Origin of the sequence: Janthinobacterium sp. (genome assembly GCF_009923995.1) — a bacterium.
Taxonomy (GTDB): domain Bacteria; phylum Pseudomonadota; class Gammaproteobacteria; order Burkholderiales; family Burkholderiaceae_D; genus Janthinobacterium.
In genome coordinates, this window is the sequence record NZ_RFSK01000012.1 from 55,801 (window position 1) to 112,125 (window position 56,325).

Genomic DNA, 56,325 nt, shown 5'->3' on the forward strand with positions numbered 1-56,325 from the left:
GAAGAACAGCACGGCGAAGGCGTCGCGCAGGGGCAGGGACTCTTCCGCGGCGCGGTGGCTCAGTTCGGACTCGCGCAGCACCATGCCGGCGAAGAAGGCGCCCAGTGCGAAGGACACGCCGAACAGCTTGGTCGATGCGTAGGCGATGCCGACGGCGGCGGCGATCACGCACAGGGTGAACAGTTCGCGCGAACCGGTGCGCGCCACCTGCCACAGGATCCACGGGAACAGCTTGCGGCCGACTACCAGCATGAAGACGATGAAGCCGGCCACTTGCCCCAGGGTAATGGCCAGGGTATGCCACAGGCTGACTTCCTCGCCGCCGGCAGCGACCTTGCCGCCCAGCGCGCCGGCAAACGCCGGCAGCAGCACGAGCACCAGCACGGTGACGAGGTCTTCCACCACCAGCCAGCCGACGGCGATGCGGCCATTGAGCGAATCGAGGATGCCCCGTTCTTCCAGCGCGCGCAGCAGCACCACGGTACTGGCCACGGACAGGGCCAGGCCGAAGATCAGTCCGCCGCCGAGGCTCCAGCCCCACCAGTGGGCCAGGCCCATGCCCATCGCCGTGGCGACGGCGATCTGCAGGATGGCGCCGGGCAGGGCGATCTTGCGCACGTCCCATAAATCCTCGATGGAAAAGTGCAGGCCGACGCCGAACATCATCAGCATCACCCCGATTTCCGCCAATTGCCCGGCTATTTCCGCATCCGCTACAAAACCGGGCGTGGCCGGTCCGATGATGATGCCGGCGGCCAGATAGCCGACCAGGGCCGGCAGTTTCAGGCGCGCGGCGATGAAGCCGAAGATGAGGCCGAACCCGAGGGCGGCGGCGATGGTGGTGATCAGACTGATGTCATGGGGCATGCGGGGTGGGTTCCTTATGGCGTCGTGCGGATGGAAAAAGATGTTGCTCAGGGGCTAAGTATAAACGCAACAAAGCTGCGGCTGGAACTATCCTGCCGCTTTTTTTGTAAAAAACTTGTGCCACATCTTCGTCCAGGTAGCCGCGAATTGATGCCAATCCACCATGAACTGCGCCTAATTCAATGAATCAGGCGATTCTACGCCGAAGCGCTCAGACCTTGCGCACGATCACGCAGCCGATGGAATAGCCGGCGCCGAACGAGCAGATGACGCCCGTGGCGCCCGCCGCCATGTCATCCTGATATTTATGGAAGGCGATGATGGAACCGGCCGACGAGGTGTTGGCATAGGTGTCGAGGATGACGGGCGCTTCGTTGGCCTCGGCATCGCGGCCCAGGATCAGGCGCGCGATCAGCAGGTTCATGTTCAGGTTGGCCTGGTGCAGCCAGTAGCGGCTCACCTGCGCCACTTCCACGCCGGCCTTGGCCAGGGTCGCCTTGATCATCTCGGCCGCCATCGGGCACACTTCCTTGAAGACCTTGCGGCCTTGCTGGCGGAACAGCTTGTCGGCCTTGCCCACGCCGGACTCGTCAAAACGGTTGAGGAAGCCGAAATTGTTGCGGATGGCGTTAGAGAAGCGCGTTTTCAGTTCCGTGCCGATGATCTCGAACTGGTGCTGCGAGACGGCCGTGTCCTTCGCTTCCACGATGATGGCCGTGCAGGCGTCGCCGAAGATGAAATGGCTGTCGCGGTCGCGCCAGTTCAGGTGGCCGCTGGTGATTTCGGGGTTCAGCACCAGCACGGCGCGCGCCTGGCCGCTTTGCACGGCGGCGACGGCTTGCTGGATGCCGAAGGTGGCCGACGAGCACGCCACGTTCATGTCAAAGCCATAGCCATCGATGCCCAGCGCATCCTGCACTTCCACGGCCATGGCCGGGTAGGCGCGCTGCATATTGCTGCAGGCGACGAGCACCATGTCGATGTCGGCCGGCGTGCGGCCGGCCCGCGCCAGCGCGTCGCGCGCGGCGGCGACGGCCATTTCCGCCTGCAGGGACAGTTCGTCATCGCCCCGTTCCGGGATGCGCGAGACCATGCGCGCCGGGTCGAGGATGCCGTCCTTTTCCATGACGAAGCGCGACTTGATGCCGGACGCCTTTTCGATGAAGGCCACGCTCGACAGTTCCAGCGCCGTCACCGTGCCCGCGGCGATCGCGTCGGCATTGTCGGCATTGAACTTTTCCGCGTAGGCGTTGAAGCAGGCGACCAGTTCTTCGTTGGAGATCGAAAATGGCGGCGTGTACAGTCCGGTACCGCTGATGACGACTTGTTTCATGGTTAAACTTTCAAATTTGGCAATCGGCGCGATGCCGATAAGTGAAGCAAATTTTACACAAACGTGCTCGACTGTAGAGAGTTTCGTGTTGCGGGGGCGGGCGATGTGTGGCGCAAGATGGATTTTTGTCGCGTGGACGGGATAACGGGGGCATGGCGCCCCGCTGGGTTGGGTGCAGACCCGGCGGGTCTGCCCCCAATGGCCTACTTTTTCTGTTCCTTCTTGACGTCGGCCTGCACCACCACCGGTTCCGCCTTGGCCAGCTGCACCGGCAAGCCTTTCAGGTGGTTCAGCGCCTGGTGCAGCTGGAAATCGTCCTTGCTGCCGAATTCCAGCGGCTTGCGGGTTTTTTCCAGGGCGATGATGCGCAGCTGTTCTTCCATTTCGTCGTTGACGGGGGCGGCGGCCTTGGCGCTTTCCGGGTCGCGGTCGTTGCTCAGGTGCTTGGTCAGGTCCGCTTCGCGGATGCGCAAGCCGTTCAAGCCGTCGCCGTCCGCGTTTTCATCGACGAGCAGGTCGGGCACGATGCCCTTGGCCTGGATCGAGCGGCCATTCGGCGTGTAGTAGCGGGCCGTCGTCAGCTTCACTGCCGTGTCGGCCGTCAGCTGGCGGATGGTTTGCACGGAGCCCTTGCCGAAGGTTTGCGTGCCGATGATGGTGGCGCGCTTGTAGTCCTGCAGGGCGCCGGCGACGATTTCCGAGGCCGAGGCGGAACCCGTGTTGACCAGCACCACCAGCGGCACTTGCTTGATGGCGGCTGGTAATTTCGCCAGGGCATCGCCTTCCGAGCGGAAGGTATAGTATTCGGCGCGGCCGTAGAACACCTGTTTCGAGTCCGGCAACTGGCCATTCGTCGAGACGATGGGCGAGTCCTTCGGCAAAAAGGCGGCTGAGACGCCGATGGCGCCCTGCAGCACGCCGCCCGGATCGTTGCGCAGGTCGAGCACCATGCCCTTGATGTGCGGGTCCTGCTTGTACAGGGCCGTGATCTGCGCGGCCATGTCGTCGACAGTCGGTTCCTGGAATTGCGACACGCGCAGCCAGGCGTAGCCCGGCTCGATCATGCGGGACTTGACGCTCTTCTGATGGATTTCCTCGCGCGTGATGACGAAGGACAAGGGTTGCGGTTCATCCTTGCGGGCGATGGTCAGCGACACCTTGGTGCCCGGCTCGCCGCGCATGCGCTTGACGTTGTCGTCCAGGTTGACGCCCTTGACGGGCTGGCCATCGAGGCGGGTGATCAGGTCGCCGGCCTTGATGCCGGCGCGGTAGGCGGGCGAATCCTCGATGGGCGAGACGATCTTGATGTAGCCGTCTTCGCTCAGGCCGATTTCAATGCCCAGGCCGACGAACTTGCCTTCGGAGCCTTCGCGCAGCTCGGCGTAGGCTTTCTTGTCCAGGTAGGCGGAATGGGGGTCGAGCGAGGCGACCATGCCGGAAATGGCTTCCTCCAGCAGTTTCTTGTCTTCCACCGGCTCGACGTAGTCGGACTTGATGAGGCCAAACACATCGGCCAGCTGGCGCAATTCTTCCAGGGGCAGCGGTGGTTCGACGGTCTTTTGCGCCATCGCCGAAAATTGCAGCGAAACGGCGACGCCGGCCACCACGCCCAGGCCGATCAAGCCGGTATTTTTGAGTTTGCCCATCATTGCACCTTTGCAGCGGTAGTGTCTTGCACAAGCGCCAGTCCCCGTGGAGCGGCGCTTTCCTGAAAGTATAGACCTGAATCCCGGCCGGCGTGGGCCGGGCGGGGAAAAAGCGTGCCTTGGCACAGTCTAGACGGGGAATGGCGTCCGCCAGCTTGCCATGTGTTGCTGTTTTGTATGCGATGTATAGTTAGTCTTGAGGGGAGTAAGCATTTGTAAGAGTCGAAAAAAAGCGTGTGCGGCGGGCCTATAGTGAATTCGCATTCTCGACCCGAAGTGGTTTTGCCTGCGTCTCCGGACGCGGGCTTTTTTTTAGCCGGAGTTCCCATGACATCGTTGACCTTTTCCCCCGCCCTGCGCCGCCTCGGCCTGGCTTTCCTGCTGGGCACCAGTGCCTTGACCGCGTCGGCCGTGCCGATCGCCGAGATGCGCCTGGAGGACTTGCTGCCCATGGCGCCCGACTTCAAGACGGAATTGAAACTCAATGCGAATCAGACCATCTTGTGGCAACAAGTGGAAGGGAAAACCCGCCAGCTCTTGCGCGAACGCAAGGCGCGCCGCGAGCGCCTGCAGGCCAGCGTGGCGCAGGGCTTGCAGGCGCCCCGCCTGGAACTGCGCGACCTGGTGGGAGGACTGGACAATGAAAGCACCGTGAGCCTGGCCGAGGAAAAGCAGGTGCGCGAATGGTGGCTGAGCGTGAACGACGCCCTCGACGAGCAGCAGCGCCAGTTGGTGGCCCAGTTCATCGCCGGCCAGATGGCGCGCGTGATGGATGCGGCCGTGCCGCACGGCGAGCCGCGCAGCGCGCCGGCCGGCGAGCACGGCGGGCGCAAGGGGGGCAAGGGCGGCATGGGCATGAACGTGGGCAGCGGCGGCGCCAGCATGAACATGCCTGGCAACTGAGGCCGCGTAACTGCTTGCCTGGCTGGCAAGGATGCGCGCCACCGGGCGGAACGGGGCTGGCGCCACAAAGTGTTGTAAGCCTGGCCACGGAATTGTTGCGGAATTGTCGTGCAAATGTATCGTAAAGTAAAAAAATCGCCGCGCCGCCGCCTGGGGCCCGCGCCGCGGGCGGCCGCGCCGGTGCTGGCCGCGTGTGCAGGAGGCCGCCATTTCCGGGCGAAGATGGCGCAAGGCGCTGCATGCGGGGCTGCCGGCAGGGGGCCGACTTTCAGGCGCGTTCAGGGGGTAACCGAGTCTTGACGGGGCTGGCGCCGCGCGCGGACGGTGCCGGCGCCGGGGCGGCGGGGATGGTCAAGCCTTATGTTGCCGTGCTACATTCCTGAAGCGCCTGGCGCGGCGGGCTCTTCATATGAGGCACTCCGCCAGAGGCTACCCGCCTGATCTCTTTGACATGCCCCATAAGGACAATCCGTGAACCGATACCTCTTAAGCAGTCTGACCCTGTCCCTGTTGGCTGCGTTTGCCAACGCCGCCGAGCCCGCATCCGCCGCCGCCGCGCCGACCGTCGCTCCCAGCGCCGCGCCTGCCGCCGCCGGTGCCGTCTCCGGCATCGACGTGCAATACATCGACCCTGCCGTGCGCGTGCAGGACGATTTCTTCACCCATCTAAACGGCAAGTGGCTGGCCACGACCGAGATCCCGGCCGACAAATCGAGCTGGGGTTCCTTCGCCAAGCTGCGCGACGACACGACGCCACAGCTGCGCGGCATCATCGAAGCCACGCAGCAGGACAAGAACAAGAAAGCCGGGTCGGAAGCGCAGAAAATCGGCGACCTGTACGCCAGCTACATGGATGAAGCCAAGCTGGAGTCGCTGGGCGTGAAGCCGCTGGCAGGCGAACTGAACCGTATCCGCTCGCTGCGCGACAAGAAGGGCGTGCCGGCCCTGATCGCCCACCTGAGCCAGACGGGCGTCGCCACGCCGTACGCCGTGTACGTGGGCCAGGATGCGCGCGCCTCGACCAAATATGCCGCATACGTGAGCCAGAGCGGCCTGGGCATGCCGGACCGCGACTATTATCTGGAAGCCAAGCAGGCGGGCGTGAAGGAAAAATACCAGGCGCACGTGGAAAAAATGCTGTCCATGGCCGGTGACAAGAACGCCGCCGCCCACGCCAAGGCCGTGGTTGCCCTGGAAACGTCGCTGGCCGAAGTGCAATGGACCAAGGTCGAGAACCGCGATCCCGTCAAGCGCTACAACAAGACGGACATCACCAAGCTCAACGACCTGACCCCCGGCTACGACCTGAAATCAGGCCTCGCGGCCCTGGGCATCGCCAACAAGGTCGATTACGTCATCGTCAACCAGCCGAGCTACCTGGCTGGCTACAACAAGGTGCTGGCCGCCACGGACCTGGACACCCTGAAAGCGTATTTCGAATGGCACTTGCTGCGCAGCTACGCCAGCTACCTGTCGAAAAACTTCGTCGACGAGAGCTTTGCCTTCTACGGCACGGTGCTCAGCGGCGTGACGCAGAACCAGCCGCGCTGGAAGCGTGGCGTGGGCGCCGTCGATGGCGTGCTGGGCGAAGCCGTCGGTAAACTGTACGTGGCGCAATATTTCCCGCCTGAGCGCAAGGCGCACATGCAGGAACTGGTGAAAAACGTGCTGGCCGCCTACAAGGACAGCATCGACACCCTGGACTGGATGAGCCCGGAAACCAAGAAGGAAGCGCAAGCCAAGCTGGCCAAGTTCACGCCGAAGATCGCCTATCCGAACGTGTGGCGCGATTACTCGAAGCTGCAGATCGTCCAGGGTGACCTGGTGGGCAACATGATGCGCGCCGCCAATTTTGGCTCCGCCCGCAACGTGGCCAAGCTGGGCAAGCCGATCGACCGCGAAGAGTGGGGCATGACGCCGCAGACGGTGAACGCGTATTACAGCTCGACGATGAATGAAATCGTCTTCCCCGCCTCGATTCTGCAGCCGCCGTTCTTCGACGCCAATGCGGACGATGCCGTCAACTATGGCGCCATCGGCGCCGTCATCGGCCATGAAATCAGCCACGGCTTCGACGACAAGGGCAGCCAGTCCGATGGCGACGGCAACCTGCGCGACTGGTGGACGCCGGCCGACCGCAAGAACTTCGCCGCCAAGGCCGATGCGCTGACCAAGCAATATGACGGCTACAGCCCATTGCCTGGCTACAACGTCAACGGTGCGCTGACCCTGGGCGAAAACATCGCCGACAACTCGGGCGTGGCGATTGCCTACAAGGCGTACAAGATCTCGCTGGGCGGCAAGCCGGCCCCCGTGCTGGACGGTTTGACGGGCGACCAGCGCTTCTACATGGGCTTTGGCCAGGTATGGCGCAGCAAGATGCGCGAAGCGCAGCAAATCGTGCAGATCAAGACCGATCCCCATTCGCCGGGCCAGTACCGCGCCAACGGCACCATGGTCAACCAGCCTGCCTTCTATGAGGCATTTGGCGTGAAACCGGGCGACAAGATGTATGTTGCCCCGGAAAACCGCGTCATCATCTGGTAAGCGCTTGCGCGGCTGCGTGAAAAACGTACGACTGTAGCAACAAAAAAGGCCACCTTGCGTGGTCTTTTTTGCATTCTGGCCAAAGTTTTTTCTGTCGTTTCGGCCGGTATGCTACAGTCAAAAACCGGGCCAGAAGCCTTGGGCGTTCTGACCCTGATATTCCACACCATACAATATTGAGGATTACCGTGAATCGTTATTTGTTAAGTGCATTGACCCTGAGCTTGCTGGCCAGCGTATCCGGCATGGCGGGCGCCGCGAAAGAAGCCGTCGCCGCCACGGCCGCCGCGCCCGCGGCGCTGACTTCCGGCATCGCCATCGAATACATCAACCCCGCCGTGCGCGCGCAGGATGACCTGTTCCAGCACCTGAACGGCAAATGGCTGGCGGAAACCGTCATTCCTGCCGACAAGTCGAGCTGGGGCAGCTTCGCCAAGCTGGCCGATGATACGCAAACGCAGCTGCGCGGCATCGTCGAGGGCGCGGCCGCCGACAAGGCCCGCGCGGCCGGCTCGAATGCCCAGAAGATCGGTGACTTCTATAACAGCTTCATGGACGAAGCCAAGCTGGAAAGCCTGGGCCTGACGCCCCTGAACGCGGAACTGGCGAAGATCGCCGCCCTGCAGGACAAGGCGGAATTGCCGGCCGTGATCGCCCACTTCAGCAAGCTGGGCGTGACCTCGCCCTACGACTTCGGCATCCACCAGGACGCCAAGGATTCCACCAAGTATGTGGCCGACATCGTGCAAAGCGGCCTGGGCCTGCCTGACCGCGACTACTACCTGGAAGCTGGCAAGGCCGACACGCGCGCCAAGTACCTGGTCCACGTGGAGAAAATGCTGAGCCTGGCGGGTGACGCGAACGCCGCGGCCAACGCCAAGGCCATCCTGGCGCTGGAAACGGACCTGGCCAAGGCGCAATGGAGCAATGTGCAGAACCGCGACCCCGTCAAGACCTACAACAAGGTGGACCTGGCGAAACTGGCCGACGTGGCGCCCGGCTACGACTGGGCCCGCTACCTGAAGGATACGGGCATCGCCGGCAAGGTCAATTACGTGATCGTCAGCCAGCCCAGCTACCTGAAGGGTTTTGCCGAGATCGCCAACAAGACGCCCCTGGAAACGTGGAAAGCGTACTTCCAATGGCACTTGCTGCACGCCAACGCCGGCTACCTGTCGAAAGCGTATGTCGATGAAAACTTCGGCTTCTATGGCACCACCCTGACGGGCGTGACGGAAATGCGTCCGCGCTGGAAACGCGGCGTGGGCGCCGTCGAAGGCGCCCTGGGCGAAGCCGTGGGCCAGCTGTACGTGGAACAGTATTTCCCGGCCGAGCGCAAGGTGCGCATGGAAGCGCTGGTGAAAAACCTGATGACGGCCTACAAGCAAAGCATCGACAAGCTGGACTGGATGAGCCCCGTCACCAAGAAACAGGCGCAGATCAAGCTGGCCAAGTTCACCACCAAGATCGGCTATCCGAACAAATGGCGCGATTACTCGGGCCTGACGGTGGCGCCGGACGACCTGGTGGGCAACATCCAGCGTTCGCATTTGCTGAACTACAACCGTGAACTCAACAAGCTGGGCCAGCCGATCGACCGCGACGAGTGGGGCATGACGCCACAGACCGTCAACGCCTATTACAACCCCGAGCTGAATGAAATCGTCTTCCCCGCCGCCATCCTGCAAGCGCCGTTCTTCGACGCCAAGGCGGACGACGCCGTCAACTACGGCGCCATCGGCGGCGTGATCGGCCATGAAATCAGCCACGGCTTCGACGACCAGGGCGCCCAGTACGACGGCGACGGCAACCTGCGCGACTGGTGGACCAAGGCCGACCACAAGAACTTCGCCAAGAAAACCAAGCAGCTGGTGGCGCAGTACAACAGCTTCAGCCCCGTGCCGGGCCATTTCGTCAATGGCGAACTGACCCTGGGCGAGAACATCGCCGATAACTCCGGCGTGGCCATCGCTTATAAGGCGTACAAATTGTCGCTGAACGGCAAGAAAGCGCCCGTCATCGACGGCTTCACGGGCGAACAGCGCTTCTACGCGGGCTTTGCCCAGGTATGGCGCATGAAGATGCGCGAAGCGCAGCAGCTCGTGCTGCTGAAAACGGACCCGCACTCGCCAGGCCAGTTCCGCGCCAACGGCACCATGCGCAACCAGCCAGGCTTCTATCAAGCCTTCGACGTGAAACCGGGCGACAAGATGTACCTGCCGCCAAAAGACCGCGTCATCATGTGGTAAGACGGTTGTTGACCGCGTAAGTTGCCGCCGCCCCGCGCAAGCCGGGCGGCTTTTTCATGTCGTTTGATCTGGCGCAAGCGGCAGTCGTCCGGGCCGGCGTCGCGGACCGCGCCGTGCGGCAACGCCGTCCCTTGCGTCTGCGCCGGCGCCAGGCGAAAAAAAACCGCCCATCGGGGCGGTTCCTTGCTGCTGCGATGCGCTTACTTGGCAGGCTCTGCCGCAGGGGCGGAGGCGCCGCCAGCGGCCGCGGCGGGCGCCGGCACTTCCGGTTCCTTGAACTTGCCGCCCGAGGCGTTGGCCATGTAGACGACGGCGCGCGCCACTTCCACGTCGTCGAGGTCGGGATTGCCGCCCTTGGCCGGCATGGCGCGCAAGCCTTCGATGGCGTGTTTCAGGACCGTATCGTAACCCTGGGCCAGGCGGGCCGACCAGCTGCCCGCATCGCCAAATTTGGGTGCCCCGGCCACGCCGGCGCCATGGCAGGCCACGCAGGTGGCCGTGTACACGGCTTCGCCGCCTTGCAGCACTTTCGGACCGCTGGCATCCTTGAAGGTGTAGCCCGCATTGGCTACCGGGCTCAGACGCTCGGCAATGGCTTCCGGCGACTGGCTGTCCGAGCCGGCGCCCGTCAGTTTTTGGGTGGTGACAAATTGCACCAGCAAGATGATGCCGATGACGGTGATGAGGAAGAAGCCAGCTACGGCGGCAAGCAATTGTTTAGGCGTTTTGATCGCTGATTGTTGTTCGTTATGTGCGTCGCTCATGATGTCCTTAGTCCAGATTCGAAACTGATGGCCGTGTAAGGTAGCATTTTTACATGCCTGGATGTAAACCTTTATGAAACCCACAATTATAGGCACAAAAATTGAGCAGTGACATGCAATTGCCGGCGATACGACAGTTTCCGTAGACGTAGGTAAAGAAAAACGGTATCCTTCGCATCACTTCAGAAATTCCCCCTACGCGGCTGTAGCTCAGTGGATAGAGTATTGGCCTCCGAAGCCAAGGGTCGTGGGTTCGATCCCCGCCAGCCGCACCAAGATAAATCACGACTTGCCGTATCTTCCAGCGCCAGTACGCCTGCAACGCACGAGGCGTTGGCTGCGCTTGTCGCTGCGCAGCCACCTGTCCCGTTTTGATGCTTATTTCAGCAAGTTCAGCAAGGCCTGCGCCGCCGCCTCCGACGAGGCGGGATTCTGGCCCGTGATCAAGATGCCGTCCGTCAGCACATACGAGGCCCAGTCGGCGCCTTTCGAGTACACCCCGCCGTTTTCCTTGAGCATGTCTTCCACGAGGAAGGGGACGACTTTCGTCAAACCCACGGCCTCTTCTTCCGTATTCGTGAAACCCGTCACCTTCTTGCCTTTCACCAGGGGCTGGCCGTCGCTGCCCTTGACGTGGCGCAAGACGCCGGGGGCGTGGCAGACGGCGGCGACGGGCTTGCCGGCCGCGTGCAGCGCTTCGATGAGGGCGATCGAATCCTGGTCTTCGGCCAGGTCCCACAGGGGGCCGTGGCCGCCCGGGTAGAACACGGCGTCATAGTCGGCCGCCTTCACCGTGGCGAGAGGGACCGTGGCAGCCAGCGCGGCTTGCGCGGCGGCATCCTTCTTGAAGCGGGCCGTGGCGGCCGTCTGCGACTCGGGCGCATCGCTCTTCGGGTCCAGCGGCGGCTGGCCGCCCTTGGGCGAGGCCAGGGTCAGGCGGGCGCCCGCGTCTTTCAGCACGTAATACGGCGCGGCGAATTCTTCCAGCCAGAAGCCGGTCTTGTGGCCCGTGTCGCCCAGCTGGTCGTGCGAGGTCAATACCATTAAAACGTTCATGCGGACTCCTGTGCAAGCGGTGGATGGAATGGCGGTTGCCACGCCGTCAGCTTAGTCCTGTTCGCGTTTTCATGCTGCACGCCAGCGCTGCCACTTTTTTGGGCATGGCCAGGGGAAACCTGCCCATGACGCCCCTGCCGTTGTCGGTTTACAACCTTCCCAGTCCTCCCGGCGCTGATATCGAAATTGATATCAAAACAGTGGAAAAATTGATTGGAGAGATTATCGTCCAGCCCCTAAGATAAACGCCGAGCATGCGTCCGACATGCAAGCAGCAGGAAAAATATCAATACAATATCTGGAGATGCATGATGTCGAACGCCACCGGCCCGCTCGCGGCCACTTCCCCTCGTCCCTACACCTTGAAGGCAGCCGTTGCGGCACTGGCCGGTATCGGCTTGCTCAGCTCCGCCTCGGTCGGGGCGCAGGCGACGGCGGCCGCTGACGCCGGCGCGGAAGCGGCGGCCGAAGTGTCCGTGGTAACGGTCAGCGGCGTGCGCCGCTCGGCGCAAAATTCCCAGCAGATCAAGATGCGCTCGGACCAGGTCATCGATTCCATCGTGGCCGACGATATCGGCAAATTCCCCGACAACAACGTGGCCGAGACCCTGGCCCGCGTCTCCGGCATCCAGATCCGCCGCGATTCGGGCGAGGCCAGCGCCGTCATGATCCGCGGCTTGCGCGACGTCACGACCCTGCTCAACGGCCGCGAACTGTTCACCACCACGGGCCGCTACGTCAACCTGGCCGACATTCCCGCCACCATGCTGCAGCGCGTGGACGTCTACAAGTCGCAGGGCGCCGACCAGGTGGAAGGGGGCGTGGCCGGCATCATCGACGTGCGCACCAACCGCCCCTTCGATTTCAAGGAATTCACGGCCAGCGTGAACACGCGCGCCGTCTACAGCGACAAATCGAAAGCCACGGACCCGAACGTCAGCGGCATGGTGTCGAACCGCTGGAAGACGGGCATCGGCGACGTGGGCGCGCTGTTCGGCTTGTCGCAGCAGCAACAGCGTTACCATGAGGAACGCGCGTTCAACACGGCGCCCGTGGACAAGAGTTATTTTTCGCCGGGCCTGACGGCGCCGGACCAGGTGGGCTTGCTGCCGATCAAGGGCGACCGCCGCCGCACGACCGCCAATGGCGTGCTGCAATGGCGGCCGAATGCCGACGTGGAACTGTATGCGGAAGGCATGGCCACGCGTTTCCTGCTGGACTCGGAATCCGATTATTTCGTCGGCCTGCCATGGTGGGGCACGCCCGTGTCCGCCACCAGGATTCCCGGCACGGACCAGCTGCAAACCCTGACCTCCACCAACGTCAACACCATCATGTCGACGCAGGCGAACAAGAGCGAGTCGAATACGCACCAGTTCGCCGTGGGCGGCTTGTGGGAAATCAATCCGGAATGGCGTTTCACGTCGGAACTGGCCAGCACCAGGAGCACGTTCAACTGGCGCAACCCCATCCTCGACGCCATCACGCAGGTGCCGAACGCCACCATCAATACCAATCTGAACGGCACCCTGAACGTCGATTACACGGGCATCGACCTGAAAGACCCGTCGAACTATTACCTGAAGGGCTTTTTCGACCGCTACGGCCGCGATGAAGGCAGCTCGAACGACTTGCGTGCCGACCTGGCGTACACGCCTAGTGCCGGCGGCTTCTTCAAGGAAATCAGCGTCGGCGTGCGCGGCGTGAAGCGCGAAGCGCAATCGATCAAGAGTTTCGAGGGCAACGCGGAAGCACCGGACGTGTCCGGCGCCGCGTTCCCGTTCAGCCGCCAGAGCGTGACGTCGATTCCGGGCCTCAATTGCCTGTCGGAACCGATGTCCAGCGGCGGACCGAACTATGGCTTGAGCCAGTGGTACACGCCGTGCGCCAGCTTCCTGCTCAATCACACGGGCACCTTGCGCGAAGCCATCACGGGCAGCAGCGCGGCGCGCGCCATGGACCCGGGCTCGTTCTTCAAGGATACGGAAAAGACGTACTCCCTCTACGGCAAGGCGAAGATCGCCTTCAAGCTGGGCGCCTACCCCGTCGACGGCACCGTGGGCGTGCGCGTCGTGCGCACGGAGCAGAGTTTGCAGGGCAACAGTTCGCAGGATGGCGTGTACACGCCCGTCGTCAGCGACACGTCCAGCACGGACGTGCTGCCGAGCGTGGCCTTAAAAATCAAGCTGCGCTCCGACCTGATCGGCCGCTTCGCGGCGGGCCGCACCATCAGCCGTCCCGGCTTTGCCCAGCTCAACCCGGGCGTGGCCCTCGTGAACTCGACGGAAACGGTGAAAGCGACGGGCGCGGGCGGCAATCCGGATCTGAAACCGGTGACGGGCGACAATATCGACGCGGCGCTGGAATGGTATTTCGCGCCCGCCGGCTCCGTCAACGCCACCGTGTTCCACCACAAGTTCGACGGCTATATCCAGCAGCGCATTTCCAGCGAAACCATCGGCGGCAAGGTCTACGACGTGGACCGCCCGTACAACACGGCTGCCGGCAAGCTGCAGGGCCTGGAAATTGGCTACCAGCAGTTCTATGACGGCTTGCCCGGCATCTTGAACGGCCTGGGCTTGCAGGCCAACGGCACCTACATGAGCGGCACGACCGACGACGAGACGGGCAGCCATGCCATCACGGGCGTGTCGCGCTATGCCTACAACCTGGTCGTGCTGTACGAGAAAGACGCGTGGTCGGGCCGCCTGGCCTACAACTGGCGCTCGAAATTCATCGACAGCTACAACCAGGGCGGCCCCGGCCTGGACCTGAAAGTGGCGGCCACGGCGCAGCTGGACGGTTCGCTGTCGTACAAGCTCAACGACCAGTTCACCTTGACCCTGGACGGGAATAACTTGCTCGATACCAAGTTCAAGGATTACTGGAACGCGCCGGGCGTGTATGCGCGCGATACGCGACGCTATGACCGGACCGTTGGCCTCTCGTTGCGCTGGAAAATGTAAAACGTCCATGGCTGCGTTGCATTGCCTCGCCGTACTCCTCGTACTGTCTTCGGCAACGCGCCTTGTCCTGAACGTTATACATGCGTGAAAAAAGCAGTATCCAAGGGCGTTGCCATGGTTTCGGCCGGCAGCGCCCCTGTCAATTGGGCAGTCAGGCACGATTCATCATAAAAAGAATGGACGGAAAGCATGGAGACGCAAAAATTATCTACCGTTGAAAAGGTCGGCTTCGGCGCCGGCGACATGGCGCTCAACGTCGTCATCTCGTCGATGATGTTGATCATTACCTTTTTCTATACCGATATCTATGGCTTGAAAACCACCGACCTGGCCCTGCTGTTCGTGGCCGTCAAGGTCGTGGGCGCCATCGCCGACCTGGTCATGGGCCAGATCACCGACCGCTACAGCTTTGCCTCGGGCCGCTACCGCCCCTACCTGCTGTGGCTGGCAGTGCCGTTCGGCGTCAGCGTCTTCTTTGTGTTCACCACGCCGGAATGGGGCTATGACGCCAAGCTCATCTGGGCGTATTCCACCTACATCTTGATGACGATCATGACGGCCGGCGTGGGCATCCCGTATATTTCATTGATCAGCGGCCTGACCAGCGACCCGCACGAACGCCTGTCGGCCAACGGCTACCGGCTGTTCTTCGCCAAGATCGGCGCCTTCATGGTGACCATCGTCGTGCCTGTCCTGTCGCAGCGCTGGGGCGGCGGCAACCCGGCCGTCGGCTACCAGGCGGCCATGGCCGTGATGGCCGTGATGGGCGTGGCCCTGTTCCTGTTCTGCTATTTCACCACCACCGAGCGCGTCGTCCACGTGGTGGAAAAACAGTCCCTGATGGCGCAGCTGCGCGTACTGCTGAAAAACGACCAGTGGCTGGTGCTGTGCGGCGTGTGCGTCACGGGCACGGTGGGCTACGTGGTGCGCGGTTCCGTCGCCATCTATTACGCGAAATACTACCTGGGCGGCGACACGGAAACCGTGGCCGCCTTCCTCACCACGGGCGTGGTGGCCGCCATCCTGGCGATGATCGCCTCGACGTGGATCACCAAGTTCTATTGCAAGGTCAAGCTGTTCCGCTACACGCAGATCGGCGTGGCGCTGATCAGCCTGGCGATCTATTTCTTCGTCAAGCCGAGCGATACGGTGCTGGCCTTCGCCCTGTATTTCCTGCTGTCCTTCGTGGTGGACTTGCATGCCCCCGTGTTCTGGTCGGCCATCGCGGAAACCATTGATTACGGTCAAGTGAAGACGGGCAAGCGCGTCTCCGGCTTCGCCTTCGGCGGCATTTCCGTCTGCCAGAAGGCGGGCATGGCCGTGGCAGGCTTTTTGGTGGGCATGCTGCTGTCGTATTTCGACTACCAGCCCAACCATGAGCAGACGCAATTCGCCCTGAACGGCATCGCCCTGATGCTGTCGGTCATCCCCGGCTTCTTCCATTTGCTGATGGGCCTGCTGATGTTCAAGTACCGCATCAGTGATGAGTATTACCGCGGCGTGAAGGTGGAAATGCACAAACGCGGCTTTGTCGCCGCCTGAGATTAATTATTTGGAGTAAGCAACATGGCTGACATCTTGAAACCGCTGATCGAACAACGTGCCGATCCGCATATTTACCGCCACAGCGACGGCTATTATTACTTTACGGCATCCGTGCCCCAGTACGACCGCATCGAACTGCGCCGCGCCGACAGCATCGCCGGCCTGGCCGATGCGGAGCAAGTCGCCGTGTGGCACAAGCCGGAGACGGGTCCGTACAGCGAACTGGTGTGGGCACCGGAGCTGCACTTCAACCAGGGCGCCTGGTATGTGTATTTCGCCGCCGCGCCGAGCCGCGAGATCAAACATAAACTGTTCCAGCACCGCATGTATGCGATCCGCAATACGAATGCGAATCCGCTGGAAGGCGAATGGGAGTTCATGGGCCAGGTCGACACGGGCATCGACACCTTCTGCCTGGACGCCACCACCTTCGAGCACGATGGCCAGCTGTATTACCTGTGGGCGCAGAAAGATATCGCCATCGAAGGCAATTCCAACCTGTACATCGCGCCCATGGCCACGCCATGGCAGCTGGGCGGCCCGCCCGTGATGCTGAGCAAGCCAGAATTCGACTGGGAAATCCGTGGCTTCTGGGTCAACGAGGGACCGTCCGTGCTGAAACGCAACGGCAAGATCTTCATCAGCTATTCCGCCAGCGCCACGGATGAAAACTACGCCATGGGCTTGCTGTGGGCGGATGCCTCCGCCGACCTGCTCGATCCTTCCTCGTGGACGAAGTCGCCCGAGCCCGTGTTTGCCACCTGCTACGAGCACGGCATCTACGGCCCCGGCCACAACAGTTTTACGACGGCGGAAGATGGGGATAATGTGTTGCTGGTGTACCATGCCCGCACCTACACGGAAATCGTCGGCGATCCTTTGTGGAACCCGGACCGCCATACCTTTGTGAAGCCGCTGCGCTGGGATGCGCAAGGCATGCCCGTGTTTGGCCGTTCATCGACCCTGTAATCCCTGGAAGAGCGCCCATGACCCCTGTTGCCGCCGCATCTGCTACCACCGCCACCGTCACCCAGGCGCCCTTCGGCGTCTTGCCCGACGGCGACCACGTCACCGTGTTTACCCTGACGAACCGCCAGGGCATGCAAGTGAAGGTGCTCGATTTTGGCGCCATCATCAGCGAAATCCACGTGCCGGACCGCGACGGCGTGTTTGCCGACGTCGTGCTCGGTTTCGAGCGCATCGAGCCGTATCTGCACAACAATGCCTACCTGGGTGCCGTCATCGGGCGCTTCGGCAACCGCATCGCCGAGGGACGCTTCCAGCTCGACGGCAAGGATTACCAGCTGGCCGTGAATAACGCGCCGAACCACTTGCATGGCGGCAACCAGGGCTTTCACCAGGTCATGTGGCAGGCCGCGCCGTTCACCAAGGAAGACGCCGTGGGCGTGACCTTCACGCGCAGCAGCCCGGACGGCGAAGATGGCTATCCGGGCCAGCTGGACGTGACCCTCATCTACGAGCTGGACGACGACAACGCGCTGAGCCTGCGCTACCACGCCGTGACGGACCAGGCCACGCCCGTCAACTTGACCAACCACAGCTATTTCAACCTGGCGGGGCAGGGGCATATCCTCGGCCACGAACTGTCCATCAACGCGGACCGCTACCTGCCCGTCGACGCCGGTTCCATCCCCACGGGCGAGCTGGCGGACGTGGCCGGCACGCCATTCGACCTGCGCCAACCCACCGTCATCGGCGACAGCATCGACTTGCCGCACGAGCAGATCCGCATCGGCCGGGGCTACGACCATAACTTTGTGTTGAATCAAAAGCCGGGCCAGCTGCTGAACCTGGCCGCCACCGTGCGCGATCCCGCCTCGGGCCGCAGCATGCAGGTGTACACGCAGGAGCCGGGCCTCCAGTTTTATTCCGGTAATTTCCTCGACAGCAGCCAGTACGGCAAGCTGCGCGCCATCAGCTACCGCAGCGCGCTGTGCCTGGAAACCCAGCATTTCCCCGATGCGCCCAATCAGGCGCAGTTCCCCAGCGCCATCCTGCGTCCGGGCGAGGAGTATCGGACGGAAACCGTGTACCGCTTTTCCGCCGAGTAAGCGCCGCGCTCGAAACCGTCCACGCCCTGCCGCCATGCGCCCGCAGGGCGTTTTCATTGGCGCATGCCGATATCGTTTTCGATATCGGAACGGATTAAAAATTGATTGGAAAGGCATGGCAGGATTCTTTAGTATCCCAACATCGCTGCCCGGGCCGACGACATTAGATCCGGCATAGCACAACCAGGAGAATGGCATGTCTGAGACAAAAAAGAAGGTAGCCCTGCGCTCCGCCGAGTGGTTCGGCTCGCAGGACAAGAACGGCTTCATGTACCGCAGCTGGATGAAAAACCAGGGCATACCTGACCACGAGTTTCACGGCAAGCCCATCATCGGCATCTGCAATACCTGGTCCGAGCTGACTCCGTGCAACGCGCATTTCCGCCAGCTGGCCGAACACGTCAAGCGCGGCATCCTGGAAGCGGGTGGTTTCCCCGTGGAATTCCCCGTCTTCTCGAACGGCGAGTCGAACCTGCGCCCGACGGCCATGCTGACGCGCAACCTGGCCTCGATGGACGTGGAAGAATCGATCCGCGGCAACCCGATGGACGCCGTCGTGCTGCTGGTCGGCTGCGACAAGACGACGCCGGCGCTGCTGATGGGTGCGGCCAGCGTCGACATTCCCACCATCGTCGTCAGCGGCGGCCCCATGCTGAACGGCAAGCTGAATGGCAAGGATATCGGTTCCGGCACGGCCGTATGGCAGCTGCACGAGCAGATGAAGGCCGGCTCCATCACCCTGCACCAGTTCATGTCGGCCGAATCGGGCATGTCGCGCTCGGCCGGTACCTGCAACACCATGGGCACGGCCTCGACCATGGCCAGCATGGCCGAAGCGCTGGGCACCTCGCTGCCGCACAACGCGGCCATCCCTGCCGTCGATTCGCGCCGCTACGTGCTGGCGCATATGTCGGGCATCCGCATCGTGGAAATGGTGCACGAAGACCTGCGCCTGTCGAAAGTATTGACGCGCGAAGCGTTTGAAAACGCCATCAAGGTCAACGCCGCCATCGGCGGCTCGACCAATGCCGTGATCCATTTGAAGGCCATCGCCGGGCGCATCGGCGTCCCGCTGGAACTGGAAGACTGGACCAAGGTAGGCCGGGGCACGCCGACCATCGTCGACCTGCTGCCATCGGGCCGTTTCCTTATGGAAGAGTTTTACTACGCGGGCGGCTTGCCGGCCGTGATACGCCGCCTGGGCGAAGGCGACTTGCTGCCGCACAAGAATGCGCTGACCGTCAATGGCAAGTCGCTGTGGGACAACTGCGTCGAAGCACCCATCTACAACGATGAAGTGGTGCGCACCCTGGACAACCCGCTGCTGGCCGATGGCGGCATCTGCGTGCTGCGCGGCAACCTGGCGCCGCGCGGCGCCGTGCTGAAGCCCTCGGCCGCCTCGCCACACTTGATGCAGCACCGGGGCAAGGCCGTCGTTTTCGAAGATTTCGAACATTACAAAGCGCGCATCGTTGATCCGGATCTCGACGTCGATGCCAATTCCGTGCTGGTGATGAAGAACTGCGGCCCGAAAGGCTATCCGGGCATGGCGGAAGTGGGCAACATGGGCTTGCCGCCCAAGCTGCTGGCGCAGGGCATCACGGACATGGTGCGCATCTCGGATGCGCGCATGAGCGGCACCGCCTACGGCACCGTCGTGCTGCACGTGGCGCCGGAAGCCATGGCCGGCGGCCCGCTGGGCATCGTCAGGGATGGCGACATGATCGCCCTCGACTGCCATAACGGCAGCCTGAACATCGACATCAGCGACGCGGAAATCGCCGAGCGCCTGGCGGCCCGCGAACTGGGCAGCGCACCGGGGCCGAAGAGCGGCTACCAGCAGCTGTACATCGAACACGTGTTGCAGGCCGACGAAGGCTGCGATTTCGACTTCCTGGTCGGCAATCGCGGTTCCGCCGTGCCGCGCCACTCACACTAAGCGGAGACTCCCATGCTGTTGCTGCAATTTACGAATGAACACGGCGGCCGCCTTGTCGGCCTGCTGCAAGACGACGTGATCCGCGTCATCGAAGGCTACAACACGACGTATGCGCTGGCGCAAGACGCCATCCGCAAGAAGGTCAACCTGGCGGAGCTGGTGAACGCCAGCGTCGGCACTACCACGCATTCCTATGCGGACGTGGCCGCCGGCGGCCGCTTGCTGGCGCCGCTCGATCACGCGGACGAGGCGCACTGCTACGTGACGGGCACGGGCCTGACCCACCTGGGCAGCGCCGGCGCGCGCGACGCCATGCACAAGAAGATCGGCGGCGACGCCGAATCCCTGAGCGACTCCATGAAGATGTTCCGCCTGGGCGTGGAAGGCGGCAAGCCCGCCGCCGACACGGCCGGTGCCCAGCCCGAATGGTTTTACAAGGGCGACGGCTCCATCGTGCGCGCAGGCGGCCAGCCGCTGCGCATGCCGGACTTTGCCCTCGATGGCGGCGAAGAGCCGGAAATCGCCGGCCTGTACGTGATCGGCGACGACGGCCAGCCCTACCGGGTCGGCTACGCCATCGGCAATGAATTCTCGGACCACGTGACGGAACGCCAGAACTATCTGTACCTGGCCCACTCGAAGCTGCGCGTGTGCAGCGTGGGTCCGGCCCTGCTGGTGGGCGAATTGCCCCCGCACATAGACGGCACTTCGCGCGTGCGCGACGCGGATGGCAATGTGCGCTGGGAAAAAGCCTTCGTCAGCGGCGAAGAGAATATGTCGCACACGATCGCCAACCTGGAACACCATCACTTCAAGTATCCGCTGTTCAAGCGCCCCGGTGACGTGCACGTGCATTTCTTTGGCACGGCCACCCTGAGCTTTGCCGATGGCGTCAGCGTAGCGCCGGGTGACACCTTTGAAATCGAAGCGCCGGCCTTTGGCCCTGCCTTGCGCAACCGCCTCGACGTCTTCCCAACCGAATTTGCGAAAGTGAGCACATTATGAGTTTCCCTATCACCGGTGATGCACTGATCGGCGGCGTTGCCGTCAAGGGCAATGGCGGTTCCTTCCAGGCCTGGGATCCGGCCGCACGCGCGCACATCGCGCCCGCCTTCCACATGGTTGACGCAGCGCAAATCGACGAAGCCTGCCGCCTGGCGCAAGCCGCATTCGACCCTTTCCGCGCCACCAGCGACGCCGAACGCGCCGACTTCCTGGACACCATCGCCGCGCAAATCGTGGAACTGGGCGACGACTTGATCGTGCGCGCCATGACGGAAAGCGGCTTGCCGCGCGCGCGCCTGGAAGGCGAGCGTGGCCGCACGGTAGGTCAATTAAAGCTGTTCGCCGGCCTGCTGCGCGAGGGTTCGTGGACGGATGCGCGCATCGACAGCCCGCTGCCGGACCGCGTGCCGCCCCGTCCTGACTTGCGCTTGCGCATGATCGGCCTGGGCCCCGTCGCCGTCTTCGCGGCCAGTAACTTCCCGCTGGCCTTTTCCGTGGCCGGTGGCGATACGGCCTCGGCCCTGGCGGCCGGCTGCCCCGTCGTCCTGAAGGCCCACTCGGCCCACCCGGGCACGTCCGAACTGGTGGCGCGCGCCATCGTGAAAGCCATCGCCATCTGCAAGCTGCCAGCGGGCGTCTTCGCCTTGCTGACGGGCACGGGCAATGGCATCGGCCAGGGCCTGGTAGCCCATCCGGCCATCCAGGCCGTCGGCTTTACGGGGTCGCGCTCGGGCGGCATCGCCCTGATGAAGGTGGCGGCCGAGCGTCCGCAGCCGATTCCTGTCTACGCGGAAATGAGCAGCATCAACCCCGTGTTTGTGCTGCCGCAAGCGCTGGCTGCCCGTGGCGCCACGATCGCCAGCGGCTTTGCCGCTTCGCTGACGATGGGCGTGGGCCAGTTCTGCACCAATCCCGGCCTCGTGCTGGGCCTGGCCGGCGCTGATTTCACGGCCTTCGCCGCCGCCGCCGCCGAAGCGCTGGCGCCGGCCCCGGCCGCCACCATGTTGACGGCCGGCATCGCCAGCAGCTATGCCAAGGGCGTCGCCGCCCTGGCGCAGCACGCGGACGTGACGCCGCTGGTGCAGAACGCGGGCGAGGAAGGCAAGGGCGCCGCCGCCCTGTTCGTCACCTCGGGCGAGGCGTTTTTGGCCAAGCACGATTTGCGCGACGAAGTCTTCGGCCCGGCCTCGCTGCTGGTGGCGTGCCGCGACATGGAACAATTGCTGGCGATCACCGAAAGCCTGGAAGGCCAGCTGACGGCCACCCTGCAGATGGATGCGGGCGACCTGGACGATGCGCGCCGCTTGCTGCCCGTGCTGGAACGCCGCGTGGGCCGCATCCTGGCCAACGGTTTCCCCACGGGCGTGGAAGTGTCGACGGCCATGGTGCACGGCGGCCCGTTCCCGGCCACGTCCGATGGCCGCAGCACGTCGGTGGGCACGGCCGCCATCAACCGCTTCCTGCGTCCCGTGTCCTACCAGAACCTGGCGCAGGACTTGCTGCCGGAGTCGTTGCGCGACGATAATCCGCTGGGCATCTGGCGCCGCAAGGACGGCGTGCTGGGCAAGGACTAAAAAGCTGCTGCGCGGCGGGGCCGATGGCCTTGCCGCGCCAGCTTGTGTTGTACGTTGTACCTAAAAAAATAAACAGGTGGAGACGAGAATGAAGCAATTGGCGAAATATGGCAGCTTGCAGGGCAAGCGCGTGTTCATCACGGGTGGCGGCAGCGGCATCGGCGAATCCCTCGTGACGGAGTTTGCCGCCCAGGGCGCCCTGGTGGCGTTTGTCGATATTGCCGTGGATGCGAGCGAGGCCCTGTGCCGCCGCCTGGCTGAAGCGGGCTGGACCGCACCATTGTTCCGTTATTGCGACATCACGGATATTGCCTCCCTGCAAGCCGTCATGGCCGAGCTGGCAGGCAAGCTGGGCGACTTCGATATCCTCGTCAACAATGCCGCCAACGACCAGCGCCACCAGGCGCAGGACGTCACGCTCGAGTACTGGAACGAGCGCATTGCGATCAATCAACGTCCCATGTTCTTCACCTGCCAGGCCGTCTTCGAAGGCATGAAGCGCCAGGGCGGCGGTTCCATCATCAACGTCAGTTCGATTTCCTGGCACATGAAGTCGGGCGGCTACCCCGTGTATGCCACCACCAAGGCAGCCGTCGTCGGCCTGACGCGGGGCCTGGCGCGCGATTTCGGCGCGCATAACATCCGCGTCAACACGGTCACGCCCGGCTGGGTCATGACGCAGCGCCAGATCGATCTGTGGGTCGACGACGCGGCGGAAGTGGAAATCAAGAAAAGCCAGTGCCTGCCGAATAAACTGATGCCGCAGGACATCGCCGCCATGGTGCTGTTCCTCGCTTCCGATGACGGCGCCATGTGCTCGTCCCAGGAATTCATCGTCGACGCCGGCTGGGTCTGACAAAACGTCCAGGGCGTTGTTGCCTTGCCTAGCCGTACTTGCGTACTGTCTTCGGCAAGGCGCCTAGCCCTGGGCGTTTTGTCGGGTGCGGGCCTTTCCGCAGCCATACCTCCTTTTGAAGCACCGCTCATGCCGCCCCAACCCCGCGGCAGGAGAGGCATCGCCACATCCGGAAGCTGAACATGAAATTTCTCGTTTGCAGCATCGCCCTCGTTTGCGCCGGCGCCGCCAGTGCGCAAGGCACGCAGGCATTGAAGAGTCCCGACGGCACCTTGCACGTCCAGGTCGCGCCCGACCCGGGCGGCAGCGTCACCTATGCCGTGCAGCGTTCGGGTGCGCCCGTCATCCTGCCATCGGCCCTGGGCCTGCAGTTTGCCGGCCTGGACCTGTCGCGCCGCCTGACATTGGGCGCCGCCTCGCCCGTCACGCCCGTGGCCGAGCGCTACACCATGGCCACGGGCAAGCGCCGCGTCATCGATTACGCGGCCAACGAGCAGCGCTTCACGGTGACAAATGCGCAGGGGCATGCCATGGACGTGGTGTTCCGCGTCTCCAACGATGGCGTGGCCTTGCGCTACGTGCTGGGCCAGGTGCCGGGCGGGGCCGGCGCCATGCTGCAGGAAAGCACGGCCTTCAGCTTTGCACCCGCCACGCGGGCCTGGCTGCAGCCGATGCAGGTGGCGCAGACGGGCTGGATGAACACCAATCCCGCCTACGAAGAACATTACCGCATGGATATCCCCGTGGGCACGCCGTCGCCGTTGGCGGCCGGCTGGGTCTTCCCGGCCCTGTTCAAGTCGGGCGACACCTGGGTGGCGCTGACGGAAGCGGACATGGATGGCAGCTTCCACGCCTCGCGCCTGCAGGCGCAGTCCAGGGGCGGCGTCTACCGCATCGGCACGCCGATGGCGGCCGAAGTGGCGCCCGGCGGCGCCTTGCTGGCGCAGGCGGCCACGGGCCTGCGTTCGCCATGGCGCGTGCTGGCCATCGGCAGCCTGGCCACCGTCATGGACAGCACCCTGGGTACGGACCTGGCCGCCCCCGCCATTGCCTTCGACACGGCCAAGGTGCTGCCCGGCCACGCGGCCTGGAGCTGGGGCTTGCTGAAGGACGATGCCACCGTGTATGCGGTGCAGAAACAGTTCATCGATTACGCGGCCGACATGCACTGGGATTACGTGCTCGTCGATGCGGACTGGGACCGCCAGATCGGCTACGCGAAAATTGCCGAACTGGCCGCGTATGCGGCGAGCAAGAAGGTCGGGCTGTTCCTCTGGTACAACTCCTCGGGCAGCTGGAACAAGACGACGTATTCCCCGAAAGGCAAGCTGTTGACTGCCGCGCAGCGCGAAGAGGAATTTGCGCGCCTGGCCGGCATGGGCATCAAGGGCATCAAGGTGGATTTCTTTGCCGGCGATGGACAGTCGATGATTGCCTATTATTTGGGCATCCTGAACGATGCGGCGCGGCATGGCTTGCTGGTCAATTTCCATGGCGCTACCTTGCCACGGGGCTGGGCGCGCACTTACCCGAACCTGATGACGGCCGAAGGCGTCAAGGGCCTGGAATTTACCACTTTTGAACAGCGCGACCAGGATGCCATGCCCGCCCATGCGGCCATGCTGCCCTTCGCGCGCAACCTGTTCGACCCCATGGATTTCACGCCCATGGTGTTTGGCGACGTGCCCAACATCCGCCGCGCCACGCGCAACGGTTTTGAGCTGGCGCTGTCCGTGCTGTTCCTGTCGGGCGTGCAGAACTTTGCGGAAGTGCCCGCCGGCATGGCCGGCGTGCCCGCCTATGTCAAAACGTTCTTGCAGGAACTGCCGCGCAGCTGGGATGACAGCCGCTTCCTCGATGGCGTGCCCGGCCAGTACCTGATGCTGGCGCGCCAGGCGGGCGAGCGCTGGTACGTGGCCGGCATCAATGCCCAGGCCAGCGCGCAGACCTTCACCGTGGACTTGTCCTTCCTGGAAGGCAAGCGCGGCGCCCTCATCACGGACGGCGCCAGCGAGCGCACATTCAGCCAGCAGGAAATTGCGGCCGGCAAGGCCGTCATCACGATCAAGCCGCATGGCGGCTTTGTAGCAATCTTTAATTAAAACAACAGGAGACAGCATGAAATTCGTCAACACCAGCATCCTGGCCTTGAGCCTGGCCGTCGGCAGCGCCTTCGCCGCCCCCGTGAATGTCACCATCGACGTGGCCAAGCCCGGTCCCGTGATCAACAAGAACGTGTACGGCCAGTTCGCCGAGCACCTGGGCACGGGCATCTACGAAGGCATGTGGGTGGGCCCGGATTCGCCGATTCCGAACACCAAGGGCTGGCGCAACGACGTGCTGGGCGCGCTGAAACAGTTACACGTGCCCCTCGTGCGCTGGCCGGGCGGCTGCTTCGCCGATGAATACCACTGGAAGGACGGCATCGGCGCGCGCGACAAGCGCCCGACCAAGGTCAACACCAACTGGGGCGGCGTGGAAGAGTCGAATGCCGTCGGCACGCACGAATTCTTCGACTTGGCCGAGCTGCTGGGCGCACAGACCTACATCAATGGCAACCTCGGTTCCGGCACGCCGCAGGAAATGTCCGAATGGCTGGAATACATGACCTCGGACAGCAAGTCGACCCTGGCCGAGCTGCGCCGCAAGAATGGCCGCGCCCAGCCCTATAAAGTCGATTACTTTGGCATCGGCAACGAAGCCTGGGGCTGCGGCGGCAATATGCGCCCGCAGTACTACACGGACTTGTACAAGCACTACCACACCTTCATGAAGACGCCGGAAAGCGCGCGGCCGAAATTCATCGCCAGCGGCGGCAATGACGACGACATCAGCTGGTCCGACACCCTGAGCCGCGAAATCAAGCCGAACATGATGGACGCCATCAGTTTCCACTACTACACGGTGCCGACGGGCGTGTGGGAAAAGAAGGGCGCGGCCACGGGCTTTGGCGAAGATGAATGGATCTCGACTCTGAGCCGCACCTTGCGCATCGATAGCTTGATCAAGAACAATATCGCCGCCATCGACAAGAACGACCCGTCGAAAAAGACCGGCTTGTACGTCGATGAATGGGGCACCTGGTACGACGTGGAGCCAGGCACCAACACGGGCTTTTTGTTCCAGCAAAACAGCTTGCGCGATGCGCTCGTCGCCGCCCTGAACTTCAATATTTTCCATGAACACGCGGACCGCGTGCGCATGACGAATATCGCGCAAATGGTCAACGTGCTGCAGGCCATGATCATCACGGACAAGGATAAGTATTTCCTCACGCCCACGTATCACGCCTTCCAGATGTACGTGCCGTTCCAGGACGCCACCTCCCTGCCGGTCGCCATCCAGGGCAATGGCAAGTACAGCCTGGGCAAGTTCAGCATTCCTGAAGTGAGCGCCTCGGCCGCGCGGGCCAAGGATGGCAAGGTGTACTTGTCCTTGGTCAACACCAACCCGCACAAGGCCGTCGACGTCAACGTGGCACTGGCCGGCAAGCAAGTGGCCAGCGTGGATGGCCGTGTGCTGACCGCAGGCAAGATGGATGCCGTCAACAGCTTTGCGCAGCCGCAAGCCGTGCAGCCGGTGGCCTTCAATGCCAAGGCGCAGGGCGGCAAGCTGACTGTCTCGGTGCCGGCCAAGGCCGTCGTGGTGGTGGCCGTCGAATAAGCTTCCCGCTTCCTGTTGTCTACTCTGCGCCGGCGCGGGAGCCTTCCCGCGCCGGCCAGCCGCATCGTGCTGCACGTTGTAGAGGAAGTATTCCATGAACAGAAGAGAAGCTGTGCTGGCGCTCGGTAGCGCCATGGCCCTGGTCGCCTGTGGCGGGGGCGGTTCCGATAGTGTTCCCGTCGTGTCCGTCACGCCGCCCGTCGTGCCCCCGGTCGTTCCGCCCGTCGTGACGCCGCCCGTACAGGGCGCCGTCACCTTTATGAATGCCTCCGTGCATGACCCGTCCGTCATCAAGGTGGCCGATACCTATTATGTCTTCGGTTCGCACCTGGCGGCCGCCAAGTCCTCGGACCTGATGAACTGGAGCAAGATTGCCGAAGGCGTCAACGCCAGCAATCCCCTGTTCAACAATGTCGTCACGGCCCTGGCCGATACCTTTGCCTGGTCGCAAGTAACCGGGCTGTGGGCACCGGACGTGATCCGGCTCGACAATGGCAAGTTCGCCATGTACTACAACAGCTGCAAGGGCGATTCGCCCCGTTCCGCCATGGGCCTGGCCCTGGCCGACGCGGTGACAGGCCCGTACGTCAACCAGCAGATTTTCCTCAAGTCCGGCATGTGGGGCCAGGTCAGCGAAGATGGCGTGACCATCTACGATGCGCTGACGCAACCGAACGTGGTGGACCCGAACACTTTCCGCGATGCCACGGGCAAGCTGTGGATGATCTACGGTTCGTATTCGGGCGGCATCTTCATCCTGGCCATGGACCCGGCCACGGGCTTGCCCGTCACCGGGCAGGGCTATGGCAAGCATGTGATCGGCGGCAACCATAGCCGCATCGAGGGCGCGTACGTGTTGTACAGCCCGCAAACGCAGTATTACTACCTGTTCACCTCGTTTGGCGGCCTGGACGCAAACGGCGCCTACAATATGCGCGTGGCCCGCTCGCGCAATCCGGACGGTCCCTACGTGGATGCCAAGGGCAAGGACATGCGCCAGGTCAAGTCGAACCCCGCCTTGCCCCTGTTCGACGATGCGTCCATCGCGCCATACGGCCAGAAGCTGATGGGCAACCATCAATTCGCACTGGCAACGGGAGAAACGGGCACGCCGCCGGGATATGTGTCGCCAGGACACAATTCGGCGTTTTATGATGCCGCCACGCAGCAGTATTTCCTCATCTTCCACACGCGCTTCCCGAACACGGGCGAGCTGCACGAAATCCGCGTGCACGAGCTGTTCATCAATGCCGATGGCTGGCTGGTGGCGGCGCCGTTCCGCTACGTGCCCTTGAGCAAGAGCGTCACGCCGCTGGCGGCGCAGGTGGCGGCCGCGGACGTGGCGGGCAGCTATCAACTGATCAACCATGGCAAGGATATTTCCACGGCGCTCAAGCTGTCGCAAAATATCGCGCTGCTGGCCAATGGGACGGTCAGCGGGGCGCAGACGGGCACGTGGCAGCACCAGGGCAACAACCTGGTCGCCATCACCCTGGCGTCCGGCGGTCTGTTCAATGGCGTGCTGTCGCGCCAGTGGAATGCCAATGCGAATGCCTTCGTCGTCACGTTCACGGCGCAGTCGGCCGACGGCGTGTCGCTGTGGGGCGCCCGCACGGGCACATGAAGTAACAATCAAGGAGAACCATGATGCAAACGCTCAAGCGCGGCCTGGCCGCCGTTACCGCCACCCTGATGGCGCTGTCCTGCCATGCCGCGCAAGTGAGCGTGCACGACCCCGTGATGGCCAAGGAAGGCGACACCTATTATTTGTACAGCACGGGACCCGGCATCACCTTCTACAGCTCGAAGAACATGGTCGACTGGCAGCCGGAAGGGCGCATCTTCGCGGGCCAGCCTGCGTGGGCGAAGACGGCCGCGCCCTCGTTCGACGACCACATCTGGGCACCCGACGTGCAGTTTCATAACGGTAAGTATTACCTGTACTACTCCGTGTCCGGCTTCGGCAAGAACACCTCCGGCATCGGCGTGACCGTCAACGCCACGCTGAATCCCCGCTCGCCCGACTACCGCTGGGTAGACCAGGGCATGCTGCTGCAATCGGTGCCCGAGCGCGACGAGTGGAACGCCATCGATTCGAACATCATCACGGACAAGCAGGGTACGCCGTGGATGGCCTTCGGCTCGTTCTGGAACGGCATCAAGCTGGTGAAGTTGAATGCCGACTGGAAAACGATTGCCGAACCGCAAGAATGGCATTCGCTGGCGCGCCGCGTGCCGCTGCCGCCGCGCGCCGGCGAATTCAAGCCCGCGCCCGAGGAAATCGAAGCGCCGTTCATCTTCCAGCGCGGCGACGAGTATTTCCTCTTCGTCTCGTGGGGCCTGTGCTGCCAGAAGGAAAAAAGCACCTATCACCTGGCCGTGGGACGCGCCAAGAGCGTGACGGGGCCGTACCTGGACCGGGATGGCCGCGACATGGCGCAGGGCGGCGGCACGGTGCTGCTGCAAGGCGACAAGGATTGGAAGGGGTTGGGCCACAACAGCGCCTACACCTTCGACGGCAAGGATTACCTGGTGCTGCACGCCTATGAAACGGCGGACAACTATTTGCAGAAACTCAAGATCATGCCCATGACGTGGGACAAGGAGGGCTGGCCGCACGTCGACCCGCACGACCTGAACCGCTACCAGAGCCGCGAATTGCCCGCCGCCACAGCCAAACCGTAAGGACGCACCGTGAAAAAAACCCTGTTGACGCTGGCGCTGGCCGCCGGCGGCCTGGCCACGCCGCTGCTCCAGGCGGCCGAGCTGTTTCCCCTTTCGGCCGTGCGCCTCGGTGCGGGACCGTTTCTCGACGCACAGACGACGGATCTGCAGTATCTGATGGCGTTTGACCCGGATAAATTGCTGGCGCCATTCCGCCGCGAGGCGGGCTTGCCGCAGCCGCAGCCCAGCTATGGCAACTGGGAAGCGACGGGCCTCGATGGCCACATGGGCGGGCATTACCTGTCGGCGCTGGCTTTGATGTATGCATCCACGGGCGACGCCCAGGTGCGCGCGCGCCTGGACTACGTGCTGGTGGAACTGAAGAAATGCCAGGATGCCAACGGCAATGGCTACCTGGGCGGCATTCCCGATGGCAGCGCCGCCTGGCAAGCCGTGGCCCGGGGCGAGCTGCAGGCCGACACTTTTTCCGTCAATGGGCGCTGGGTGCCGTGGTACAACCTGCACAAGGTGTATGCGGGCTTGCGCGACGCCTACCAGCAGGCGGGCAGCGAGGAAGCGAAGGCCATGCTGATCGCCTTGTCGGACTGGGCCGTGAAACTGTCGGCCTCGCTCACGGATGAGCAGATGCAAGCCATGCTGCGCGCCGAACACGGCGGCATGAACGAAGTGCTGGCCGACGTCTACACGATGACGGGCGAGCAGCGCTACATGGACCTGGCCGTGCGCTTCTCGCACCAGGCGATCCTGCAGCCGCTGGCGGCCCGCCAGGACAAGCTGACGGGCCTGCATGCGAATACGCAAATCCCGAAAGTCATTGGCTTCGAGCGCATCGGCGAACTGACGGGCCGGCGCGACTGGCAGCAGGCCGCGCAATTCTTTTGGCAAACCGTGCACGACAAGCGCACGGTGGCCATCGGCGGCAACAGCGTGAAGGAGCATTTCCACGACGAACACGACTTTTCCTCGATGGTGGAGGAAGTGGAAGGGCCGGAAACGTGCAATACCTACAATATGCTCAAGCTTACCGAGCAATTGTTCCGGCGCGACGAACAGGTGAAATACGCGGATTACTACGAGCGCGCCCTGTACAACCACATCCTCTCGTCGCAGCGCCCCGGCACGGGCGGCTTCGTGTATTTCACGCCCATGCGGCCGAACCATTACCGCGTGTATTCGGAAGTGGACAAGGGCATGTGGTGCTGCGTGGGTTCCGGCATCGAAAGCCAGGCCAAGTATGGCGAGTTCATCTACGCCCACGAGGGCGACGCCCTGTACGTCAACCTGTTCATGGCCTCCACCCTGGACTGGAAGGAGCAGGGCGTCAGGATCGTCCAGTCGACCCAGTTTCCCGACCGGGACACGACGCGCATCACGGTGCAGGGAAATCGGACCTTCAGCCTGAAGATACGCTACCCGCAGTGGGTGGCCAAGGGCAAGCTGCGCGTCAAGCTCAACGGCAAGGCCCTGCGCGTGCGGGGCGGGCCGGGCGAGTACGTGACCGTCACGCGCGCCTGGAAAACGGGCGACAGCGTCGACGTGACCCTGCCCATGACGACGCGCCTGGAGCAGATGCCGGACCAGTCGAACTATTATGCCGTGCTGCACGGCCCCATCGTGCTGGCCGCCAAGACGCAGCCGTTCGCCAATGAAGCGCTGAACTATTTTGCCGACGACTCGCGCATGGGGCATATCGCCCAGGGCCAAGTGTGCCCGCTGGAATCGTCGCCCCTGTTCGTCAGCGATACCAGGGACTTCATGCACAAGATCAAGCCCGTGCAGGGCCAGCCGCTGACGTTTACGGCGCCCGGCTTGATCCAGGGCAAGGATGCGGCCACCTTGCGGCTGATCCCCTTCTTCCGCCTGCACGACTCGCGCTACATGCTGTACTGGCCCGTCTCCACGCCCGCCAGGCTGGCGCAGCTGCAGGACAGCACGCGCCAGGCGGAAGCCGAGCGCCTGGCCCTCGATGCGCGCACCATCGACCAGGTGGCGCCTGGGCAACAGCAGCCCGAGTCCGACCATTTCTTCAAGGCCGAGGGCGGGGAAAATGGCGTCAACAAGGGCCGGCACTGGCGCCATGCGACGGGATGGTTCAGCTATGAGCTGAACGACCCGCAAGGCGAGGCGACAACCCTGCGCCTGACCCTGTCCACCCTGGACGCGGGCCGCACCTTCGACGTGCTGGTCAATGGCACGCCGCTGCAGACGGTGGCCGTGGCGGCCGATGCGCCGCAGGAATTGCACACGCTCGATATCGCCATTCCCCAGGCCCTCGTGGCGGCGGCGAAGGGCAAGCTCAGCGTGAAATTTGTCGCCGGCAAGGATAGCGTGGCCGGCGGCCTGTACGGGCTGCGCCTGCTGCGCTGACAGAAAGCACGCCCGGGGAAGGCCACGGTAGCCGTCAAGCGATACGCAAATCGGTATCGCAAGCGAAAAAGAATTGATTGGATGGCTATGTGGCTTTCTCCTACCATGGGTTCATAAAAAAACCGCCCATCCGGCATCCGGCTGTGATGGTATTCCAATAAAAAACTGGAGACAAGAATGACATTGAGCCGCCGCACCCTCCTCGCCAGCGCCATGCTGCTGGCCGCTTCCGCCACCACCTTCGCCACCTCGTCCGCGTTTGCCGCCAAGCCCCTCGTCATGGGCTTTTCGCAGGTGGGCGCCGAGAGCGAGTGGCGCACCGCCAATACCGTCTCCATCAAAGATGCTGCCAAGAAAGATGGCGTCACCCTGAAATTTGCCGACGCGCAGCAAAAGCAGGAAAACCAGGTCAAGGCCCTGCGCTCCTTCATCGCGCAAAAGGTGGACGTCATCGCCTTCTCGCCCGTCGTCGAGTCGGGCTGGGACACGGTCCTGCGCGAAGCCAAGGCCGCCAAGATTCCCGTCATCCTGACGGACCGCGCCGTCAACGTGGCGGATAAATCGCTGTACGTGACCTTCATCGGTTCCGACTTCGTGGAAGAGGGCCGCCGCGCCGGCCAGTGGCTGCTCGATTACGCCAAGAAAACCCCGGATGCCACCCTGAACATCGTCGAGCTGCAGGGCACGGTCGGCTCCGCGCCCGCCATCGACCGCAAGGCGGGCTTCCTGGAAGTGGTGGGCAAGAATCCGAAGATGAAGATCATCCGTTCGCAAACGGGCGACTTCACGCGCGCCAAGGGCAAGGAAGTGATGGAAGCGTTCCTGAAGGCGGAAGGCAAGAAGATCAACGTGCTGTACGCCCACAATGACGACATGGCCATCGGCGCCATCCAGGCCATCGAGGAAGCGGGCATGAAGCCGGGCAAGGACATCATCATCATCTCCATCGATGGCGTCAAGGGCGCGTTCGAAGCCATGATCGCCGGCAAGCTGAACGTCACCGTGGAATGCAGCCCGCTGCTGGGCCCGCAACTGATGTCGGTGGCGCGCGACGTGGTGGCGGGTAAACCCGTGCCGGCGCGCATCACGACGGTGGAAAGCGTGTTCCCTGCCGAGGTGGCCGCCAAGGAATTTCCTAACCGTAAATACTAAGCTTGCCGCATGATGAAGACGCAAGCGCATCACGACGCCGCGCCAGCTCCCTTGCTGGAGTTGCGCGGCATCAGTAAATCCTTTCCCGGCGTCAAAGCCCTCAGCCATGTCGCCCTGCGCCTGTATCCGGGCGAAGTGCATACCCTGATGGGGCAGAATGGTGCCGGCAAATCGACCCTGATCAAGGTGCTGACGGGCGTGTACACGCCCGACAGCGGCCAGATTTTGCTCGACGGCACGCCCATCGCCCCCGCCTCCACCTCGGATGCGCAGGCGCTGGGCATCAGCACCGTGTACCAGGAAGTCAATCTGTGCCCGAACCTGTCGGTGGCGGAAAACATCTTTATCGGCCGCTATCCGCGCCGCTTCGGCGCCCGTTTTGGCCCCATCGACTGGCGTGCCATGCAGCAGCAGGCGCGGGCCTTGCTGCAGCAATTGCAGATCGATATCGACGTCACGGCGCAACTGTCCAGCTTTCCGCTGGCCATCCAGCAAATGGTGGCCATTTCGCGCGCGCTGAACATTTCTGCCCGCGTGCTGATCCTCGACGAACCCACGTCCAGCCTGGACGAGGCGGAAGTCAATCTGCTGTTTTCCGTGCTGCGCCGCCTGCGCGAGCAGGGCATGGCGATCCTGTTCGTGACGCACTTCCTCGACCAGACCTACGCCATTTCCGACCGCATCACCGTCATGCGCAACGGCGAGCGCGAGGGCGAATATGCGTGCAGCGAACTGTCGCGCCTGGCGCTGGTGAACAAGATGATCGGCGTGGCGGCCGATACGCAGGCGCAGGAGCTTGATCTGGCGCAAGAAGCGGGCGCCGCCAGCTTCGGTCCCACGGTGCTGGAAGCCACCGGGCTGGGCCGCAAGGGCGCCTTGCTGCCCATGGATTTCCACATCCGCCAGGGCGAATTGCTGGGCCTGGCAGGCTTGCTCGGTTCGGGCCGCACGGAACTGGCGCGCCTGTTGTTCGGCGCCGACAAGGCGGACTCGGGCAGCATCATGGTCAATGGCAAGCCGCGCCACTTCGCCGTGCCGCGCGACGCCATCGCCGCCGACATCGGCTTCTGCTCGGAAGACCGCAAGCACGAAGGCGCGATTTTGTCGCTGTCCGTGCGCGAAAACATTATTTTGGCTTTGCAGGCCCGCACGGGCTTGCTGCGCGCCATCCCGTTTAAACGCCAGCAGGCGCTGGCCGACGAGTATGTGAAAGCGCTGGGCATCAAGACGGCCAGCATCGAGACACCGATCGGCAGCCTGTCCGGCGGCAACCAGCAGAAGGCCTTGCTGGCGCGCTGGCTGGTGACGTCGCCCGCCATGCTGATCCTTGATGAACCCACGCGCGGCATCGACGTGCGCGCCAAGCAGGAAATCATGAGTTATGTGGCCAAACTGTGCCGCAAGGGCATGGCCATCCTGTTCATCTCGTCCGAACTGCCGGAAGTGCTGCGCTGCAGCGATCGCATCGTCGTCATGCGCGACCGCAAGGCCTGCGGCGATTATGCACGCGGCGAACTGGACGATGACTCCGTGCTGCAGGTGATCGCCGGAGAGACAGCATGAGTTTATCCACACCGTCGAGTGCGCCACTGGCGCGCGCGGCATCCCTTACGAATGCTTCCATGTTGCAGAGTGTCTTGCATCACCCCCTGAGCCGGCCCCTGGCCGCGCTGTTCTTGCTGCTGCTGGTCGATTTCTTCGCCATCCCCGGCTTTTTCCATCTGGAAGTGCGTGACGGCCATCTGTACGGCAGCGTGATCGACATCGTCAACCGCGCCGCACCGCTGATGCTGGCGGCGCTGGGCATGACCCTCGTCATCGCCACGCGGGGCATCGATATTTCCGTGGGCGCCGTCGTGGCCCTGTCCGGCACCGTGGCCGCCATGCTGATCGGCGGCACCATGGTGATGGACAACGGCGTGCCCACCTACGTGAGCAACATTCCCATGGGCTGGGCCCTGGCGGCGGCCCTGGGCGCGGCCCTGCTGTGCGGCGCCTGGAATGGCGTGCTGGTGGCGGGCCTGGGCTTGCAGCCCATCGTCGCCACCCTGATCCTGATGGTGGCCGGGCGCGGCCTGGCGCAGCTGCTGACGGATGGCCAGATCGTCACCGTCTACTACCAGCCTTTCTTCTTCATCGGCAGCGGCTACCTGTTCGGCTTGCCGTTCTCGCTGTTCCTCGTCGCTGCCGTGTTCCTCATCACGGCCGTGCTGATGCGCAAGACGGCCCTGGGCCTGTTCATCCAGGCCGTCGGCATCAACCCCGTCGCCGCGCGCCTGGCGGGCATCAGGACGGCGACCCTGATCTTCTTCGTCTACGTCTTCTGCGCCGCCTGCGCGGGTCTGTCCGGGCTGATGATCAGCTCGAACATCAAGAGCGCCGACGCGAACAACGCGGGCCTGATGCTGGAACTGGACGCCATCCTGGCCGTCACCCTGGGCGGCACATCCCTGGCGGGCGGCAAGTTCAGCCTCGTGGGCAGCATGATCGGCGCCCTCATCATCCAGACCCTGACCTACACCATCTATTCGCTGGGCGTGCCGCCGGAAGTGAACATGGTCGTCAAGTCCGTCGTCGTCTTCCTCGTCTGCCTGTCGCAGTCGTCGGAATTCAAGCAATTGCTGCATCGGAGAAAAGCATGAAGGGTTTGCTGCACACCCCGTACTTCACCTCGCTCGTCACCGTCCTGCTGCTGGTGGTGATGCTGGGCCTGGGGGGCGCCGCCTACCCGGGCCTGCTGTCGACGCAGGTCATTTTTAACTTGTTGATCGATAACGCCTTTTTGCTGGTGATCGCCGTCGGCATGACCTTCGTCATCGTTTCCGGCGGCATCGACCTGTCCGTCGGTTCCGTGCTGGCCCTGTCGACCATGATCGCCGCCTGGCTGCTGCACGTGGCGCACTGGCCGCCCAGCCTGGTGATCGCCACCGTGCTGGCGCTGGGCGCCGTATTCGGCGCCAGCATGGGCGCGCTGATCCACTATTTCAAGTTGCAGCCCTTCATCGTCACCCTGGCCGGCATGTTTTTGGCGCGGGGACTGTGCTACTTGATCAGCATCAATTCCATCACCATCGATGACCCCCTGTTCGTCGCCATGTCGCAGACGCAGCTGGGCTTCCTGGGCGGTTTTGTGTCGCCCGGCGTGGTGATCGCCGTGGCAACCCTGCTGCTGGCTATCTGGCTGGCGCACGTCACGCCATTCGGCCGCGCCGTGTATGCGATCGGCGGCAATGAGCAGTCGGCCCTCATGATGGGCTTGCCCGTGGGCCGCACCAAGGTGCTGATCTACGCCTTCAGCGGCTTTTGCGCGTCCTTGGGTGGCGTGTTGTTTTCGTTCTACATGCTGTCCGGCTATGGCTTGCATGCGCAAGGCACGGAACTGGACGCCATCGCTGCCGTCGTCATCGGCGGCACCCTGCTCAGCGGCGGCTACGGCTACGTGGCGGGCGCCTTGTCCGGCGTGCTGGTGCTGGGCACCATCCAGACCCTGATCGCCTTCGACGGCACGCTCAGCTCGTGGTGGACCAAGATCGTCATCGGCGGCCTGCTGTTCGTCTTTTGCGTCGTGCAAAGACTGATGGCCATGGGCCAGAAAAATACCAACGGGAGTTAACCTTATGTTGAAGCAACACACACTTGCCGCAGCCATCGGCATGGCGGCAGCGCTCGCCTGCGCCCCATTTGGTGCACAGGCAGCCAATCCCATCGTGAAAAACATCTACACGGGCGACCCGGCCGCCCTGGTCGACAATGGCCGCGTCTACCTGTACGTGGGCCACGATGAAGCGAGCGTCACGGATACGGATTACCGCATGAACGAGTGGCGCGTGTATTCCTCCTGCGACATGGCGAACTGGACGGATCACGGCTCGCCCGTGCGCTACTCGACCTTCGCGTGGGCCGGCAAGGATGCCTGGGCGGGCGACATCGTCAAGCGCGGCAGCAAGTATTATTTCTACTCCACCGTCGACCACAAGACCATCCCCGGCAAGGCCATCGGCGTAGCCGTGTCCGACAGCCCGACCGGCCCCTTCGTCGACGCGCGCGGCAGCGCCCTGATCACGAACGACATGACGAAGCAGACGGCGATCCCCTGGGACGACATCGACCCGGCCGTCTTCATCGACACGGATGGCCAGGCCTACATTTACTGGGGCAACACGGTCTTGAAGTACGCCAAGCTAAAAGCCAACATGACGGAGCTGGACGGCCCGATCCTGACCTTCGGCATGGATGCGTTCACGGAAGCGGCCTATATGCACAAGCATGCCGGCACATATTATTTGTCGTACTCGCGCAATTTCCCGGAAGAAACGGCGTATTCGACGGGACCGACGCCGACGGGGCCGTGGCATTTCCGCGGCACCATCATGGACAAGAATGCCATCGTGAAAACCATTCACCAGGCCATCATCGAGTTCAATGGCAAGTCCTACATCTTCTATCACAACGATAAATTGCCCGGCGGCGGAGAGTACCGCCGTTCCGTTGCCGTGGAAGAGCTGAAGTACAAGCCGGACGGCACCATCGAGTTCATCCACCAGACGCAGCAGGGGCCGGCCGCCAACCCCAGCGCCGCCTGCAAGGCTTCCTGAGCGCCCGTTGATCATGCACAAAAAGGAGACACACCGATATCTATAATATCGATATCAGCCAGAAACTGATATCGATCATGATATGATTTATTCATGGATACCCTCAACCCCAACTGGTTCTTGCGAGCCCGCCTGAAGACGCGGCAACTGCTGCTGCTGATCGCCCTTGACGAGCAGCGCAACATCCACCGCGCGGCGGAAGAATTGCACATGACGCAGCCGGCCGCGTCCAAGCAAATCAAGGACCTGGAAGAGATGCTCGACGTGCGCCTGTTCGACCGCTTGCCACGCGGCATGGAGCCGACCATCTACGGCGAGACGATGATACGCCACGCGCGCATGGCATTAACCAGCCTGTCGCTGGCACATGACGACATCGTCGCGCTGAAGTCGGGCCTCACGGGCCAGGTGGAAGTGGGGGTCATCATGACGCCCGCGATGGCCCTGCTGCCGCGCGCCATTGCCCGCATCAAGCAGCAGGCGCCCTTGATGCGCATCGGCGTGCACCTGGAGCACAGCAATACCCTGATGGACATGCTGCAGCATGGCACCCTGGACTTCATGATCGGGCGCATCCTGGAAAAGGAAAGCAGCGCGGGACTCATCTACGAGGAATTGACGGAAGAGCCGGCCAGCGCCGTGGCGCGCAATGGCCACCCGCTGCTGTCACGCAAGAATCTGCAATTGAAGGACTTGGCGGCCCAGCCGTGGATCTTGCCGCCGCAGGGCAGCATCCTGCGCCACCGCTTCGACATGATGTTCCGCCGCGCGAGCCTGGAGCCGCCCGTCGACGTGGTCGACACGACGGCCTTGCTCTTGATCACGTCCTTGCTGCAGCAGACGGATTCCCTGCACGTGATGCCGACGGAAGTGGCCCATTACTACGAATCGCTGAACGTGCTGAGCATCCTGCCCATCGAACTGCCGTGCAAGATGGATGCCTTCGGCATCATCCGCCAGCAGGACCATCTGCTGTCGCCGGGGGCGGATATGTTGTTGAAGGCTGTACGGGCTACCGCCGCGGACATGTATTAAACCCAACGGCAAATGCCGGGGTCGTACCCTCAGGGTACGACCCCGGATCTTGCTTTTGGGGTTCAGTCGGGCACTTCAAAAAAGAACAGCTGCACCAGCCGGCCATTCTCCGGCGTGTCGCCAAACACATTGCTGATCGAGTGGAAATAATGGCCCTTGTAGACGATCAGGCGGTTGTGACGCATGGGTACTTCCAGCAGGGCTTGCCAACTGTCGCGCTGTTCCTGTAAGTCGTTGAATTTCTGCACTTTACTGTTCGGCAGCCAGCGTTTCTGGAACTCCTTGAAGCTGGCGTAGCCGCCCGCCTTCACGTCCGCTTCCGGCAGTCGCCGGTACCAGCCGCTGGGCTGGTGGCGCCAGAAGGTGGTGCCGCCCTGGCACTGTTCGGGCGGGTTCAAGTACAGCACGCCCGCATAGAAATTGAAATTGTTGCCCGTCTCATTGTCCACGTGGATATCCGTGCGCGCCATGGCGTCCGCATAGCTGAGGCGGCAGGAGCCGTTGTCGGGCGAGATGAAGCGGATGGGGCGGCCCAGGGCCGTGGCGATGCGTTCCATGATGGCCTGGCAGGGCTGGCCCGCCGTCTGGCTGCCCGGGTAGTTCTGTCCCGCATAGCGCTGCTGCTCGAACGGCAAGGCCAGCGCCTGGGCGCGCCAGGCGGCGGGATCGGGCAGGAAATCGTCGAGGATGTGCAAATCCGTTTCGCGGATAAAATCGTGCAGCGTTGGCTCGACGTTGAGCGGCGTCAAGGTTTCGGCGTGCCCGGCTTGCGGGCTGGCAAAGCCGATGCGGCACGTCTGCGTCAGCGCCGGATGCAGCGCCAGGGCTTGCGCGTAGCGGGCCAAAGCCAGTTCCTGCTGTCCCGTGCGGTAATACAGCTCGGCCAGGCCCTGCAGGGTTTGCCACCGTTGCGGACGCAGGGCGTGGGCCCGCTCCAGTTCGGCGATGGTTTCCATCAGCCGCTGTTTCCCCAGCAGCAATTCCGCATGGCTGATGGCGAAGTCGTGTTCGTGCGGCGCCAGCCGCGCCGCCGTGGCGTAGCTGGCCAGCGCCGCCTCGCTGTCCGTAGCGCGCAGGACGTTGCCCAGGTTGTAGTGGAACAGGGCATTGTCCGGCTGTTGTTTGAGCGACAGTTTCAGCAAGCCGAGGCCGATGGTGCCCTGGCCCAGTTCCAGCATCGCCAGGCCCTGGAAATGCTGGGCTGCGGCCAGGGCCGGGTCCTGCTTGTACGCGGCCTGGTAGGCGTTGATCGCCTCGATCAGCTTGCCCTGCTGCTGCAGTTGCCGGCCCTTGGCCAGCTGTTGTTCCGCCAGTGTCTGTTCGCCCATGTGTCGATCCCGATGCAATGTGGCGAACAGTGTAACCGAGGCCGTTCTACAGTGCCTGGCTGACGGGAATTTCTTCCCCGTTCAGCTTGACCGCCACCTTGACGATCTGCGCCTTGACCTGGTTGCTGGCCATGTCCGCTTCCTGGGCGTAGGCATACACGATGATGGCGAAGTCCTTGTAGCCGCTGCGGGCCGCCTCGATCTTGCGGGCCGCCTCCTGGTCCACTTTCAGCAAGGAATAACCGTCGCCGTTGGTAAATGCCAGCTTGTAGTCGCCATTGTCGTACATGTAGTAATACGTGCCCGTTTCGGCGAACTTGGCGGGGAAGGCGGCCTTGTCCATCGCGTACGGCGACAGGGCGCCCTGGCCATTGATCTGGTAGCGCAGGTAGCGCTTCGTCTTCGCTTCATTGACCTTGGCGTCGATCTGCGGCTTCAGGGCATCGAGCACTTCCTGCTTGCGGAAGGCGTCGTTGCTACCCGCATATTCGCGCGAGACGCGCTGCGCCACGGCCGCATAGTCGGGCGGCACGCCGGACAGGGCGATGTAGCTGTACATCAACTGGTTGCCACTGGTGATGTCGACATAGCTGGAGGTGGGCGTGGCCGGGTCCGCCTGTGGCAGGCTGGCGGCGGCCGCCTTCACCTGGGCCTTGGCGGCCAGCTCGGCGACATTCGCGGCGACGGGGGCGGAAGCGGCCGGCGCGGCAGTGTCGGACTTGCCGCAGGCGGACAGCAGGACGGTAATGGCGAGCAGGGCGGGGAGGGTACGGATCATGATATTTCCTTCAAAGATGAGTTAAACGGCAATGGCGGTTTTAATTTTTTTAGAGTGACGAAAGTCACGGCAGCGCTGAAAACCGTAGCGAGCAAGCCCAATGCCGGGTTGAGTAGCGGAGCCGTACTTTATGTACGGTGAGCAACGCCGACCCGGAAGTGGGCTGCGCAGTAGGTTTTCAGTGCTTGCCTCCTAAGCGTTTGTATTCGCCGACGCCGTAGGCGGCCAGGACGATGGAAGAGGCCAGCACCAAATAAAAGCCGATGCCGAACGAGAGTCCCTGCCATACCTGCCCCAGCATTTCGCTGGCCATCTGCTCGGCCATGCGGGCCGCGCGGCTGCCCATGATGCCGCCCATGGCGTTGCCCGCATCGCTGACGGCGCCCTTGATCTTGATGAACAGCAAGCTGCTGTGGATGACGATGAACAGCAGGGGCGCGCACTTGCCCAGCGCCGCTTTCGGGTGGCTGCTGGCCATGGTGGCGCAGCAGGCGGCAATGGCCAGCAGGAAGAAGCATTGCGCCGACGTGAAACCGCCGCCGCCGTCGCGGGCAAAGCTTTCCAGGCTGTCCGCGGACAGGCCCAGCAGCTGCCAATAGGTACGCGAGACGGCGGTGAACAGACGGATGCCGATGGTATTGAAGACAAAGGCGCCCGCGACGAGCACGCCGAGGCTGGCCAGCACCTTGACGCCCAGGGCATCGACGGCCCGGCCCCACAGTTGCTGGCCCTTGTCGCGCGCCAGTTTGGCGGCGCCGGCCATCTCTTCCTGGGCCAGCTGCTGTGTCGCCACGGCGCTGAGTGTGTCGAGGCCGCCTGCCTCGTTGAACCGCACGTCGACGACGGCGTTGATGGCGGGCGCCACATCCGAGCGCCAGTGCGTGGCCACGTCGAAGGTATGTTGCATGCCAGCCACGCTGACGGAACCTTGTCCGCTGGGCTGGTAGGCGAGGATGCGGCCCCGTTGGCCGCTGGTGGTAGGTGTTGCCGGGCTGGATGCTTGCATGGAATTTCCCTGGTCACTGTCATGCTGTATTGCATGTACCTCCGCATAACGGGGGCAGTTCAGGGAAATCTAAAATTATTTTGAATTATTTTTTCGGCGGCTGCATCAGGTCCTTGGCGGCACCCTGGTAATCCTTCATCAAGCCCATGAAGGCGTCCTGCAGATGGCGGGCCGCGTCCTGCGGCGGTGCGCCCGTGCGCCGCGCCAGGTCGAATTTGTAGGCATGGGCGGGGCTGTAGCCGGCCTGCGAGGCGGCGTCGAGCAGCACGCCCGCCCGTTTTAGCGAGGCGGGATCGCCCTTGACCATCAGCAATTCCGCCAGATAGGTCTGGGCGATGGGAAAGTCTTTCGCGGCCGCCTTTTCCAGCCACTGCATGCCGATCTTCGGCTGCCGGATGCCCGCATCGCCGCCGCCGAGGCCGTAGCCGAGGGCCGTCAGCGCCACCAGGTCGCCGCCCCGCGCGCGCTTTTCCAGCTGCTGGCGGGGAAACGGCCGGGCCGCGATCTGCATGCGGATTTCATAGTTGATGTCCTGCAATACATTGCCGGGCCAGACTTTCGCGCCCGGGACGGCGGGCGACGTCGCTGGCGCCGCCGCCGGGAGGGGCGCGCGCATGCTGTTGTTGCCGGACGCCAGCGCACCGGGCGCCGGCGGGCTGACGCCCTTGCCGCTGCCCATGTTCAGCACCAGGCGGGCCGACGTTTCGCCGAACGACACGCGGGGCTTTTGCACGTCGTGCGTCATGGCCGCCACCCGCGCCGCCACCTGCGAAAACAGCTCGCCCATGGACAGGCCCGGCGCGTCCAGCGCGTCGAGCAGGGCGCTCGTGTAGGGGCTGTTGCGCGAATCGGGCGACCAGAAATCGCGTGCCAGGGCGCCGGGACCGGCCGAATAGGCGATCACCACGCCCCGTGGAGCGGCCGTATCGGCAAAGCCGTGGCTGGCCGCATTGCCGCCGGGCACCGCCACGGCGCCGCCGCGCGTATATTCCTGGCGGCAAGCATCGAGGATGAGCACGGCGCCCCGCGCGCCCGTGCGCTGCAGGTCGCCCGCCAGGCTGGACACGGACACGCCCTGCGCGGCGATGGCGGACGCGCTCAGCGCATTCATGTTCGCGCCCAGCGGCAGCAGGTAATTGGCTTCGCCCGCCTGCGCGCCGTGGCCCGCGTAAAACACGAGGGCGAGATCGGCGCCCCGTGCCTGGGTGGAAAACTCGGCCGACGCCTTTTGCAGCTGCGCCGCCGTGACGTCCGTGCGCAGCAGCACTTCAAAGCCCAGGCGGCGCAGGCGTTCTGCCATGGCGCGCGCGTCATTCACGGGATTTAACAGGGGCTGCGGATAGGCCGCGTTGCCGATCACCAGGGCCATGCGCTTGCCGGGCGCGCTGGCGGCCTTGCCCGCCACGGCCGTCGCGGCGGCCAGTGCGAAGTTGCTGTTCAGCAAAAAGAAGAGGGGCAACAACAGGGCAAATAGGCGGCGCATCGGTGTCTGGTGGAATTGTCGTTGAAGTAACAAAAGTTAGCGATTTCCAGTTTGATATGAGAAAATTGCTTAAATGCATTTTACCTTACTGACAAGTTTCTCTTGTCTGGCAGCGCATTGCTTGTTTGCCGGTGCGCAGTGCCGCCGGCCAGTGGCGCGTGCCGCCCAACCCACGATCGGACCGGCTTTGCAATCGGAACAATTTGAACGGATTCATGATTTCTGGACCCGCCGCCAGCAGCTGACACAAGGCGAACTGGGCGAGTTTTACCAGCGTGTGATCGCCGCGCTGACGCCGTGCCGCCCGCGCGAGGCGGCTTCGCTGGGCGATTCCCTGGCCGATTTGCGCCACCAGTTTTTCATCGAAAAAGTCTTGCATGGCGGCAGCGAGGCGGCGCCGCACCACGTCGGCGCCCTGTTTTTGTATTTCAAGCGCTTCGTCATCGACCAGCTGCGCAAGCTGCGCGATGACGAGGACGCCGATGCGCAGGAGGGCTGCGACTTGCAGGCGCCCGACGCCTATGCCGCGCCGCTGCGCGACTACCAGCTCACGCCGCAGCAGGTGCGCGCCGAAGCGGACGTCTTCATCGCGACCTTGCCGCGCGACTTGATCTTGCTGTTGCGCCACTGCGGCTGCGGCGGCATGCCCGTCAAGGAGCTGGCCGAACAGATCGCCTCCGCCCACTATCACGGCGGCAAGCTGGGCCTCGTGCACCGGCAGAAGGGAGATCCTGCCAGCGCGGGGCGCCAGGTGGTCGAGCCGGCCCACCGCGCCACCCTGCTGGGCAGCTGGGTCTTGACCCTGCTCAAGCTGCGCGTGGGCGACAGCCTGGGCGCGCGCGACCTGCAGGCGGCGCAAATAGTTTTGGATATTTTATGCGCCGCCGCGTTATCCCTGCACATGGACCCCGTGTCCACTTCCCCCGACACTGATGAAAGGCCACCGGCATGAATGCACTGACGCCCCCGCTGGCCATCGTTGCCGCCCGCCTGCCGTCGCCGCCGTCGTCCACCGACATGCTGGACGACGAGGTGGCCGGCGCGACCCCCGACTGGCGCGGCATTGCCGTGCCGGAACACCTGCTGCAGCGGTTCGCGCGCCGCAGCGATGCCGCGCCGCTGGCCGCGCGGCCCATTGCCGGCGGCCAGGTGCACCTGCTGGCGCGCCATCCGGGCTTCGGCGCCGTGCTGCTCGATGCCTGGGACAGCACGCGGCAGCGCTGGCGCGGCTGGCTCGTCACGCCCGACACGGCGTATGCGGACGCCTGCGGCCTGGTGGTCGAGGAGCGCGACGCGCCCGCCGATCCCCGCGCCGGGCTGGTGCTGTGCGACATGCCGCTGGCCCTGGCCGTGACGGACCTGGGCGCCTGCATCGGCGTGTTCAGCCAGGAGCGCCTGCAGGCGGCGCGCTGGCTGGAAGCCCATGGCCGCGCCAATGCCGCGGCCGCCGCGCCGGGCGTCATCGCCCGCGTGGCCTTGCCCGGCGACGGCTATGCGCTGACGGGCACGCCCCTGTCCGGGGAACTGGGCAAGGATGGCCGCCTGGCCTATCGGCAATTGCTGCGCCAGGGGCTGCAGCAGCTGCAGATCGCCCCGGCCGATGCCGTCGCTCCCGTATCGAAGCCGGTGCAGGCGGCCAATGCCAGCCGCTGGCTGAAGGTCGTTACGGCCGTGGCCGCCAGCGTGATGGTGGTGCAGTCGGCGTGGCTGTTCCTGCCGAAAGACGAGGCCGTGGTCGGCAATGCGGAGTTCCGCAGCGGCAGCGGCGTCGAGACGGGCGTGCGCTTGCGCGTGCTGTTCCGCGCCGACGCGACGGAAGCGGAGCTGCGCACCTGGTTGCAGCGCGAGCAGCTGGAAATCGTCGCCGGCCCGGACACGCTCGGTGCCTTCACCTTGCTGTCGCGCAACCGCCAGAAAGTCTTGCCGCCGCCCGGGCCGGGCAATCCGCTGGCCGTCATCAATCCCTGACCCGAAATAAGAGAAAGTTATTCAGCATGACAACGTATAAGAATTTTGTATCCGCGCACTGGCGCAAGCTGATGGCCGGCGTGGCCGCCGGCGTCCTCTTGACCGGTTGCGCCATGACGCCGAATGGCCGTGGCGGCGTGATGGTGGGCCTCGATACGGCCGAGCTGTTCGGCACGCCCATCTCCACCTTCCGCCTGCGCGACGGCACGGAGGGCACCTTGCGCAAGGACCCGCAGGGCAAGTATTCGATCAAGCTGTCGCAAGCGTTTCGCGTCGTGCCGCTGGCCAACGCCGTCACGGCCCGCGTGGCGCGCGTGGAAAACGTGGGGGAGCGCACGGTCGTGATCGTGGAAACCCAGGAGCGCAGCTGCGCCTACCGCTATGAAGTGCTGGCCTTCCAGGGCACGGACGTGCTGCAGTGGACGGTGGGCAACTGCAAGGACCGTCCCCGCGTGGAGCTGGCGGCCGACGGCAAGTCGCTGAATATCGACTTCCCCAATTACAGGCAGCTGTCGCGCATGATCTACACGGACAGCCGCCTGCTCAACGCCAGCGTGCCCGTGCCGCCCGGCGTCGATACGCGCGCGCAGCCGTTTGCCGACGACGCCTTGCGCGCCACCGGTCCCGTCATCGCCACCGTGCCGGACAGCGATGGCAACGGGGGGCGCGTGATTCCCGCGCCGCCGGCCGCCGCCGCACCGGCGCCCGCCGCCAAGCCCGCCACGCGCGCGACTGCCAAGAGCCGCCGCCAGGTGGCACAGGAAGCGCCTGCGCCTGCGCCGGTCCGCACGGTGCCGGGCGCGCCCGCCGCGTCCGCCGCGCGCGCGCCGGCCGCCATGACGTTCCAGACGGAAGAGATCAAGCCCGTCGTCATCGACCTGAGGAAATAAGATGGCCGCGAGTCTGCGCAGTCTGCAAATCCGGCAGACCTTGATCCTCATCGTCCTCACCATCGCGTATCTGTGCTTCGAGCTGGGTTTCAATGCCCGCCTGCTCGACGTGGTGGGCGGCAACGTCCAGCCGGAAGATGTGGAAGGGGTGGAATTCTATGGCCGCAGCCTGTCCGGCATCGCCGCCGCGCTGGTGGTGCTGCAGCTGATGTGGCGCCGCCGCCTGAAGAACGGCGGCAGGGATGGCAGCGGTCCAAGCTGGAAGAAAATCATCGTCTGCTGCCTGGTGACGGCCACCGTCGTGTTCGGCGTGCTGAAGACCACGGTGAACGTGCTGGTCAACACGCGCGACGCGGAATTTCGCCGCCTGGCCTTCAACACCACCTTGCTGCAGCGCTCGCTGGTAGGCGGCAGCTTGCAGCTGCAGGGCCTGGTCGATGATCCTACCCTGTTCGCCAAGCCGGAAGGCAAGTCCTTCCTGGCCCTGTTCCCCTTCCTGGCCGTGTCCGTGCGCCATCTTGACGAGCGCATGGAGCCGGCCAAGGAACAGTTGATCAATTTCAATGTCCGCAAGCTCGCCGGCGGCCCGGCCGGCTACTATGCAAAGTACCAGCAGGCGATCGAGGAAGTGCACGGAAAGTGGAAGTTGTATTCGGGCATTATTCCCGACAACGATGCGGGCTTGCGCCAGCAGCAGGAATCGGCCTGGAGCGATTACCGGCAAAGCCTGTCGCGCCACGGCTGGCAACCGGAAACGGTGCCGGCGCGCCGGCGCGCGGCCGTGGTCAATAACGTCCGCAAGAAGGTGCCTGTCGGGGCCAACTGGTACCCGGCCGACCAGTTCTCGTTCCGCCTGGCCGTCAAGCGCCGCTATGCGTCGGAAGCGGCCGGCAAGGGCTTGAACATCAAGGGCGACCGCATTCCTCCTGGCCTGTCCTTCCCCGCCTTCGTCGCGCGCCCGGGCATCCAGGCCGTGCTGCGCGACGGGCCGGATGGCGGCGACGGCAGCGAAGCGGCCAAGGGCTTGCGCTTGCCCAAGGGGGCCGTGGTGCAAGTTGCGTATGCGAGTCCGGCCGAATTCAGCCGTTTGTTCGACCAGTTCGCCGCGCGCCAGACGGCGGAACGGCTGGTGGAATATCGCGCCAGCCGCAGCGACTTCGAGGGCGGCGGCAAATACTTTACAGAGGGCAAGGAAGCGGCGCGCGCCGCCATCGTGCCGCCCGTGGCCCTGTTCTTCTCGCTGCTGGGCGCCATCGGCCACTTCTCGAAACTGCTGTACCTGGTCGCCACCGTCGTATTATTGCTGCTGGCGGCACGCCGGGGCGAGCAGGCCGGCGCCGATGGACAGCTGAGCCGCCGCTCCGCCTGGATCGCCACGGGCGTGCTGGCGACGGCGTTCCTGGGCATCTGGGGCATGCTGTCGCTGCTCGACAACAACGTCACGCGCAGCGAACTGTTCCGCCAAATGCTGGACTGGACGCGCCAGAGCGAGCCGGACAGCACGCGCTGGAACATCGCCGGCAAGGCCGCGCTGGCCAATATCACGCACGTCGTGGCCGTGGGACAAGGCTACAGCTACCCCGTCAACGAAGCGATCCGCATCAATGTTTTGCAGGGACTCGAATATGGTTATCACCCGGAAAAAAAATAAGGCGGCCGCACTGGTCTTGCTATTGAGCATGTTGAGCACGGCGGCCCAGGCCGACTGCCTGGGCATGCAGGTGCACGCCCACCGGGGCGCCGGCAATGCGCCGGAAAACTCGCTGAGCGCCCTGCGCAACACGTATTTCGGCACCTGGGACGGAGTCGAGACGGATTTGCAGCTGCTGGGCGACGGCAGCTGGGTGGTGCACCACGACCTGCTGACGGGCCGCGTCGTCGACACGGGCGCGCCGCGTACCGTCAAGCAATTGACGGCCGACGACTGGCGCGCCGCCAGCATGAAGAACCGCGGCGTGGCCACGCCGGAAACGCCGCCTTTCGTGAGCGACGTCGCCGACCTGGCGACGGCTTTCCCGAACAAGACCCTGAATGCGGAAATCAAGGACGTCGTGCCCTCGTGCGCCCCGATCGGCGCTCTGGTGGCGCAATTGCGCGGTGGCATCAAGCATGGCAACTGGTTCCTGACGTCGGGCGTGCCGAACAACCTCGTCTGCGCGCGCCGCGCCGACCCGCAAGGCTACCTGGGCTTGCTCGTGTTCGACGCGCGCAACGCGCAGGCGGCGGGCGCCAACAAGGTCAGCCGCTTTATCGCGAAGAATGCCCGCCCGCCCAGGCTGGACAAGCCCTGGCTGCAGCGCGTGCAGCAGCAGATCGGCATGCCCGTCGGCGTGCACGTCGATGCGCGCAGCCTGGATGCCAATCCGAACTTGCTGGCCGACGCGGCCACCCTGAACATGCCCGTCTTCGTCTACGCCGTCGATGGCGACTCGGCCCTGGCCGCCTCCCTCCGGCGTGCCCAGCAGCGCAGCCACCGCTGGCCCAGCGGCGTCATCCTCGATGGCAACCCCGAGACGTTTTGCGCGATGATGCAGTAGTTGCTTCCTCTCTGCTGCGTGGTCGTTTTGCCGCGCAGCAGACAGCGCTTCTTCCTGCCTGGAACCCCCTGTTTTGACGGTTGCTACGACAGCGTTCTTGCCGTATTTTTGCGCATTGCAGCATCGATAATGTTTGCATCGGGCGGACAGCTGGCATATAAATGTAATCGATTACATTTTATGCAGAACCCCATGCCAGCAACCGTTCCATCCTCTTTACCGACAGAAACTGTCTCCATCAGCGCCGTCGCCGCGCATGCGGGCGTGTCGGTGGCCACCGTTTCGCGCGTGATGAACGAGCAGAGCGGGGTGCGGGCGCCCACGCGCGACAAGGTGCTCGCGTCCGTGGCGGCGCTGGGCTACCGCATGAACCACCTGGCGCGCAGCCTGCGCACGGCCGAGAGCCGCATGCTGCTCACCATGGTGCCGGACGTGGGCAACCCCTTCTATGCGCAGATCGTGCGCGGCATCGACACGGTGGCGCGCGAGCACGGTTATTTCGTCCTGCTGTGCGACACGGGCGCCGACGCGGGGCGCGAGCGCTCGTATTTCGACCTGCTGCGCATGCACCGCGCCGACGGCGCCATCTGCCTGGACCCGGACACGGTGCAGCATGCCTTGTCGCACGAGTCTGCCAGCCTGCCGTGGGTGGCCTGCTGCGAATTCGATCCCGGCGTGGCCGTGCCCTATGTCGGCATCGACAACCACCGGGCCGCGTCCGATGCCGTCGCGCATTTGTTGTCGCGCGGCCATACGCGCATCGGCCTGATCAATTCGGATGAGCGCTACCTGTATGCGCGGCAACGCCAGCAAGGCTATCTGGACACCCTGGCGGCCGCCGGACTGCCCGTGCAGCCGCAATGGGTGCGCACCGTGCAAAGCCTCGACTACGGGGCCGGCACGCAGGCGGCGCTGGACATGATGGCGGGACCGGATGCGCCCACGGCCATCTTTGCCGTCTCCGACACGCTGGCCATCGGCGTGCTGAGCGCGCTGCGCCAGCTGAACAAGCGGGTGCCCGAGGACGTGGCCGTCATCGGCTTCGACGATATCGCCATCGCCGCGCAGATGGACCCCGGCCTCACCACCATCGCCCAGCCCATGCGCGAACTGGGCGAGACGGCGGCCCGTCTGCTCTTGCAGCGCTTGGCGGACCCGGCGGCGCAGGTGCCGGGCGTGCTGCTGAACCATCATCTGGTCTTGCGAGGGAGTGCATAGTGAGCGTAGCCGTCGGTTTCGAGGGAGTCTGCAAGGATTTCGGCCCCGTGCGCGTCCTGCATGGCGTCAGCTTTACCCTGGCGCCCGGGCGCGTGTATGGCTTGCTGGGCGAAAACGGCGCCGGCAAGTCGACCCTGATGAAAATCCTCGCCGGCTACGAAGGCGTGAGCGAGGGGCAATTGCTGATCGATGGCCAGCCCCGGCGCTTCGCCAGTTCGCGGGCGGCAGAGGCCGCCGGCATCGTGCTGATCCACCAGGAATTCAACCTGGCCGAGCACCTGACGGTGGCGCAAAACATGTTTTTAGGCCACGAAAAGACGCGGGGCTGGCTGCTCGACGAGGCCGCCATGCGGGAAGAGGCATCGCGCTACCTGAAGCAGGTGGGGCTGGACGTGTCGCCCGAGACGAAAATCCGCGACCTGATCGTGGCTGAAAAGCAGCTGGTGGAAATCGCCAAGGCCCTGTCGCGCCGCGCCCGCTTTTTGATCATGGACGAGCCGACGGCCACCCTGACGTCGTCGGAAACCCAGCGCCTGTTCGCCGTCATGGCGCAGCTGAAAAGCGATGGCGTCACCATCCTCTACATTTCCCACAAGCTCGACGAAGTGGAACGCAACACGGACGAAGTCATCGTCATGCGCGACGGGCGCTTCGTCACGCGCGAGCCGACGGCCAGCCTCACGCGCCAGCAGATGGCGAACCTGATGGTGGGGCGCGAATTGTCCGACATGTTCCCGGCCAAGGCGGCGCTGGCGAAAGAAGCTCCTGTGTTGCTGAAAGTCGAGGGGCTGACGGTGCCGGGTTGGTCCAGGGACCTGTCCTTCGAGGTGCGCGCCGGTGAAGTGCTGGGCTTTGCGGGCCTCGTGGGCGCGGGGCGCACGGAATCGTTCGAAGCGCTGCTGGGCTTGCGTCCGCGCAGCGCGGGGTTGATCCATCTCAATGGCCAGGCCGTGGACATCCGCACGCCCAGGCAAGCCATGCAGCACGGCATGACGTATCTGAGCGAAGACCGCAAGGGCAAGGGCTTGCACGTGAACCTGGGCTTGCGGGAAAACCTCACCCTGATGACGATGGAGCGCTATGCGCGGCCCTGGCTCGATGTGGCCGGCGAGAAAGCGGCGCTGGCCCAGGCCGTGCTTGATTTCAATATCCGCACGGGCGACCTCGACAGCCGCGCGCGCATGCTGTCGGGCGGCAACCAGCAAAAGCTGGCGCTGGCGAAATACCTGCATTCGGACCCCCGTGTCGTCGTGCTCGACGAGCCGAGCCGTGGCGTGGACGTGGGCGCCAAGCGCGACATTTACTTTTTGATTCACCGCCTGGCCGCCGAAGGGCGCGCCGTGATCGTGATTTCCTCCGAACTGATCGAATTGATCGGCCTGTGCCACAGAGTCGCGGTGATGCGCGCCGGCACCCTGCAAGCCACCCTGTCTGCTGACCACCTGACCGAAGAGGAGTTGATTGCCCATGCAACCGGCACGCACTGACAACACTGTATCCACCGGCGCCACCAGCGCCAGCATCGCCAGGCTGGGCGCGCGCATCAAGGGTTTCGGCCCCGTGCTGGGCCTGTTATCTCTGTGCATCGCGGGCACCTTGCTCAACGGCGACTTCGCCACCGTGGACAACCTGATGAACGTGCTCACGCGCACGGCTTTTATCGGCATCATCGCCGTCGGCATGACTTTTGTCATCATTTCGGGCGGCATCGATCTGTCTGTCGGTTCGATGGCGGCCCTGATCGCCGGCTGTATGATCTATTTCATGAATGCGCTGGCGCAAGGGGCCGGGGGGAATCTCGCCCCCATCACCATGCTGGTGCTGGGCATCGCCATGGCATTGATCCTGGGCGCGGGCTTCGGCCTCATGCATGGCTTGCTTATCAGCAAGGGCAATATCGAACCCTTCATCGTTACTCTGGGTACGCTCGGCATCTTCCGCGCCGTGCTCACTTACCTGGCCGACGGCGGCGCGCTGACCCTGGATGCCACCCTGTCCGAGCTGTACAGCCCCGTCTACTACACGAGCGTGCTGGGCGCGCCCATCCCCATCTGGATTTTCCTCTTTGTCGCGGCGGCCGGCGCCGTCATCCTGAACCGCACGACGTTCGGCCGCCACGTGCAGGCGATTGGTTCCAACGAGCAAGTGGCGCGCTATGCGGCCATCAACGTCGACCGGGTGAAGATCGCCACCTACATGCTGCTGGGCGTGTGCGTGGGCATCGCCACGGTGCTGTACGTGCCGCGCCTGGGCTCGGCCACGCCGACGACGGGCCTGCTGTGGGAACTGGAAGCCATCGCCGCCGTCGTTGTGGGCGGCACGGCCCTGAAAGGGGGAGAAGGGCGCATCGTCGGCACCGTCATCGGTGCCATCCTCTTGTCCGTGATCAGCAATATCCTGAATTTGACCAGCATCATCAGTGTCTACCTGAATGCCGCAGTGCAAGGCGTGGTGATCATTGCCGTCGCCTTCCTGCAGCGGGGCCGCAAATAAAACCACAGCGGCGTTCTGAAAGGGCGGCCAACGGGCGCCCACAACCTTGGAGGAGAGCAGCATGAAGAGCTTTATACGGGTAGCAGGGATGGCAGTGCTGGTGATGCAGGCGTGGGCGCTGCCGATGGGGCCGGCGCAGGCGGCCGACAAGCTGGTCGTCGGCGTGGCCATTCCCACGGCCACGCACAGTTTCACGTCCGGCATCGTCTGGTGGGCCAACCAGGCCAAGGCGGAACTGGAAAAGGCCCATCCGGGGCTGAAGATCATCGTCAAGACGGCCGCCACGGCGCCCGAGCAGGCGAATCAGCTGCAGGACATGTTGACGGTGAACAAGATCAACACCCTGGTGATCTTCCCCATCGAGTCGGCGTCCCTGACGCAGCCCGTGGCGCAGGTGAAGAACAAGGGCGTGTACGTGACGGTGGTGGACCGCGGCTTGACCAACACGCAGTCGCAGGATGCGTATATCGCGGGCGACAACACGGCCTTCGGCAAGCTGCCGGCCGAATATTTGGCGAAAAGCCTGAATGGCAAGGGCAATATCGTCGTGCTGCGCGGCATGCCCACCACTCTGGACAACGAGCGCTTTGACGCCTTCAGTGCCGTCATGAAAGGCCATCCCGACATCAAGGTGCTCGACGCCAAGTACGGCAACTGGAACCGCGACGACGCCTTCAAGGTCATGCAGGATTACCTGACCCGCTTCAAGCACATCGACGCCGTCTGGGCCGCCGACGACGACATGGCCATCGGCGTGCAGAAAGCCATCGCGCAAGCCAAGCGCACGGACATCAAGCAGGTGTTCGGCGGCGCGGGCGCGAAGGGCGCCGTCAAGAAGATCATGGACGGCTCCGACCCGCTGATCGTGGCCGACGTGTCGTACTCGCCGAAGTTCATGTACGACGCCATCAAGCTGACGACGGAAGCGCGCCTGAAAGGTGATAAATTGCCGGCCAACACCATCATCCCCTCGGTGCTGATCACGCGCGAGAACGCCAAGCAGTTCTACTTTCCGAACTCGCCTTTTTAACGACACCCCAAAACAAGGGCTGGGGTCGTACCCTTAGGGTACGACCCCGGGTTTCGGTTTGGGTTAACAGGACATTGACATGAAAACCATCCAGGGCCCGGCCATCTTCCTGGCCCAGTTTCTCGGCGACGCGCCGCCGTTCGATTCGCTCGAGCACCTGGCGCAATGGGCGGCCGGCCTGGGCTATAAGGGTTTGCAGCTGCCCACGGCGCCGCGCCTGTTTGATCTGGAGCAGGCGGCCAATAGCCAGCAGTACTGCGACGACGTGCAAGCCCTGCTGGCGCGCCACGGCTTGCAGGTGACGGAACTGTCGACGCATCTGCAGGGCCAGCTGATCGCCGTGCATCCCGCCTACGATGCGCTGTTCGACGGCTTTGCGCCCGAGCACGTGCGCGGCGACTCTGCCGCGCGCACGGCCTGGGCCACGCAGCAGCTGCTGTGGGCGGCCACCGCCTCGCAGCGCCTGGGATTGAGGGCGCACGTGACGTTTTCCGGCGCGCTGGCGTGGCCGTATCTGTATCCGTGGCCGCAGCGTCCCGCGGGCCTGGTGGAAACGGCGTTCGCCGAACTGGCCAAACGCTGGCTGCCCATCCTCGACGCCTTCGACGCGGCCGGCGTGGACCTGTGCTATGAACTGCATCCGGGCGAGGACTTGCACGATGGCGTGACCTTCGAGCGCTTCCTGGCCGCCGTCGACGACCACCCGCGCGCGTCCATCTTGTACGACCCCAGCCACTTCGTGCTGCAGCAGCTCGACTATCTCGCTTTCATCGACATCTACCATGCGCGCATCAAGGCTTTCCACGTCAAGGATGCGGAATTCCGGCCCAACGGGCGCCAGGGCGTGTATGGCGGCTATGGCGACTGGCAGGACCGGGCAGGGCGCTTCCGCTCGCTGGGCGACGGGCAGATCGACTTCAAGGCGATCTTCTCGAAGATGGCGCAGTACGACTTTCCCGGCTGGGCCGTGCTGGAATGGGAATGCTGCCTGAAGCACCCGGAGGATGGCGCGGCCGAAGGGGCGCGTTTCATCCGCGAACACATCATCCATGTGGCCGAGCACGCGTTCGACGATTTCGCGGGCAGCGCGGTTGACCAGGATCAAATTCATCACTTGCTTGGCTTGAAATAGGGAGAAGACATGCAGCGACGCTTACGGCTGGGCATGGTAGGGGGCGGGCAGGGCGCGTTCATCGGCGCCGTGCACCGCATCGCGGCGCGCATCGATGACCAGTATGAACTGGCGGCGGGCGCCCTGTCGTCCGACCCGCAGCGCGCGCGCGACAGCGGCGCCGCGCTGCATCTGGCGCCGGAGCGCTGCTACAGCGATTACCGCGCCATGGCGCAGGCGGAAGCCGCGCGCGCGGACGGCATCGAGGCCGTCGCCATCGTCACGCCCAACCATTTGCATGCGCCCGTCGCCACGGCTTTCCTGGAAGCGGGCATCCACGTGATCTGCGACAAGCCGCTGGGCATTTCGCTTGCGGAAGGCCAGGCGCTGGCGGCCCTGGCGCAGCGGAAAAACCTGCTGCTGGCCCTCACGCATACCTACAGCGGCTATCCGCTGCTGCGCCATGCCCGGGCCATGGTCGAGGCGGGCGACATCGGCGAACTGCGTCTCGTGCAGGTGGAGTATTCGCAGGACTGGCTGGCCGACGCCATCGCGGCCGGGGGCATGTGCGAGGGCAACTGGCACAACGACCCGCGCAAGGCGGGGCCGGGCGGCGTCCTGCTCGACGTGGGCTTGCACGCCTATCACCTGGCGCAGTTCGTCAGCGGCCAGACACCGCAGCAGGTGCTGGCGGAATTGTCCACCTTCGTGCCGCACCGCAGCCTGGACGACCACGTGCAGGTGATGCTGCGCTATGCCAGCGGCGCCAGGGGCACGCTGTGGGCCAGCCAGGTGGCGACGGGCTGCGAAAACACGGTGCGCCTGCGTCTGTTCGGCAGCAAGGCGCAACTGGACTTCGACCAGGAACAGCCGAACGCGCTGTGGTTCACGCCGCAGGGCGGCAACCGCCAGCTGCTGCGCCCGGGCCGGGTCGACAGCGCCGCCGCGCGCCACGCCACGCGCGTGCCGGCCGGCCATCCGGAGGGGTACCTGGAAGCGTTCGCCCAGCTGTACCTGGATGCGGCCCTGCATATCCGCGCGCTGCAAACGGGCCAGCCCGTGCCCGAGGCGGCGCGCTGGCTGCCCACCGTGGCGGACGGCGTGGCGGGCCTGGCCTTTGCCGAGGCCGTGCTGCGCAGCCATGCGGATGGCGCCCGCTGGACCACGCTGGCGGACTGGTAAACTGGGCGCATGCACGCGCCCTTACCCCCCACCCCGTTTACCGTCACCCTCGTCCCGCAGGGCTGGCAATTCCCTGCCGAGGCCGGCACCACGGTGCTGGCCGCCGCCGAGCTGGCGGGCATCCGCCTGCTCAGTTCCTGCCGCAACGGCACCTGCCGCACCTGTTTGTGCCACATGCCTGAGGGCAAGATCCGCTACACGGTGGACTGGCCCGGCATCAGCCCCGATGAACGCCTCGACGGCTACATCCTGCCCTGCGTGGCCGTGGCCGAAAGCGACCTCACCTTGCAGGCGCGGGCCGTGCGCAAGTGAGAGCGTGAGAATTTGTTATATTTCATCAATATTATCCATGTTATAAGAGTCGTTCAGGCTTCGAGAAGCGCTCCATGTCGGAGTGACGTGAAGCCTCACCATGGGTAGCGGATGAAGACATTCTTCTTGACAGCAGTGCGGGCGGCAACACCGCCACTGGCGGTATTGGC

General features: G+C 64.0%; 44 protein-coding genes and 1 tRNA gene (1 of these 45 only partly in view). 36 read left to right on the forward strand and 9 right to left on the reverse strand.

The genetic code is table 11. The features are described 5' to 3' along the window. The 3 genes from ybaL to EBS11_RS08785 all read right to left on the reverse strand — a co-directional run. Positions 1-867: the 5' portion of a YbaL family putative K(+) efflux transporter gene (ybaL, locus tag EBS11_RS08775; RefSeq protein ID WP_290602088.1), read on the reverse strand. Its footprint begins 843 nt before the window's first position; the window shows 867 of its 1,710 coding nt (coding positions 1-867); it begins with the start codon at positions 865-867; its stop codon lies off the left edge, out of view. A 211-nt stretch (positions 868-1,078) separates the two neighbouring features. After that, a complete protein-coding gene (locus EBS11_RS08780; RefSeq protein ID WP_290602090.1) occupies positions 1,079-2,200 on the reverse strand; it encodes a beta-ketoacyl-ACP synthase III in 1,122 nt (373 codons plus the stop codon). Between the two features lie 203 nt (positions 2,201-2,403). Next, positions 2,404-3,849, reverse strand: a complete 1,446-nt coding sequence (locus EBS11_RS08785; RefSeq protein WP_290602092.1) for a S41 family peptidase — start codon at positions 3,847-3,849, stop codon at positions 2,404-2,406. Positions 3,850-4,173: 324 nt separating this feature from the next. Between EBS11_RS08785 and EBS11_RS08790 the strand changes: the two genes are divergently transcribed. The 3 genes from EBS11_RS08790 to EBS11_RS08800 all read left to right on the forward strand — a co-directional run bounded on the left by EBS11_RS08790 (position 4,174) and on the right by EBS11_RS08800 (position 9,545). Then, positions 4,174-4,749 carry a hypothetical protein gene (locus EBS11_RS08790; RefSeq protein WP_290602094.1) on the forward strand — a complete coding sequence of 192 codons (576 nt, stop codon included), beginning with the start codon at positions 4,174-4,176 and terminating at the stop codon, positions 4,747-4,749. Positions 4,750-5,220: 471 nt separating this feature from the next. Beyond that, positions 5,221-7,296 carry a M13-type metalloendopeptidase gene (locus tag EBS11_RS08795; protein WP_290602095.1) on the forward strand — a complete coding sequence of 692 codons (2,076 nt, stop codon included), beginning with the start codon at positions 5,221-5,223 and terminating at the stop codon, positions 7,294-7,296. Positions 7,297-7,541: 245 nt separating this feature from the next. After that, positions 7,542-9,545: a M13-type metalloendopeptidase gene (locus EBS11_RS08800; protein WP_290602150.1), complete on the forward strand. Its 2,004-nt coding sequence runs from the start codon at positions 7,542-7,544 to the stop codon at positions 9,543-9,545. A gap of 200 nt (positions 9,546-9,745) precedes the next feature. On the opposite strand, the gene EBS11_RS08805 is transcribed toward EBS11_RS08800, so the two are convergent. After that, complete coding sequence (locus EBS11_RS08805; RefSeq protein ID WP_290602097.1) at positions 9,746-10,309, reverse strand: c-type cytochrome; 564 nt, start codon at positions 10,307-10,309, stop codon at positions 9,746-9,748. Between the two features lie 199 nt (positions 10,310-10,508). On the opposite strand from EBS11_RS08805, the gene EBS11_RS08810 reads away from it, so the two are divergent. Continuing rightward, positions 10,509-10,584 (forward strand) — tRNA-Arg (locus EBS11_RS08810). Between the two features lie 103 nt (positions 10,585-10,687). On the opposite strand, the gene EBS11_RS08815 is transcribed toward EBS11_RS08810, so the two are convergent. Beyond that, positions 10,688-11,365 carry a type 1 glutamine amidotransferase domain-containing protein gene (locus EBS11_RS08815; protein WP_290602099.1) on the reverse strand — a complete coding sequence of 226 codons (678 nt, stop codon included), beginning with the start codon at positions 11,363-11,365 and terminating at the stop codon, positions 10,688-10,690. Between the two features lie 71 nt (positions 11,366-11,436). Between EBS11_RS08815 and EBS11_RS08820 the strand changes: the two genes are divergently transcribed. The 20 genes from EBS11_RS08820 (at position 11,437) to EBS11_RS08915 (ending at position 38,819) form a co-directional block, all read left to right on the forward strand. Next, a complete protein-coding gene (locus EBS11_RS08820) occupies positions 11,437-11,610 on the forward strand; it encodes a hypothetical protein (RefSeq protein ID WP_290602101.1) in 174 nt (57 codons plus the stop codon). Between the two features lie 63 nt (positions 11,611-11,673). Then, positions 11,674-14,331: a TonB-dependent receptor gene (locus EBS11_RS08825; protein ID WP_290602103.1), complete on the forward strand. Its 2,658-nt coding sequence runs from the start codon at positions 11,674-11,676 to the stop codon at positions 14,329-14,331. 189 nt (positions 14,332-14,520) lie between these two features. Beyond that, positions 14,521-15,873: an MFS transporter gene (locus EBS11_RS08830; protein ID WP_290602104.1), complete on the forward strand. Its 1,353-nt coding sequence runs from the start codon at positions 14,521-14,523 to the stop codon at positions 15,871-15,873. 24 nt (positions 15,874-15,897) lie between these two features. Beyond that, a complete protein-coding gene (locus EBS11_RS08835) occupies positions 15,898-16,845 on the forward strand; it encodes a glycoside hydrolase family 43 protein (RefSeq protein WP_290602106.1) in 948 nt (315 codons plus the stop codon). 17 nt (positions 16,846-16,862) lie between these two features. Beyond that, positions 16,863-17,948, forward strand: coding sequence for an aldose epimerase family protein (locus tag EBS11_RS08840; RefSeq protein ID WP_290602108.1), 1,086 nt, complete (start codon positions 16,863-16,865; stop codon positions 17,946-17,948). A 196-nt stretch (positions 17,949-18,144) separates the two neighbouring features. Then, a complete protein-coding gene (locus EBS11_RS08845; RefSeq protein WP_034752921.1) occupies positions 18,145-19,887 on the forward strand; it encodes an IlvD/Edd family dehydratase in 1,743 nt (580 codons plus the stop codon). A 12-nt stretch (positions 19,888-19,899) separates the two neighbouring features. Then, positions 19,900-20,892, forward strand: a complete 993-nt coding sequence (araD1, locus tag EBS11_RS08850; RefSeq protein ID WP_290602110.1) for an AraD1 family protein — start codon at positions 19,900-19,902, stop codon at positions 20,890-20,892. After that, entirely contained in the window at positions 20,889-22,466 is a 1,578-nt protein-coding gene (locus tag EBS11_RS08855; protein ID WP_290602111.1) for an aldehyde dehydrogenase (NADP(+)), read from the forward strand. Before araD1 ends, EBS11_RS08855 begins: the two co-directional genes overlap by 4 nt. An 88-nt stretch (positions 22,467-22,554) precedes the next feature. Then, complete coding sequence (locus EBS11_RS08860) at positions 22,555-23,322, forward strand: SDR family oxidoreductase (RefSeq protein WP_290602112.1); 768 nt, start codon at positions 22,555-22,557, stop codon at positions 23,320-23,322. Positions 23,323-23,504: 182 nt separating this feature from the next. Continuing rightward, the gene (locus tag EBS11_RS08865; protein ID WP_290602113.1) at positions 23,505-25,424 is read left to right on the forward strand and encodes a glycoside hydrolase family 97 protein; all 1,920 of its coding nucleotides are present in this window, start codon (positions 23,505-23,507) and stop codon (positions 25,422-25,424) included. Between the two features lie 16 nt (positions 25,425-25,440). Continuing rightward, positions 25,441-26,985: an alpha-L-arabinofuranosidase C-terminal domain-containing protein gene (locus EBS11_RS08870; protein ID WP_290602114.1), complete on the forward strand. Its 1,545-nt coding sequence runs from the start codon at positions 25,441-25,443 to the stop codon at positions 26,983-26,985. A gap of 94 nt (positions 26,986-27,079) precedes the next feature. Continuing rightward, positions 27,080-28,609 (forward strand): glycoside hydrolase family 43 protein, encoded by a 1,530-nt coding sequence (locus tag EBS11_RS08875; RefSeq protein ID WP_290602116.1) that lies wholly within the window; start codon positions 27,080-27,082, stop codon positions 28,607-28,609. Positions 28,610-28,629: 20 nt separating this feature from the next. Beyond that, positions 28,630-29,670, forward strand: a complete 1,041-nt coding sequence (locus tag EBS11_RS08880) for an arabinan endo-1,5-alpha-L-arabinosidase (RefSeq protein WP_290602117.1) — start codon at positions 28,630-28,632, stop codon at positions 29,668-29,670. Positions 29,671-29,679: 9 nt separating this feature from the next. Further along, positions 29,680-32,037 (forward strand): glycoside hydrolase family 127 protein, encoded by a 2,358-nt coding sequence (locus EBS11_RS08885; protein WP_290602118.1) that lies wholly within the window; start codon positions 29,680-29,682, stop codon positions 32,035-32,037. Positions 32,038-32,214: 177 nt separating this feature from the next. Next, complete coding sequence (locus EBS11_RS08890; RefSeq protein ID WP_290602119.1) at positions 32,215-33,189, forward strand: ABC transporter substrate-binding protein; 975 nt, start codon at positions 32,215-32,217, stop codon at positions 33,187-33,189. Positions 33,190-33,198: 9 nt separating this feature from the next. Then, the gene (locus tag EBS11_RS08895; RefSeq protein WP_290602120.1) at positions 33,199-34,752 is read left to right on the forward strand and encodes a sugar ABC transporter ATP-binding protein; all 1,554 of its coding nucleotides are present in this window, start codon (positions 33,199-33,201) and stop codon (positions 34,750-34,752) included. Between the two features lie 59 nt (positions 34,753-34,811). After that, the gene (locus EBS11_RS08900) at positions 34,812-35,831 is read left to right on the forward strand and encodes an ABC transporter permease (RefSeq protein WP_290602121.1); all 1,020 of its coding nucleotides are present in this window, start codon (positions 34,812-34,814) and stop codon (positions 35,829-35,831) included. Continuing rightward, positions 35,828-36,802 carry a galactofuranose ABC transporter, permease protein YjfF gene (gene yjfF, locus EBS11_RS08905; protein ID WP_290602122.1) on the forward strand — a complete coding sequence of 325 codons (975 nt, stop codon included), beginning with the start codon at positions 35,828-35,830 and terminating at the stop codon, positions 36,800-36,802. Before EBS11_RS08900 ends, yjfF begins: the two co-directional genes overlap by 4 nt. Positions 36,803-36,806: 4 nt before the next feature. Then, complete coding sequence (locus EBS11_RS08910) at positions 36,807-37,784, forward strand: glycoside hydrolase family 43 protein (RefSeq protein ID WP_290602123.1); 978 nt, start codon at positions 36,807-36,809, stop codon at positions 37,782-37,784. 93 nt (positions 37,785-37,877) lie between these two features. After that, the gene (locus EBS11_RS08915; RefSeq protein WP_070219038.1) at positions 37,878-38,819 is read left to right on the forward strand and encodes a LysR family transcriptional regulator; all 942 of its coding nucleotides are present in this window, start codon (positions 37,878-37,880) and stop codon (positions 38,817-38,819) included. Positions 38,820-38,881: 62 nt separating this feature from the next. On the opposite strand, the gene EBS11_RS08920 is transcribed toward EBS11_RS08915, so the two are convergent. The 4 genes from EBS11_RS08920 to EBS11_RS08935 all read right to left on the reverse strand — a co-directional run bounded on the left by EBS11_RS08920 (position 38,882) and on the right by EBS11_RS08935 (position 43,414). After that, complete coding sequence (locus EBS11_RS08920) at positions 38,882-40,147, reverse strand: DUF6445 family protein (RefSeq protein ID WP_290602124.1); 1,266 nt, start codon at positions 40,145-40,147, stop codon at positions 38,882-38,884. Between the two features lie 46 nt (positions 40,148-40,193). After that, complete coding sequence (locus EBS11_RS08925; RefSeq protein ID WP_290602126.1) at positions 40,194-40,925, reverse strand: hypothetical protein; 732 nt, start codon at positions 40,923-40,925, stop codon at positions 40,194-40,196. A gap of 178 nt (positions 40,926-41,103) precedes the next feature. Next, positions 41,104-41,931, reverse strand: a complete 828-nt coding sequence (locus EBS11_RS08930) for a hypothetical protein (RefSeq protein ID WP_290602127.1) — start codon at positions 41,929-41,931, stop codon at positions 41,104-41,106. A gap of 85 nt (positions 41,932-42,016) precedes the next feature. Beyond that, the gene (locus EBS11_RS08935) at positions 42,017-43,414 is read right to left on the reverse strand and encodes a caspase family protein (protein ID WP_290602129.1); all 1,398 of its coding nucleotides are present in this window, start codon (positions 43,412-43,414) and stop codon (positions 42,017-42,019) included. A gap of 187 nt (positions 43,415-43,601) precedes the next feature. Here EBS11_RS08935 and EBS11_RS08940 point away from each other — a divergent pair, with 187 nt between their 5' ends. The 12 genes from EBS11_RS08940 (at position 43,602) to EBS11_RS08995 (ending at position 56,155) form a co-directional block, all read left to right on the forward strand. Next, positions 43,602-44,366 (forward strand): hypothetical protein, encoded by a 765-nt coding sequence (locus EBS11_RS08940; RefSeq protein ID WP_290602130.1) that lies wholly within the window; start codon positions 43,602-43,604, stop codon positions 44,364-44,366. Beyond that, positions 44,363-45,382 carry a hypothetical protein gene (locus tag EBS11_RS08945; RefSeq protein ID WP_290602131.1) on the forward strand — a complete coding sequence of 340 codons (1,020 nt, stop codon included), beginning with the start codon at positions 44,363-44,365 and terminating at the stop codon, positions 45,380-45,382. The genes EBS11_RS08940 and EBS11_RS08945 overlap by 4 nt, the downstream gene beginning before the upstream one ends. A gap of 26 nt (positions 45,383-45,408) precedes the next feature. After that, positions 45,409-46,272, forward strand: a complete 864-nt coding sequence (locus EBS11_RS08950) for a hypothetical protein (RefSeq protein ID WP_290602132.1) — start codon at positions 45,409-45,411, stop codon at positions 46,270-46,272. A gap of 1 nt (position 46,273) precedes the next feature. Further along, the gene (locus EBS11_RS08955) at positions 46,274-47,923 is read left to right on the forward strand and encodes a hypothetical protein (protein WP_290602134.1); all 1,650 of its coding nucleotides are present in this window, start codon (positions 46,274-46,276) and stop codon (positions 47,921-47,923) included. Between the two features lie 28 nt (positions 47,924-47,951). Beyond that, positions 47,952-48,809, forward strand: coding sequence for a glycerophosphodiester phosphodiesterase family protein (locus EBS11_RS08960; protein WP_290602135.1), 858 nt, complete (start codon positions 47,952-47,954; stop codon positions 48,807-48,809). 180 nt (positions 48,810-48,989) lie between these two features. Then, on the forward strand, positions 48,990-50,027 hold the full coding sequence (locus EBS11_RS08965) for a LacI family DNA-binding transcriptional regulator (protein ID WP_290602137.1): 1,038 nt from the start codon (positions 48,990-48,992) through the stop codon (positions 50,025-50,027). After that, positions 50,027-51,514, forward strand: a complete 1,488-nt coding sequence (locus EBS11_RS08970) for a sugar ABC transporter ATP-binding protein (protein WP_290602139.1) — start codon at positions 50,027-50,029, stop codon at positions 51,512-51,514. Before EBS11_RS08965 ends, EBS11_RS08970 begins: the two co-directional genes overlap by 1 nt. Further along, entirely contained in the window at positions 51,495-52,520 is a 1,026-nt protein-coding gene (locus EBS11_RS08975) for an ABC transporter permease (RefSeq protein WP_290602141.1), read from the forward strand. Before EBS11_RS08970 ends, EBS11_RS08975 begins: the two co-directional genes overlap by 20 nt. A gap of 88 nt (positions 52,521-52,608) precedes the next feature. Continuing rightward, positions 52,609-53,550 carry a substrate-binding domain-containing protein gene (locus EBS11_RS08980; RefSeq protein ID WP_290602151.1) on the forward strand — a complete coding sequence of 314 codons (942 nt, stop codon included), beginning with the start codon at positions 52,609-52,611 and terminating at the stop codon, positions 53,548-53,550. A gap of 79 nt (positions 53,551-53,629) precedes the next feature. After that, entirely contained in the window at positions 53,630-54,682 is a 1,053-nt protein-coding gene (locus tag EBS11_RS08985; protein WP_290602143.1) for a sugar phosphate isomerase/epimerase, read from the forward strand. A 9-nt stretch (positions 54,683-54,691) separates the two neighbouring features. Next, a complete protein-coding gene (locus EBS11_RS08990) occupies positions 54,692-55,843 on the forward strand; it encodes a Gfo/Idh/MocA family oxidoreductase (RefSeq protein ID WP_290602144.1) in 1,152 nt (383 codons plus the stop codon). 9 nt (positions 55,844-55,852) lie between these two features. Further along, the gene (locus tag EBS11_RS08995; protein WP_290602146.1) at positions 55,853-56,155 is read left to right on the forward strand and encodes a 2Fe-2S iron-sulfur cluster-binding protein; all 303 of its coding nucleotides are present in this window, start codon (positions 55,853-55,855) and stop codon (positions 56,153-56,155) included. Positions 56,156-56,325 lie beyond the last annotated feature (170 nt).

Excerpts from the sequence above, each read along its gene's own strand:
- EBS11_RS08975 (WP_290602141.1), top strand. The coding sequence starts at position 51,495 with ATGCAACCGGCACGCACTGACAACACTGTATCCACCGGCGCCACCAGC.
- EBS11_RS08840 (WP_290602108.1), top strand. The coding sequence starts at position 16,863 with ATGACCCCTGTTGCCGCCGCATCTGCTACCACCGCCACCGTCACCCAG.
- EBS11_RS08895 (WP_290602120.1), top strand. The coding sequence starts at position 33,199 with ATGATGAAGACGCAAGCGCATCACGACGCCGCGCCAGCTCCCTTGCTG.
- EBS11_RS08995 (WP_290602146.1), top strand. The coding sequence starts at position 55,853 with ATGCACGCGCCCTTACCCCCCACCCCGTTTACCGTCACCCTCGTCCCG.
- EBS11_RS08925 (WP_290602126.1), bottom strand. The coding sequence starts at position 40,925 with ATGATCCGTACCCTCCCCGCCCTGCTCGCCATTACCGTCCTGCTGTCC.
- EBS11_RS08880 (WP_290602117.1), top strand. The coding sequence starts at position 28,630 with ATGATGCAAACGCTCAAGCGCGGCCTGGCCGCCGTTACCGCCACCCTG.
- araD1 (WP_290602110.1), top strand. The coding sequence starts at position 19,900 with ATGCTGTTGCTGCAATTTACGAATGAACACGGCGGCCGCCTTGTCGGC.
- EBS11_RS08910 (WP_290602123.1), top strand. The coding sequence starts at position 36,807 with ATGTTGAAGCAACACACACTTGCCGCAGCCATCGGCATGGCGGCAGCG.
- EBS11_RS08965 (WP_290602137.1), top strand. The coding sequence starts at position 48,990 with ATGCAGAACCCCATGCCAGCAACCGTTCCATCCTCTTTACCGACAGAA.
- yjfF (WP_290602122.1), top strand. The coding sequence starts at position 35,828 with ATGAAGGGTTTGCTGCACACCCCGTACTTCACCTCGCTCGTCACCGTC.
- EBS11_RS08785 (WP_290602092.1), bottom strand. The coding sequence starts at position 3,849 with ATGATGGGCAAACTCAAAAATACCGGCTTGATCGGCCTGGGCGTGGTG.
- EBS11_RS08945 (WP_290602131.1), top strand. The coding sequence starts at position 44,363 with ATGAATGCACTGACGCCCCCGCTGGCCATCGTTGCCGCCCGCCTGCCG.
- EBS11_RS08835 (WP_290602106.1), top strand. The coding sequence starts at position 15,898 with ATGGCTGACATCTTGAAACCGCTGATCGAACAACGTGCCGATCCGCAT.
- EBS11_RS08875 (WP_290602116.1), top strand. The coding sequence starts at position 27,080 with ATGAACAGAAGAGAAGCTGTGCTGGCGCTCGGTAGCGCCATGGCCCTG.
- EBS11_RS08990 (WP_290602144.1), top strand. The coding sequence starts at position 54,692 with ATGCAGCGACGCTTACGGCTGGGCATGGTAGGGGGCGGGCAGGGCGCG.
- EBS11_RS08790 (WP_290602094.1), top strand. The coding sequence starts at position 4,174 with ATGACATCGTTGACCTTTTCCCCCGCCCTGCGCCGCCTCGGCCTGGCT.
- EBS11_RS08820 (WP_290602101.1), top strand. The coding sequence starts at position 11,437 with ATGCTGCACGCCAGCGCTGCCACTTTTTTGGGCATGGCCAGGGGAAAC.
- EBS11_RS08900 (WP_290602121.1), top strand. The coding sequence starts at position 34,812 with ATGTTGCAGAGTGTCTTGCATCACCCCCTGAGCCGGCCCCTGGCCGCG.
- EBS11_RS08935 (WP_290602129.1), bottom strand. The coding sequence starts at position 43,414 with ATGCGCCGCCTATTTGCCCTGTTGTTGCCCCTCTTCTTTTTGCTGAAC.
- EBS11_RS08955 (WP_290602134.1), top strand. The coding sequence starts at position 46,274 with ATGGCCGCGAGTCTGCGCAGTCTGCAAATCCGGCAGACCTTGATCCTC.
- EBS11_RS08845 (WP_034752921.1), top strand. The coding sequence starts at position 18,145 with ATGTCTGAGACAAAAAAGAAGGTAGCCCTGCGCTCCGCCGAGTGGTTC.
- EBS11_RS08930 (WP_290602127.1), bottom strand. The coding sequence starts at position 41,931 with ATGCAAGCATCCAGCCCGGCAACACCTACCACCAGCGGCCAACGGGGC.
- EBS11_RS08920 (WP_290602124.1), bottom strand. The coding sequence starts at position 40,147 with ATGGGCGAACAGACACTGGCGGAACAACAGCTGGCCAAGGGCCGGCAA.
- EBS11_RS08870 (WP_290602114.1), top strand. The coding sequence starts at position 25,441 with ATGAAATTCGTCAACACCAGCATCCTGGCCTTGAGCCTGGCCGTCGGC.
- EBS11_RS08860 (WP_290602112.1), top strand. The coding sequence starts at position 22,555 with ATGAAGCAATTGGCGAAATATGGCAGCTTGCAGGGCAAGCGCGTGTTC.
- EBS11_RS08890 (WP_290602119.1), top strand. The coding sequence starts at position 32,215 with ATGACATTGAGCCGCCGCACCCTCCTCGCCAGCGCCATGCTGCTGGCC.
- EBS11_RS08985 (WP_290602143.1), top strand. The coding sequence starts at position 53,630 with ATGAAAACCATCCAGGGCCCGGCCATCTTCCTGGCCCAGTTTCTCGGC.
- EBS11_RS08960 (WP_290602135.1), top strand. The coding sequence starts at position 47,952 with ATGTTGAGCACGGCGGCCCAGGCCGACTGCCTGGGCATGCAGGTGCAC.
- EBS11_RS08825 (WP_290602103.1), top strand. The coding sequence starts at position 11,674 with ATGATGTCGAACGCCACCGGCCCGCTCGCGGCCACTTCCCCTCGTCCC.
- EBS11_RS08815 (WP_290602099.1), bottom strand. The coding sequence starts at position 11,365 with ATGAACGTTTTAATGGTATTGACCTCGCACGACCAGCTGGGCGACACG.
- EBS11_RS08780 (WP_290602090.1), bottom strand. The coding sequence starts at position 2,200 with ATGAAACAAGTCGTCATCAGCGGTACCGGACTGTACACGCCGCCATTT.
- EBS11_RS08800 (WP_290602150.1), top strand. The coding sequence starts at position 7,542 with ATGGCGGGCGCCGCGAAAGAAGCCGTCGCCGCCACGGCCGCCGCGCCC.
- EBS11_RS08980 (WP_290602151.1), top strand. The coding sequence starts at position 52,609 with ATGGCAGTGCTGGTGATGCAGGCGTGGGCGCTGCCGATGGGGCCGGCG.
- EBS11_RS08855 (WP_290602111.1), top strand. The coding sequence starts at position 20,889 with ATGAGTTTCCCTATCACCGGTGATGCACTGATCGGCGGCGTTGCCGTC.
- EBS11_RS08915 (WP_070219038.1), top strand. The coding sequence starts at position 37,878 with ATGGATACCCTCAACCCCAACTGGTTCTTGCGAGCCCGCCTGAAGACG.
- EBS11_RS08865 (WP_290602113.1), top strand. The coding sequence starts at position 23,505 with ATGAAATTTCTCGTTTGCAGCATCGCCCTCGTTTGCGCCGGCGCCGCC.
- EBS11_RS08805 (WP_290602097.1), bottom strand. The coding sequence starts at position 10,309 with ATGAGCGACGCACATAACGAACAACAATCAGCGATCAAAACGCCTAAA.
- EBS11_RS08950 (WP_290602132.1), top strand. The coding sequence starts at position 45,409 with ATGACAACGTATAAGAATTTTGTATCCGCGCACTGGCGCAAGCTGATG.
- EBS11_RS08830 (WP_290602104.1), top strand. The coding sequence starts at position 14,521 with ATGGAGACGCAAAAATTATCTACCGTTGAAAAGGTCGGCTTCGGCGCC.